This window comes from Frondihabitans cladoniiphilus (assembly GCF_039544345.1).
GTDB classification, from domain to species: domain Bacteria; phylum Actinomycetota; class Actinomycetes; order Actinomycetales; family Microbacteriaceae; genus Frondihabitans; species Frondihabitans cladoniiphilus.
Window position 1 is genome coordinate 1 of sequence record NZ_BAABLM010000004.1, and the last position, 57,671, is coordinate 57,671.

Consider the following 57,671-nt stretch of genomic DNA (forward strand, 5'->3'; position numbering starts at 1 on the left):
AGCGGGCGGGCGGCGGCGAGGGGTGGCGAGTGGCGCCCTGCGCTGGCCAGCGGCTCCGTGCGCGTGCCCGCGCCGGTGCCGGTGCCGGAACCGGAACCGGAGCGTGCTCGACCCCGGCAGGCGACGCCCCCACCTGCCGCAGCGGCAAGTCGCCCCGGCTCACGTAAGTCGCCCCGCCGTGCCAGGGCGACATCCGTAAATCGAGGCGACTTGCGCTGGGCCCCGCCCACGGTGCGCACACCCAGCAAGGCATCACGTTTTACGCAAGGCATCGTGCCGTGCAGCGATTCCCTACGTAATTCGCGATGCCGTGCATCCCCCGGCCTCGCCCCTCCAGCACCTCGCGCCTCCGCAGCAGCACTGCCGCCGCGAACCCCTGCTGCGTGTCGAGTCGCCGCAGCGGCAAGTCGCCCCGGCTCACGTAAGTCGCCCCGCCGTGCCGGGGCGATATGCGTAAATCGAGGCGACTTGCGCTGGGCCCACCCCCCGCACCCCACGGCAGCGGCACCGCACTAGACGGCACAGCACCCGACCAGCACCCGCTACCCGGCGAGGCCCGACGACACGACCACGGCCCCGGCGGCCTCCACCTCGCGGAGGGCGGCGACGCTCGACTCGAGTGCGACGCCAGCGACGAGATCCGAGAGGACTCGCACGCGCCGCCCGGCAGCCAGGGCATCCAGGGCGGATGCACGGACGCAGTAGTCGGTCGCGAGCCCCACCACGTCCACGTCGGTCACGCCGAGACGGTCGAGCACCTGCAGCACGGTCTCGCCGCCGTCGCTCACTCCTTGGAACAGCGAATAGGAGGGCTCCCCCATCCCCTTCTTCACGTGCACGTCCACGGCCGACGTGTCGAGGCCGGGGTGGTAGTTCGCGCCTGGAGTCCCGGCGACGCAGTGCACCGGCCAGGAGTCGACGAAGTCGGGCGGTGACGACGTCGCGAAGTGACCACCGTTGTCGTTGTCGCCGTCGTGCCAGTCACGGGAAGCGATCACGACGTCGTAAGAGAAGTCGTCTCCGGCCGCACTCGCGGCAAGCAACCTCGTGATTCCGGCGGCGACGACCGCGCCCCCTTCGACACCGAGCGCCCCTCCCTCGGTGAAGTCGTTCTGGACGTCGACGATGAACAGCGCGCGAGTCATGCACCGATTCTGCCAGCGGGTCAGCCGGTTAGCGGCTCACTGGCTCAGCGGCTCAGCGCCAACCGGGTGTCCATTGGATGTCGTCGACAGCTCGACGCACGACACGCACTGGACACTCGCGACACGACCAACAAGCCCACCGCCCGCTAGTTGTTCGAGAGGTTCGCCCCGCACGAGTAGGCGGCCGTCGTCAACGTGTCGAGCGCCGGCATCGCCGACGACGACACGCGCCCGATTGCGTAGAACGCGAAGGCGAGCTTGGTGCCGTCGGCGGCGTCGATGATGCCGCCCAGCGTGTAGGCCGAGGCGATCCAGCCTGTCTTCGCGTGGACGTGGCCTCGGGCGACGGCGTTGGCGCCGGTGAAGCGTGACGCCAGGGTGCCGGACTGCCCGGAGACGGGCAGGGCGTCGTAGAGGATCACGAGGCTGCCGACCTTGTTCAGCACCTTGATCATCAGCTGCGCCTCGAAGGCGGACGGCACGCCGTCGTTGAGGCTCTCGCCCGACCCGTCGATGATCTTGATCGAGGAGGGATCGAGGCCGTAGCTCTTCGACAGCGCCGCCTGGTAGACGCCGGTGAGCGATGCCGCGGATCCGTCGGCGCCCGAGACCTTCGACGAGACTCGGGCCAGCATCTCGGCCAGGGTGTTGTCGCTGACGGGGATCATCTGCGCGATCAGCGTCGCCAGCGGCTGCGACTGCACGGTCGCGAGCACCGTGGTCGACGTCGACGTCGCGCGGGTGATGTTCGCCGTGGACGCGCCCGTCACGCCTGCCGCGACCAGCGCCGATCGGAAGGCGTCGCCCGCCCGTCCGACCGGATCGGTCGAGCGCGGGCTCGTCTGCTGCGTCGGGTTGGCCCGGTCGCCGTCGACCATGAGCGGCACGATGAGGGGCTGGTAGCCGATGGTGCGTTCGGTGACGGGCCAGCTCGGGTCGTAGCTGTCGGCGTTGTTCCACATCGACGAATCGAGTGCGATGGTCGTGAGAGACGTGTCGCCGAGCTTCGCCTTGACCTGCGCAGCGAGGTCGCTGAGCTTCGGAGCGCCCTTGTAGACGCTCTCCTGGCCTGCGGGCAGAGCACTCAGGGTGGCATCGCCGCCACCCACCAGGGTGATGCTGCCGGAGGTCGGGTCGCCCGTGACCGTTGTGGCGAACGTGTAGTTCGGCCCGAGGACCGACAGGGCGACCGCCGACGTGAGGGTCTTCATGACGCTGCCCGTGCGAGCCGGTGTCGAACCGTTGCGATCGAACAGGGTCTCGCCGGTCGTCGCGTTGACGACGGTGCCCTCGAAGCTGCCGAGAGCGGCGGCGGATGCAGCCGCGTTGACCGAGCAGGTCCGGAGCGGAGCAGCGGCGGGGATGCTCGACGGCACGGGTCGGACCGGGATCGTCGGGGTGCTGGAAGCCGACGGAGCAGCGGAAGCAGAGGCCGATGTCGACGCCGAAGGTGCGGCACCGGCGACCGCGGACCGCCCGGACGAGGGAGCCGTCGTGGCTCCGACCGCGACGGCCGCACCCCCGAACAGCACGATCGCCACCACGCCGGCGACGACCCCCGAAGCCACCCGATGGCCGCGCACCCAGGTCGCGAACGCCCCCGACGTGCGCGGAGCATCGGACGTCGGGCCGTCGGGAGGGGTGCCGTGGTCAGTCATGTCCGGCTCATCTTACGAAACGATGCGACGGCGGCGAAACGGCGCCCGTGGACAGCCCGGGTCATCGGCTCGCCGTTTCGGAGGGGTACCGCACCCCGATCTGCCGGCGGATCTCGTCCATCGTCGCCATCACGGCGAGCGTGTCGGCGGGGCTCAGGCGGTCGTCGGCGGAGCGGCCGTGCTCGACGAGGCGGGCCATCTCGAGGGCTTGGTGGTGCATCCCCCGCAGTCCGCCCTCGTCGGAGTCGTACCGTTCGAGCACCTCGCCCTCGGCGTCGAACACCGTGAGACCGGAGGCCGTGAAGAACGTGCCGTCGATCTCGACGCGCCCCTCGGAGCCCTGGATCGACCCGGCGTTCGGGCCTGCGGTGTCGAGGGCGCTCGACGTGGTCGAGGCGGCGCCGCCCGTGTGCCCGAACACCGTCGAGACCCGCTTGTCGACGCCCTGCTCGCTGAGGAGGCCGGAAGCGAGGATGCTCGTGGGCGCCCCGAAGACGTCGAGCGCGAACGAGACGGGGTAGACCCCGAGGTCGAGCAGCGCCCCGCCGCCGAGGGCCGGATCGTTGATGCGGTGGTGCGGATCGGTGGGCAGGCTCTGGAAGTGGGTGCCGTGGAAGAAGCGCGGCTCGCCGATGAGGCCGGAGCGGAGGATGCGCCGCAGCTCGTCGTTCTGGGGCAGGAACCTGGTCCACATCGCCTCGAGAGCGATCACGCCTGCGGCCTCGGCCTCGTCGAAGATCTCGCGGGCCTCGACGGCGTTGATCGTGAACGGTTTCTCGACGAGGACGTGTTTGCCCGCCGCGATCGCGAGCAGGGCCTGGTCGCGGTGGAAGACGTGCGGCGTCGCGATGTAGACGACGTCGACGGTGGGATCGGAGACCAGCGCCTCGTAGCTGGCGTGGGCGTGCTCGATGCCGAACCGATCCGCGAAGGCGCGCGAGGTCTCGGCTCGGCGCGAGCCCACGGCCGAGACGGTGAAGTCGGCGCCCTGCTCGCGCGCGCCGAGCAGATCGGCGACGAAAGTGGAGGCGATGCCACCGGCGCCCAGGATTCCCCAACGGATCGAAGTCATGCCCCCTGTCTAGCAGCAGCCTCCGACGCCGACGCCGCTGGATGACCGGCTCGCTCGTCGTCGACTCCACAACACGCCGCTCAGTTCCGCGCGAGACCGGAGTTTCTGGAGTCCGACCGGCGCTGCCGAATCAGCGACTCCAGAAGTGGCGGCCGCAGCGGAACATGAGCAGCGTGTTCTGGAGTCGAGCCGGAAGCGCCCGCGGCTCAGTCCAGGTCGGCCCGGCGCGCGTACGACGACTGCGCTCCCAGCCCGCCGACCGCGAAGGTGCCGGCCCGCACCCCGAGGGCGACCGCGTCGGCGAGCGAAGAGCCCGTGGCGAGCGCCGCCACGAGCCCGCCGACGAAGGCGTCGCCCGCCCCGGTGGTGTCGACGACGGCCTCGGGCGCAGTGGCGACGACGTGGGCCGAGCCGGACGCATCGGCCCAGACGGCCCCCTTCCCACCGAGCGTGATGACGACGGACCGCACCGTGACAGTCGCTGCCGACGCCGACGCCGACGCCCCCGAACCGACGAGCTCCGCAGCGGCGGCGAGAGCCCCGTCGACGAGACCGCCGCCGCCCGACACAAGACTGCCGCTGCCGAGAGAGCCGTCGCCAGAACCCTCACCGGAACCGTGAGCGCCGCCGCCACCGGCGCTGCCCCCGAACGACGCCCCCAGCAACTCGCCCGCCTCCGTCTCATTCAGCACGAGCGGGTCGGCGAGGGCCAGCACCGGGGCGGCCGTCGTGCGGAACGGTGCCAGGTTCAGCACGACGCGTCCTCCGGCGCCGGCAGCCGCCAGAGCCACGGACTCGGTCGTGGCGGCGAGCAGCTCGCCCTGCAGCACGACGACGGTGCCCGGGCGGACGTGGTGGACCACCGCGGCCTCCCCGTCGCCGACGGACACCGCTGCGTTCGCGCCCGCCACCACCGTGATCGAGTTCTCGCCGGCGTCGTCCACGCTGACCAGCGCGATGCCGGTCGGGGTGCCGCTCGGGTGCGCGAGATCGGCGCGGATCCCTTCGTCCGACAGGACCTGCGCGATCCGCTCGCCCTCGGGGTCGTCCCCCACGGCTCCGACGAAGGTCACGTCGGCGCCGAGTCGCGCGGCGGACACGGCCTGGTTCATCCCCTTGCCGCCGGGCTGCTTGGTGAGCCCCGTGGCCAGGATCGTCTCGCCGGGCCGCACGTGCGCGGGAACCCGCACGAGGTAGTCGAGATTGGCCGACCCGATCACGACGACGGACAGGGCCACCGACGAAGAGCCAGAGGCAGAACCGGCAGAGTCAGAGGCAGAGGCAGAACTAGCAGCGGAAGCGACAGCAGAAGAAGAGCTCACTCCCCCAGCCTGCCAGCCCCCACCGACAGGTCGGCCCAGACCACCACGTCGACGGGCTCGATCCGCACCCGGCACTCGTCTCCCGGTGCGACCTCCACCCGATCCGTCGTATGGGCCCGCACTTCCGGCCCCTCCGCGGAGGCCCCCAGTCGCACGGTCACCGTGGTCGACGTCCCGAGATCGGCCACGTCGACGACCGTTCCGGCGAACGAACCAGACCCGTAACCAGAACCAGACCCATAACCAGAACCGGACCCAGAACCGGACCCAGAACCAGAGCCCAACCCGGAGCGTGGGATGCCCGACCCCACGCCCGCCGACACCACCACGTTCTCCGGCCGCACGCTCCACAGCACCCCCGCACCCCGGGCGAGTCCGTGCTCCGGCGTGCCCAGCTCGACCCCGTCGATCCGCACCGATTTTCCGGTCACGACCTCGCCCCGCAGCAGGTTCGCGATCCCCAGCAACCGCGCGACTTCCGGGGAGGCGGGCCGGCCGTAGACCTCGGCGCGCGTCCCGGCCTGGAGCAGTCGCCCCTCGCTCACGACGAGGATCTCGTCGGCCAGCAGCGCGGCCTCTTCGGGGTCGTGCGTCACCAGCACCGTCGACAGTCCGGTCTCGCGCTGCAACCGCCGGACCTCGCGCCGGAGCTCCTCCCGCACGGGTGCGTCGAGGGCCGAGAACGGTTCGTCGAGCAGCACGATCCGCGGCTGGCGGCTCAGGGCCGACGCGAGGGCCACCCGCTGGCGCTGTCCTCCGGAGAGCTCCTGCGGCAGCCGATCCTCGAGCCCCGTGAGGCGCAGTGTCTCCAGCCACCAGGCGGCGACGGCGGGGTCCGATCCGACGCCGAAGAGCACCTGCTGCCAAACGGTCCGGCCGGGCAGGAGGGCCCCGCCCTGGGCCACGTACCCGACCCGGCGGCGCTCGGCCGGGAGCGCGGAGACGTCGTCCGATCCGAACCGGACGGCTCCCGCATCCCCCAGCAGCCCTGCGACGGCCCGCAGCGTTACCGACTTGCCCGAGCCCGAGGGCCCGAGGATCGCGATCCGGTGGGCGTCGGCGGTGTGCGCGACGTCGAGGCGGAACGAGCCCACGCGCGCGTCGAAGTCGAAGGAGACGGGGGTGACGGGCGACTGCCGTGGTTCCCGGGGCGGCGGCACGTGCATCCCACGGCCCCTTCGCGCCGGCAGGCGGACGAGCCCCAGCAGCACGGCCACGATCGCGATCCCGAGCGCCAAGGCCGTCGGGGCCTGCGTGCCGGGGATCCCCGAGCTCTGGAACTGCACGCTCGTGAAGACCGGCAGGGAGTAGGGGTGGTAGGAGAGGAGGACGGTCGCGCCGTACTCCCCCAGGGCGCGCAACCAGGTCAGCAGGATGCCCGCCCGGATGCCGACGGAGGCGGCGGGCAGAGCGACCTTCCAGAACCGCGCCAGCGGCCGGTGCCCGAGTGTCGCTGCGAGGTCGTCGAGGGCGGGGTCGACCGCCTCGAACGCGCTCCGGGCGGCGATGACGAGGAACGGCGATGCGACGAACGTCTGGGCGATGACGATGCCGGCGAGCGAGCTCGTCAGGCCGTCGTGGAAGAGCTCTCCGATGGCCGTGTAGGGCCCGACGATGTAGATGAGCACGATGCCGCTCATCACCGGAGGCAGCGCGAGCGGGAGCTGCACGAGCACACCGACGGCCCGAGCGAGCGGGCTGCGGGAGCGGGCGATGCGGTACGCGAGCGGCACGCCCAGCAGCACGATGATCGCGGTCGAGATGCTCGCGCTGACGATCGAGGTCCAGAAGGCCTGGGCCAGGCCGGCGTTCTCGAAGCCCTTGTCGCTCGACACCACGAAGCGTCCGGCGAACGCGACGATCGGCACCAGCAGGTACAGCGCGAGCAGCCCGCCCAGCCAGGTGAGCGGGCTGCGGAGGGTCCTCATGCTCCGGACCGTAGCAGGCGTTGCGCGAGCGGCACTGCGCTCCGCGTTATTCGCCGAGGATGCTCGTCAGCGCTTTCGGGACTCCGGTGCCCGTCACGGCCGCCGGCACCGTCAGGTCGTAGCCGAGCGCCTTCATCTTCTTCTGGCCGGCCGCACCGAGGAGGTACTCGATGAAGGCGTCGGCGCCGGAAGAGTTCGGGGCGCCGGCGACCTTCGTGATCGTGTAGATCGCCTTGAGGTCTTGCCCCGTGATCGGCACGGTCTCGAGGTCGGCGGCCTTGGCCTCGCTGGCGTAGAAGAAGGCCGCATCGAGCTGACCGGCCTGGAGGCGGCCGACGAGCGACTCCTCCGGCTGGACGTTGTTGTACGACTCGGCCAGCGTCGCCAGCTCGGGCTTGTTCTCGGAGGTCGCCGCGGTCTGCAGGGCGGTGACGCTGAGCGCCCCCTTGGGGTCGGTCAGGGCATCCGTCGAGCCGAGCTTGAAGCCGGTCTCGCCGACGACGTCGTACCAGGGCTTCGACTTCAGCTCGGCGGCGAACGAGCTCTTCGGGTTGATGCCCAGGACGAGCTTCGAGGAGGCGAAGGTGGCGTACCAGGAGACCCAGTTGCCGTTCGCGTCGCCCTCCAGCAGCTCATTGGTCTTCGGGGACGCGCTGATGAAGACGTCGGCCTTGGTGGTCTTGCCCTTGATCAGCGTGGCGAGAGCGCCGGAGCCCATGCCGGTGCCCTGGAAGGTGTACCCGGTGGCGGTGTCGAAGTCGGGGCCGACGCTCTTCTCCATGAGGTTGAGGAGCGAGCCGGCGTAGAGGACGCTCACGGTGCCCGTGCCGCGGGCGATGGTGCTCGTGGGCGTCGGCGTCGTGCTCGACGACGCGGCGTCGGAACTGCTGCTCGACGAGCACCCGGCGGCCAGGAGCGTGACGCCGACGACCGCGGCGGCGAGGGCGCCGAGACGGCGAAGGCGGGCGGGGCGGGCGGTGGTGTTCATGCGACTCTGCTCTCGGAAGGGCGGGGCGCTGCACCCCGTACGTCGAGGCTATCAATAGGTGCGGCGTTTCCTACCGATTCTCTCCGCACCTGCGGCTGCGTAGATCGCTGAGGCCGCAAAAAAGGGGCCCTCTCGGACCCCTTCGCACTTCGCGAGCCGCCTGTCAGAATCGAACTGACGACCTTCTCATTACGAGTGAGACGCTCTACCGACTGAGCTAAGGCGGCGCGTTTCAGGGAAACCCCGAACGCACAGTCAGATACTTTACCTGATCTCCGAGCCTTCTCGTGACCACAGCCCGTCGAGGCTCGCGAAGCTTTCGTCGAGGTGCGAGCGCAGGGTCTTCTCGAGGTCGTCGGCCCGATGATCGGGGCGCCCTGCGTGCGTCGGCCCCTGGTCGACCCACTCGGCCCAGGCATGCCGCAGGGTCGCCATCGTGACGAGCGTCGCGAGGCGCGATCGGCTGCGAAGAGCGATCTCGTCGTCGGCGATCGAGGGCTGCTCACGAGCCAGGCGCCTCGCCAGGATGTCCTGGAGGCCGGCCTCGAAGTCGTGGAGAGACGCGATGCGACGAGCGAAGAGTTCGGGATGCTCGCGCAGCACGACCCGGCGGGCGAAGACCAGTTCGCGGTCCACGATGCTGGCCTCGGTCGCCGCCTCGATCAGATCGATGAGGTCGGCGATCATCGTGCCGTCGCCGCTCGCCTCGACGAACCGGACCACGGCCACTTCGTCGGGGACCTCGGGCGGATCGCCGATCACGGCCTCCTCCTTGGAGGCGAAGTAGTTGAAGAACGTTCGCGGTGACACGTCGGCCTCGCGGCTGATCATCTCGACCGTGACGGAATCGAACCCGTGCGCGGCGACCAGCCGCAGGACCGCGACCTGGATCGCTCGCCGCGTGGCCAGACGCTTGCGTTCTCGGAGTCCCGGAGGGGCTTCGTCGCTCATGCCGACCATCATGGCCTATCGCAGTGCGTGCCGGCTGACCGCCACCAGCATCGCCTCGAGAGCGAGCACCGGCGACACGTTGCTGTCGATGCGGATTCGCGCCGTGGTGATGGCGTCCATCACGCGGAGTGTCGCGGCGGGAGTGGATGCCTCCGCCTGGGATTCGAGCGCGCCGCGGATGCTCTGGTTGATCGGCTCGGTCGCCACACCGAGTTGGAGCAGGAGGATGTCGCGGTAGAGCGAGAGCAGGTCGACGAGGATCCGGTCGATGCCGTCGCGGAGGCTGCGAGTCGCCCGACGCTTCTGATCGTCTTCCAGTGCTCGGAGCTGCGACCGGAGGGCGAGGGGCACGGTGCCGCCCGGAGCCACTCCGAGGGATCGCAGAGCGCCCTCGCGCTCCTGGGCGTCCTTCTCGAGGGTGATGGCCTTGGCGTCGTCGCCGGCGACGGCGAGCAGCGTCGCGGCCGCGATGACGGCGTCGGAGACCGAGCGGATGCCGAGGGCGGCCTGGAGGGTCTGCTCGCGTCGGGCTCGGGCGTCCGGGTCGGTCGCGAGGCGGTGCGCCATTCCGATGTGGCTCTGCGCCTCCCGCGCCGCGCGTTCGGCGGTCTCGGCATCGACCCCGTCGCGCTCCTGCAGCAGCAGGGCGACGTCGGCGACGGCCGGCACCCGCAGGCGCACGCTCCGGACTCGAGAGCGGATCGTCGGGATGAGATCGGCCTCGCTCGGGGCGCAGAGCAGCCACACCGTCCGGGGCGGCGGCTCTTCCAGCGCCTTGAGGAGCAGGTTCGAGGTGCGCTCGGTCATACGGTCGGCGTCTTCGATGACGACCACGCGGTAGCGGCCGACCGACGGCGAGAACTGGGAGGCGCTGACGAGGGCGCGCACCTCGTCGATGGTGATGATGACGCGCTCGGTGGCGAGCACGGCCAGGTCGGGGTGCGTGCGCGCCGCGACCTGCCGGATCGTCTGCTCCTCGTCGTCGGGGCCGCGGGAGAGGAGTGCCGCGGCGAACGCGTAGGCGAGGTTCGATCGACCGGAACCGGGCGGGCCGGTGATGAGCCAGGAATGGGTCATGGCGATGTTGCCCGGAGCCATCGAGGCCGCTGCGGTGAAGGCCTCGATGGCGTCGGCCTGTCCGGTCAGGTGGTCCCAGACGCCCATGGTCAGCCGAGCATCCCGCCGACCCGCTCGCGGATCGTCGTGGCGATGTCGTCGATCGGCCGGGTGGCGTCGACGACGAGGAACCGCTCGGGCTCGGCCGCGGCCAGCGCGAGGAAGGCGTCGCGCACCCGGGTGTGGAAGTCCAGGGCCTCGGACTCGAGCCGGTCGTAGCCGGTCCGGGACTCGTCGAGGCGTGAGCGGCTGGCGACCGCGTCGAGGTCGAGCAGCACCGTCAGGTCGGGCAGCAGGTGTTCGGTCGCCCAGAGCGACAGGCGACGGACTTCTCCGGAATCGAGGATGCGCCCCGCGCCCTGGTAGGCGACCGACGAATCGAGATAGCGGTCTTGCAGCACGACCTCACCGCGTTCGAGTGCGGGTCGCACGACGGTCGCCACGTGGTGCGCTCGATCGGCGGCGTAGAGCAACGCCTCGGCGCGCGGGGCGATATGCCCACGGCGATGGAGCACCATCGTGCGGATCTCGCCGCCGAGGTCGGTGCCGCCCGGCTCGCGCGTGCGGGTGACCGTGCTGCCCGACTCGCGCAACCAGGTCTCGAGGAGGGCGGCCTGCGTGGACTTGCCGGCGCCGTCGCCCCCCTCGAGGGTGATGAACAGACCGGCCACTAGTCGGTCTCGGTGGCCGGGGTCTTCGAGGCTGTCGCCTTCTTCGCAGCAGGCTTCCGCGCCGTCGTCGTCTTCGCGGCGGCAGTCTTCGTCGCGGTCGTCTTGGCCGCGGCCGCCTTCGTGGTGGTCGCCTTGGCTGCCGGCTTCTTCGCGGCGGGCTTCTTGGCCGGAGCCTTCTTCGCCGCGGTCTTCTTCACCGCGGGCCCCTTGGCGCGCTTGTCGGCGAGCAGCTGGACCGCTCTCTCGAAGTCGACCTCTTCGACGGTCTCGCCGCGCGGGATCGTGGCGTTGGTCTCGCCGTCGGTGACGTAGGCCCCGAAACGGCCGTCCTTGATCTTGATCGCCTTGCCGCTCACCGGGTCGGCGTCGAACTCCTTGAGGGCGCTCGAGGCGCGGCGAGCCCCGTACTTCGGCTGGGCGTAGAGCTCGAGGGCGCCGGGGAGGTCGATCTCGAAGATCTGGTCCTCCGTCGTGAGCGACCGGGTGTCAGTACCCTTCTTCAGGTACGGACCGTAGCGGCCGTTCTGCGCCTGGATCTCGTCGCCAGTCTCGGGGTCGAGGCCTACGACGCGCGGCAGGTCGAGGAGCTTGAGGGCCGTGCCGAGATCTATCGAGTCGACGTCCATCGACTTGAAGAGAGAGGCCGTGCGCTCCTTCGGCAGAGTGGTCTTCTTGGCGGCGGGCTTCTTGGCCGGGGCCTTCTTGGCGGGCGGCGCCTTCGTCAGGGTGGTGCCGGTCGCGTCGGCGGCGTCGGAGACCTCCACGGGGGCACCCGAGTCGATGAGTTCGCCGGTCTCGGCGTCCACCGCGATGTCGGAGATGTCGGAGGGGACCTCGACGGGCCGCTCGGTGACGTACGGGCCGAAGCGGCCGTCTTTGGCGATGACCTCTTTGCCGCTGTCGGGGTTGAGACCGAGGACGCGGTCGCCGATGACGGGGGCGTCGATGAGCTCGCGGGCCCGGGCCGGAGTGAGTTCGTCGGGGGCCATGTCTTCGGGCACGTTGACTCGACGAGGCGTCTCGGGGTCGTCGCTCGGCGTCTCGAGGTAGGGCCCGTAGCGGCCGATGCGCAGCGTCAGCCCCTCGCCGAGCGCGATGGAGTTGATGTCGCGGGCGTCGATCTCGCCCAGGTTGTCGATGACTTTTCGCAGACCGCGGTGCGTGTCGTTGCCGAAGTAGAAACCGTTCAGCCAGTCGACCCGGTCGGCCTCGCCGCCCGCGATGAGGTCGAGGTCGTCCTCCATGCTCGCGGTGAAGTCGTACTCGACCAGGTCGCCGAAGTAGTCCTCGAGCAGGCGGACGACGCTGAAGGCGATCCAGTTCGGTACCAGGGCGGTGCCGCGGGGCGTGACGTAGCCGCGATCGACGATCGTGGACATGATCGCGGCGTAGGTGGACGGTCGACCGATCCCGAGCTCTTCGAGCGTCTTGACGAGGCTCGCCTCGGTGTAGCGGGGCGGAGCGCTGGTGTCGTGACCCTTGGCCTCGACGTCGTCGATGCCGAGAGCCTGACCCTCGGTCAGCACCGGGAGCTTGGCTTCGGCTGTCGGCTCGGCCTGACCGTGGCGGTCTTCGTCCTGGCCCTCTTCGTAGGCCGCGAGGAAGCCGCGGAAGGTGATGACCGTTCCGGTGGCGACGAACTCGGCGAGGGTGCCGGCTGCGGAACGGGGGGCGATGCCCTCGACGGCCGTGGCCGTGGTGGCCGCGACGACGACGGAGGCGGTCGAGCCCTTGGCGTCGGCCATCTGCGAGGCGACCGTGCGCTTCCAGATCAGGTCGTAGAGCTTCCAGTCGTTGCCTCGGAGGGTGCCTTCGAGCGAGGACGGCGTCTTGAAGGTGTCGCCCGACGGGCGGATCGCCTCGTGCGCCTCCTGGGCGTTCTTGCTCTTGCCCGTGTAGACGCGGGGCTTCTCCGGCACCGTTTCGGACCCGTAGAGCTTGGAGGCCTGCGAGCGCGCCGCGTCGATCGCCTGTTGCGACAGCGACGGCGAGTCGGTTCGCATGTAGGTGATGTAGCCGTTCTCGTAGAGCCCCTGGGCGACGCTCATCGTCTGGCGGGCGGAGAAGCGGAGCTTGCGCGCGGCTTCCTGCTGCAGGGTGGACGTGGTGAACGGCGCGGCCGGACGGCGGGTGTAGGGCTTGGACTCGACCGACTGGACGACGACCCCGACACCGGGGGCGTACAGCGCGTCGGCGAGCGCCTGCGCGGACTGGGCGTCGAGGGTGATCGCGCCGCTGCTCAGCTGCCCGCGGTCGTCGAAGTCGCGGCCGCTGGCGATCCGGTCGCCGTTGACGCGCACCAGGCGCGAGGGGAACGGGAGCCGGTCGGTGACCGGGGAGAAGGTGGCGGTGAGGTCCCAGTAGTTGGCCGACACGAAGGCGAGTCGCTCGCGCTCCCGGTCGACGACGAGACGGGTGGCGGCGGACTGGACGCGACCGGCCGAGAGACCGGGTCCAACCTTGCGCCAGAGGACGGGAGAGACCTCGTAGCCGTAGAGACGGTCGAGGATCCGGCGGGTCTCTTGGGCGTCGACGAGCGCGGTGTCGAGCTCGCGCGTGTTCTCCTGGGCCTGCTGGATCGCGGCCTTCGTGATCTCGTGGAAGACCATGCGCTTGACGGGCACCTTGGGCTTGAGCTCTTGCAGGAGGTGCCACGCGATGGCCTCGCCCTCGCGGTCCTCATCAGTCGCGAGGTAGAGCTCGTCGGCACCCTTGAGTGCTCGCTTGAGGTCGGCGACCGTCTTCTTCTTGGCGTCGGAGACGACGTAGTAGGGCTCGAACCCGTTCTCGACGTCGACGGAGAACTTGCCGAGCGAGCCCTTCTTGAGCTCGGGCGGGAGGTTCTTCGGCTCGATGAGGTCGCGGATGTGTCCGACCGAGGCGAGGACCTCGTAGTCGCTGCCCAGATACTGGCCGATCGTCTTCGCCTTCGCGGGCGACTCGACGATGACGAGCTTCTTCGTGCCTGGCACGGGACTCCTTGAGTGATGAGAGGGATCGTTCACGCAGAACCGGGGACGATACGGGGGTGCAACGAATAACCGATTTCTCGGCGAGACGGAGATGAGGATGCACGACGGCTTCATCGCCCGAAGTCGATCTTCGAGATCGCTCGGTGTCGGTGCACCCGACAGGCACACCATACACATACCCGACCCCGGTCTCGCTCCTCATTTCTGAGAAGTGTCTTTGACGCGAGACGATTCGCGAGGGGGCTGGCCGGCGGTCGACGAGGCCGAGACCGTCATCGCGCCCCGGGAGGACAGCACCCGCACGGTGACGCTCGTACCTTCTATTACGCACGCATCGAGGCGGGCGTCGGACAGCCGGGCCAGACGCTCGGCCGCTGCACAGGGGACGCCCGGCTCGAGCCCCGCAGCCACATCGGCCGCGGCCAGGGCCGAGGCGTCGGCGACCGCTGCGAGACGATGCCGTTCGGTCAGGAGGCCTCCCGCGCCGGCCACGGCGACCGCCACCAGAGCGAGAACCGCGACGAGGCCGACGACGAGAGCGCTCATCGGCCCGACGCGGCGGCGCAGGCCCTCGAGGAGAGCGGAACGGCGTCGGCGAGCGGCCCGAGGCGGACCCGCTCGTCGAGGCGAACGCAGACGGGGTCTTCGCCGACGAGGCTCCACGTGGCGCCCGGAGCGAGTGCCGCCAGCGCCGAGGCCGCACCGGACTCGTCGCCCCGGCCGACGGCGCGGGCCGCGACGCCGGCCGCGTCGGCGAGGCGGATGGCCTCCGCTGACACGGCCGAGGCCCCGAGCGCCGCGCTGGTGAGGACCACCACGGCCGGAAGGACGAGCGCGAACTCGACCGTCACGGAACCCCGCTCGTCGACGACGCCGCCGCGAAGAGGCCCGACGACGCCGCGCGAGGCCTCGACGACGCCGCGCCGCGCCCCGCCGAACGGACGCGCCCGCATCAGCCGACCGAGAGCGCTTGGCGCACCAGGTCCATCAGCATGCCCTTGACCTCGGGCGATCGGACCACGGCGAGCAGCAGCCCGGCGAATCCCACGGCAGCCATGATGACGATCGCGTATTCGGCGGTCGCCGCACCGGTGTCGTCGGCGAGCACCCGCCTCAACCGAGGAGGGACGGCCCGGAGCAGCCGGAGGGAGGGGACGGACGACGAGGGAGAGGAGACGAGGGACACGGTGACGACCTTTCGAGAGGGAGGAAGGGGAGGAACGAGAGCGGAACCAGCCTCGCCGGGTGGCGCAGCAGAAAACCGGCCGGCTCGCGATCTGTGGAGAGGCCGTCACAACACCCCCGCTGTGGAGGACAGGAGCGCCACGATCAGCGGCACGACCCCGAGCAGGACGAAGGCCGGCAGGATGCACGCCCCGAGCGGCAGCATCAGCATCACTCCCAGCCGCTCGGCCTTCATCGCACACCGCGCCCGGGCGTCGCGACGACGCTCGTCGGCCGCGTTCCGCAGCAGCTCGGCGGCCGGGCACCCCGCCCGTTCCGACAGCGCCTCGAGCGTGTCGACCTCGGGCTCCACGCCGGGATCCGCCGTCGAAGCGCACCACCGGTCGAGGGCCTCGCGGACGAGTCGGCGCGCCGGCGACCAGGCCCCGCCTCCGCCGAGCGCCACCGCCAACAGCTCCAGCTCGAGCCCCGGCACCGCGTCGGCCGGACGAGCGCGCGCCACCAGATCCGAGTTCCAGCGCCGCGCGGCGACGATCAATGCCGCCGCTCCGCCGAGACACGCCCAGCCGACGGGGGTCCCCACGAGCACGGGGACGGTGTCGAGCCCGAGCACGACCCCGAGCAGGAGCCCGACGAGCGGGAGGGCGAGGACGACCCTCGCCGTGGCGATGGGGCCGGACAGCGCGACGTCCGCGTCTCGACGAGCCTGATCCGTCGACCGGCACGCCTCGGCGATCGCCCGCAGACAGGGCCCGAGCGGTGCACCCGAGACCTCGGCGACGTGCCAGGCCGCAGCGATCTGACGCCATTCCGCGTCGCCGTCGGCCAACGCCTCCGCCCCCGGCGACCCCCGCTCGAGCGCGGCGGCGACCGCGGTCAGTCGCTCGGCGAGGCGAGGCGGCTCCGTGACCTGGGCCAGGTGACGCCAGGCGGCGACCGGGGCGACCCCGGCCTCGAGCAGGACGGCGAGACGGTCGAGCACCGCAGCGGGCGAGGAGGACGAGGCCGCGGGAGCGGAGCGGCGCCGAGCGAGACGCGGCTTCACGGCTCGGCCACCCCGTGCATCCCCAGTCGCCCCTGCTCGTCGAGAACGAAGACCCCGAGACCCGCCACGACCCGGCGACCACCCCGCCGCTCGAGATGCACGACGAGGTCGAACGCGCTCTCGACCTGCCGGGCGAGGACGTCGGGCGGCATCCCCGCGAGAGCGCCCACGGCCTCGAGCCGCGCCGGAACGGAGTCGAGCGAGTTCGCGTGCAGTGTGCCCGCCCCGCCGTCGTGCCCGGTGTTGAGCGCGCTGAGGAGTTCGCGGATCTCGGCGCCCCGGCACTCCCCACGACGAGCCGATCGGGCCGCATGCGCAGGGCCTCGCGCGCGAGTCGCGCCAGATCGATGCCGCCCGCCCCCTCGAGGTTGGGCTGCCGCGTCTCGAGGGAGACCACGTGGGGATGGGGGATGCGCAGCTCGGCCACGTCCTCCAGCGTCACGATGCGCTCGGAGGGCGACGCCCCGGCCAGGAGCGCCGCCAGGAGAGTGGTCTTGCCACTGCCGGCAGCCCCCGTCACGAGCACGTTCGCGCGCTCCCGCACGGCCGTCTCGAGCCGGGCCCGGGAGACGAACTCGAAGGAGCCGGAGCGCTCGAGGTCGTCGAGGTCGGGGGCGGTCGGCCGCGGCAGCCGGATGGACAGCAGCGGCCCCGCCGGACAGACGGGTGGCAGGACCGCGTGCACCCGGATGCCGTCGGCCAGACGGACGTCGGTGCAGGGGGTCGCCTCGTCGACGTGCCGGCCGGCGAGCGCGACGAGCGTCACCGCCAGGCTGCGGGTCAGCCGCCGATCGAGGCGGAGCGGGGGATGCACGACCGCACCCCCGCCGCGATCGACCCACACCGACCCGTCGCCGTTCACGAAGACGTCCGTGACCCCCGGGTCGGTGAGCAGCGGCGCGAGCGGCCCGAACTGGGCGGGGACAGTTCGTTCTGTCTGTTTTTGTACCCCGCAACCGATATACGTACCCCGCGAGGAGGAGGGTGGCGGTTCGCGTCCGACCACGAACGGTGGCGGAGTGATCTGATCGGTGGCGTCGCTGCAGTCGAAGGACGGAGATGTCGTCGGCGGAGTCATACCCGACGATAGGTCGGCAGCCCCGCAGGTAGACAGTTCTGAACACCCCCACCCTTGCCCCGTCAAGGATCGGGACCCTGTGGAGAAGAGGTGACGCGACACGAAGACGCGAGGCGATCAGGCTCGCTCGAGCGCGAGAAACGACCGCGCCGTTAAAAAGAGAGGGGCGGCACCAGTTGGGGGGAACGGGTGCCGCCACAGCAGCGCGCGATTGGGGGGAATCGGATGCGCTGCTAGTCGAAACTAGTCCGACTCGAATGAGTGTACCCCATGACGCCGTTCGCGCAAGAGACCGCAACCTGGCCGTCGTCAGACTCGCTCGAGAGGGGACCCGGTCCTCCCGACAGGTGCCGTGGCGTGCTCGCCGGGGCGCCGCCGGGCCCGGAGTACTGTTCCGTATCAGGCCGCTGCATCCGACGGCCTCTCCTCGCAACGACGCGAAAGGACGACCATGGCCGACAACATCGACAATCTCCTCACGGAGACCCGCCGATTCCCGCCCGCACCCGAGTTCACCGCGCAGGCGGTCGCCACGACGGAGCTGGTGTCCAGCGCCGCCGACGATCGACTCGCCTTCTGGGCCGAGCAGTCGCGCAGTCTGCTCACCTGGCAGAAGCCGTTCACCGAAGTGCTCGACTGGTCGAACCCGCCCTTCGCGAAGTGGTTCGCCGACGGGCGCCTCAACGTGGCCTACAACTGCCTGGATCGCCACGTCGAGCAGGGCAACGGCGAGCGCGTCGCCCTCCACTGGGAGGGCGAGCCCGGCGACACTCGGTCGTTCACCTACTCGGAGCTCACCGCCGAGGTGAAGAAAGCGGCGAACGTCCTCCTGTCGCTCGGCGTCCGCGAGGGCGATCGCGTCGTGATCTACCTGCCCATGATCCCCGAAGCCGTGATCTCGATGCTGGCGGTCGCCCGGATCGGAGCCGTCCATTCGGTGGTCTTCGGCGGCTTCAGCGCCGAGAGCCTGCGTGCTCGGATCGACGACGCCAGCGCCACACTCGTCATCACGGCCGACGGCGGGTGGCGCAAGGGCTCCGTCTCCGCCCTCAAACCCGCCGTGGACGAGGCCCTCGAAGTGAGCGAGCACGGCACGACGACCGTGGCCAAGGTGCTGGTGGTCCAGCGTGGGCACAACGAGGTGGAGTGGCAGGCCGACCGCGACGTCTGGTGGCACGAGGCCATGGCCGGCGCGGCCGAGGAGCACGTCGCCGAGGCGTTCGAGGCCGAGCATCCCCTGTTCATCCTCTACACCTCGGGCACCACGGGGAAGCCGAAGGGCATCCTCCACACCTCGGGCGGTTACCTGACCGGCGCGTCGTACTCGCACCGCAACGTCTTCGACCTGCACCCCGAGACGGACGTCTACTGGTCCACGGCCGACATCGGCTGGATCACCGGCCACACCTACGTCGTGTACGGCCCGCTCGCCAACGGAGCCACACAGGTCATCTACGAGGGCACCCCCGACTCCCCCGAGCCCGGGCGCTGGTGGGACCTGATCGAGAAGTACCGGGTCACCCTCTTCTACGCGGCTCCGACGGCCATCCGCGGCTTCATGAAGGCCGGCCGCGAGATCCCCAACCGGCGCGACCTGAGCTCGCTCCGACTCGTCGGCAGCGTCGGCGAACCGATCAACCCCGAGGCCTGGATCTGGTACCGCGACGTGATCGGGCACGGCGACGTCCCCGTCGTCGACACCTGGTGGCAGACCGAGACCGGCTCGATCATGATCTCGGCCCTCCCCGGTCTCACGACGTTGAAGCCCGGCAGCGCCCAGGTGCCCCTCCCCGGGATCGCGGTGGACGTCGTGGACGACCAGGGCGCGCCGGTCGGCAACGGCGAGGGCGGCCTCCTCGTCATCACCGAGCCCTGGCCCTCCATGCTCCGCGGTATCTGGGGCGATCCCGACCGCTACATCGAGACGTACTGGTCGAAATTCGGTCGCACGGTCTACTTCGCCGGCGACGGCGCGCGGAAGGACGAGGACGGCGACATCTGGCTCCTCGGTCGCGTGGACGATGTGATGAACGTCTCCGGGCACCGCCTGTCGACGGCCGAGATCGAGTCGGCGCTGGTCTCGCATCCGATCGTCGCCGAGGCCGCCGTCGTGGGGGCCGCCGACGAGACCACCGGTCAGCGGGTCGTGGCGTTCGTCATCCTGCGGACCTCGCAGGTCGACACGATGAGCACGGAGGATGCGGTGGCCGCCCTCCGCGGGCACGTCCAGCACGAGATCGGCGCCATCGCCAAACCGCACACGATCTTCCTCGTGCAGGAGCTGCCCAAGACCCGCTCGGGCAAGATCATGCGCCGCCTGCTCCGCGACGTGGCCGAGGGGCGGGACATCGGCGACACCACGACGCTGGCGGACACCTCGGTGATGCAGATCATCCACGCGCAGGTGGGCTGAACCGCATCGAGAAACGACGAGAGGGCCGGAGCGATTTCGCTCCGGCCCTCTCCTCTTCTGGCGCCTAGTGGTGCTCTTCGACCTCGAGGACCAGCTCGACCTCGACGGGCGAGTTCAGCGGCAGCACCGCCACGCCCACGGCGCTTCGAGCGTGGTGCCCGCGGTCGCCGAAGATCTGGGCGAGGAGGTCCGACGCCCCGTTGATCACGCTGGGCTGTCCGAAGAAGCCCGGGTCGGACGACACGAAACCGGTGACCTTGAGGATGCGCGTGATGCGATCAAGGGAACCGATCACCGATTTCGCCGCGGCCAGGGCGTTGAGCACGCTGTAGCCGGCATACGTCTGGGCCTCGGCGGGCGACACCAGGCCGGGGCCGTCGCCGACCTTGCCCGTCGCCGGGAGCGCGCCGTCGACGAACGGCAGCTGCCCCGAGGTGTAGACGACCCCCTTCGAGAAGACGGCGGGCACGTAGGATCCGGCGGGTGCGGCCACGGGGGGAAGGCGGAGCCCCAGCTCGGTCAGGCGGGCTTCGATCCCCTGCTCTTCGGCGCCCATCAGGCGGCCTGCACGGGACGCTTGAGGTAGGCCACGAGGCCTCCCTCGGGAGATTGGAGCACTTGCACGAGCTCCCATCCCTCCGATCCGAAATTGTTGAGGATCGCGGTGGTGTTGTGCACGATCAGGGGGGCGGTGAAGTACTCCCAGAGGACCATCTTCGGCGTCCGTTCAGTAGTTATGTCAGGCAATCACTTACCCTGATCCTATGTCTGCCCAAAAAAAGAGGCCTACGTCTGTCCTCGGAGCCGTCCTCGGTTTCGTCGGGTTCAGCGCGATCGCCGGCCTCCTCGTCACCATCGGCGTGACACCCGCTCTCGCCGTCGGAAGCGTCACGGCATCCTCTTCGATCGGCATCTTCAACAACCTCCCCGAGTACATCTCGATCGGCCAGCTCCAGCAGCGCAACACCCTCTACGCCCAACAGGGCGGCAAGCAGGTCGAGTTCGCCACGCTGTACGACCAGAACCGCGTCAACCTCAAGTGGGACGACGTCTCCGTCAACCTCAAGAACGCCGCCGTCGACGGCGAAGACCGCCGGTTCTACGAGCATGGCGGAGTCGACCTCACCTCGATCGTCCGCGCGGGCCTCGGTACCGTCTCCGGTCGCGAACTGGGCGCGGGAGGCGGTGGTTCGACCCTGACGATGCAGTTGGTCAAGAACATCCGCCTGGCCCAGGCGCAGAACATCAGCAACGCCGCGGACCGCGCCTCCGCCGTCCAGGACGCCACCGACGAGACCGTCTCCCGCAAGCTCCAGGAGATGAAGCTCGCCATCGGCCTCGAGAAGAAGTACACGAAGGACCAGATCCTCCTCGCGTACCTCAACATCGCGTACTTCGGCGATCAGGCCTACGGCGTCGAAGCCGCGGCCGAGCACTACTACAACAAGACGGCGAAAGACCTCTCGCCCGTCGAGGCCGCCAGCCTCATCGCGATCGTCCAGTACCCGACGTCGCGAAACCTCTCGACGCCGAAGAACTACGACGCCAACGTCGCCCGTCGCAACGTGATCCTCGCCAGCATGCTGCAGGAGAAGAGCATCACGAAGACCGACTACGACGCCGCCGTGGCCGCGAAGCCCGGAGACTACGTGGTGCTGACGCCGCCGACGAACGGCTGCGCGGCCGTGACGTGGCCCGGCGCCCAGTACTTCTGCGACTACGTGCAGCAGAACGTCAAGAATTTCTCCTTCCTCGGGAGCGACGCCTCCACGCGGGAGAAGAACTGGAAGACGGGTGGCTACCAGGTCCACACGACCCTGAACCTCGACCTCACCGCGAGTGCCAAGGGCCAGCTCGACAGCTACGCCCCCAACACCGAGTCGCGCTTCGCTCTCGGGTCCGTCGTCGACTCCATCGAGCCGTCGACCGGACGCATCGTCGTGATGGCCCAGAACAAGACGTACTCGCAGGTCGAGGGAGACTCGACGGCCACGGCCATCAACTACAGCACCGATCAGGCCTACGGCAGCTCGCAGGGCTTCCAGACCGGATCGACGTACAAGCTCTTCACTCTGGTCGACTGGTTGAACAAGGGGCACGGGCTGTACGAGACCGTGAACGCCACGCGCAGGCCGATCACGCCGATGACGACCTGTGGCGTCACCCGATCCACCGTCTCGTCGGCATTCCCGAGCGGCTACAACCCCAAGAACGACGAGATCAACCTCGGCGGCACGATGAACATCCTGACCGCCACTGCCGACTCGGTGAACGTGGCCTACGTGGCCATGGCTCAGGAGCTCGACCTCTGCGACATCCGCACGACCGCAGAGAGCATGGGCGTCCACCTCGCCGACGAGCGCAAGACCAAGGAGCTCAGCGACACTCCGGCGTCCGTGCTCGGCACCAACAACATCGCTCCGCTGACCATGGCGAGCGCCTACGCGACGATCGCCAACGGGGGCAAGTACTGCGCCCCGATCATGGTCGACAAGGCGATCGGCCCCAACGGCAACGAGCTCGCCGGCCAGTCCCAGGACTGCAAGCAGGTCGTCTCCCCCGACGTGGCGGCAGCAGTCGTCAACGCCATGCAAGGCGTGTTCACGCACGGCACGGCGGTCGGCGCCAAGCCCAACGACTCGATCCCCCAGTTCGGCAAGACCGGGACGACCAACAACGCCGACCAGATCTGGCTCATCGGCTCGAGCACGGCCCTCACGACCGTCGTCTGGATGGGCGACACCTCGGGCAAGCAGACGAGCCTCCGGCTGAAGTCGAGCCCGAATCACCGCGGCACGACCTACGCGGCCAGCAGGTCCGCCTTCTTCAAGGCCGTGCAGACGGTCAACGACACCGTCTACAAGGGCGGCGCGTTCCCGACCGTCAGCCAGGCGATGCTCCGCGGAAACGGCATCTCCGTGCCCGACGTCTCCGGGCAGACGTCCGACCAGGCGCAGGCGACGCTGAAGAGCGCCGGACTCAACTACACCGACGGCGGCACCCAGGCCGGCAGCCAGCCGGCCGGAGACGCGCAGAGCAGCAGCCCCGGCGCCGGTTCGATCGTCTCGAAGGGCGCCTACATCACCGTCTACTCGAGCGACGGCTCGCAGGCCGCCTCGGTGCCGACCGTGACCGGTCAACCGCTGAAGAGCGCTCTGTCGAGCATCCAATCGTCCGGTTTCGACCCCACGAAGGTGACCGTGACCTTCGCCCAGGGTCAGAACAACGCCCAGTGCTCGGTCTTGTCCTCGACCCCGTCGGGCGGCAGCTCGGCCTCGAAGGACACGGCGATCGCCCTCCAGGTGAGCGGCACCACCGACGGGAAGGACCCCGGTACCTGCTCGTGAGTCCCTCCAGCACGTCCCGAGGCGGTGACGCGGCCCTCGTGGCCGCCGGCATCGCCACCGTGGCCGCAGTGGGCGCCGTAGCGTACGGCACCCTGGTCGAACGCAATCGGTTCACCCTCCGTCGGGAGACCCTGAGCATTCTCCCGCCCGGCTCGCGCCCACTGTCGGTGCTCCACCTCTCCGACCTGCACATGGCCCCGTGGCAGACCGAGAAGCAGGACTGGATCCGCGGACTCGCGGTCATGGAGCCCGATCTAATCGTCAACACCGGCGACAACCTCGGTCACGTCGACGCCTACGACGCCGTCGACTACGCCCTCGAACCGTTCAGCGGCATCCCCGGCGTCTTCGTCCATGGCTCGAACGACTACGTCGCCCCCATGTTCAAGAGTCCGCTCACGTACTTCGGCGGCCCGAGTCGAGCCCCCAAGACCCCGGTGATGCTCGACAACGACCGCCTCACGGCCTCGTTCGAGTCGTACGGCTGGCTCGACCTCAACAACACCGCGCGCGCCCTCGAGATCAGGGGGTCGCGGCTCGAACTCTTCGGCGTCAACGATGCGCACCGAGGCTGGGCTCGCCTGGAGAAGATCCCCGGCGCCCTCGACGACCTGCGCGAGAACGTCGGCTGGCAGGACGAAGACGGCCCCGAATCCGTCTCCATCGGCCTCACCCATGCCCCCTACCAGCGAGTCCTCAACTCGTTCGTCACCAACGGTGCCGACCTGATCTTCGCGGGCCACACCCACGGCGGCCAGGTCTGTCTGCCCGGCTACGGCGCCCTCGTGACCAACTGCGACATCCCGCGCGGGCAGGTGGCCGGTCTCAGCACCTGGAACCACGCCTTCCGACAGGCCGCCCTCGAGGTGTCCGCAGGGCTCGGGACCTCCATCTACGCACCCTTCCGGTTCGCGTGCCGACCCGAAGCGGTCCTCGTGACATTGACCGCACGAAACATGGGCTAAACTTCTGGAGTCGCTTCGGACGCCCTCGGGCGGACGAAGACCGAGTCAGGTGCTTCACGCAACTGGCATCGGGGTGTGGCGCAGCTTGGTAGCGCGCCTCGTTCGGGACGAGGAGGTCGTGGGTTCGAATCCCGCTACCCCGACACGAAATAAGGCCTCACCCTTCGGGTGAGGCCTTATTTCGTGTTCCTATGGCTCGCCCTCCGGGCGACGCGAATAAATCCCCTTCCGCCGTCTTGGGCGGGGCCATTTCTCGTTCCCCTATGGCTCGCCCTCCGGGCGACGCGAATGAACCTCGCTCCCCAGTCCCTGGGGGTGGTGCGCAAATCGCGAGCGATCGGCCCGGCAGGCCCCGGACCGCCGCGCAATGGCGCGGCAGCCGCGCAAATCACTCGCCATTTGCGGACAGAGGCACTGTCAGGGGCGGGGGAAACGCTCCACGGTCCGGCCACGGTGGGCGGGTGCATCCCACGTGTAGACGGTCTTGCCGGCGATGAGGACGTGCTCCGCCCGGCTCGTCGCGTCGAGGGGGTCGCCCGACCAGATCACGACGTCACCGTCGAGCCCGGGAACGAGGGCGCCGACGCGCGAGTCGAGACCGAGCATCCTCGCCGGATTGATGGTCAGCGCCTCGAGAGCCGTCTTCGGCGGCAGCCCCTCCTTGACCGCGAGCGAGGCCTGGAGCACGAGGAGGTTGATCGGCACCACCGGGGCGTCGGTGGTGATCGCGACGGTGACACCGGCGGCCGCGAGCTCCGCCAGGTTCGAGATGGCCCGGTCGCGCAGCTCGACCTTCGACCGCGAGGTGAACAGCGGCCCGTAGATGACGGGGATGTTCTTCTCGGCCAGGACGGCGGCCAGCTTGTTGCCCTCGGTGCCGTGGTTGACGACCAGACGGTAGCCGAATTCTTCCGAGAGGCGGATGGCCGTGGCGATGTCGTCGTGGCGGTGCGTGTGCTGATCCCAGGCGAGCTCGCCGTCGAGCACCCGGGCGAGCGTCTCGAGACGGAGGTCGCGACGGAACGGCTCGCCCTTCGCCGCGGCGTCGTCACGCTTGGCCTGGTAGAAGCGGGCGTCCTCGAAGGCCTGGCGGATGACCAGAGCCACGCCCATGCGCGTCGACGGCAGCTTGTCCTTCGAGCCGTAGACCCGCTTCGGGTTCTCGCCGAGCGCGCTCTTCACGCTGACGGACTCGCTGATGACCTGCTCGTCGACGGTGCGGCCGCCCCAGGTCTTGATCGCGACCGTCTGACCACCGATGGCGTTGCCGCTGCCCGGCTTGACGACGATGCTCGTGATGCCGCCGGACAGGGCGTCGCGGAAGCCTTCGTCGTCGATGTCGATGGCGTCGAGCGCCCGGACGCCCGCCGTGTTGGGGTCGGTCATCTCGTTTGTGTCGTTGCCCGCGGCGCCGTTCGCCTCCTCGTGGATGCCCACGTGACCGTGCGCCTCGACGAAGCCGGGCACCACCCAGCGTCCGGCCGCATCCACGACGGTGGCCCCCTCGGGCACGACGACTCCGGAGCCGACCTCGGTGATGACGCCGTCGACGATCACGACGGTGCCCTCCTCGATCGGATCGCCGACGACGGGGACGACGCGGCCGCCGACGACGGCGGTGACGGAGGACGGAACGGAGGGGAGGGAAGCGGAATCCTGGTGCGGTGTGCTCATGCCCCCACGCTACTGACACCAGGAGTGGGGCTGCCGAGAGCCCGAGCCTTTGCCTACCGTGGGAGGTGCGTTGGACAGGGGAGAACCGTGAGCGACATCAGCACCGTCAGTCCGGTTCCGGGCTGGTACCCGGACCCGACGTCGGCCGCACCGTATCGCTGGTGGGACGGCGACCAGTGGACCCGCGAGACCCTGGCGGACGCCCCTGCCGAAACACCCGGCCCGACCGCTTCATCCGGCTCGACCGAGGCCCTCCTCCCGACCCGCCGGAGCCTACGCGAAGCGACGAGGGAGCCGGAGCGCGCCCCCATCCGCCCCGGCGTCGTCCAGGGCGTCCCGCACTCCCCCGGACGCGGATTCACCCCGCCGGCCGCCTGGGTCGCCCATGCTCCGGCCTATCCGCCGGCCCCGGCCTCGCTCGTCCCGACTCGCGCCTTCCCGCCGGGAGGCCCGACGCTCGGGCCCGCTCCCACCAACCGACCGAGCCGGCTCGCGCTGACGTTCGTCCTCTTCGCCGTCCTCGGGCTCGGCGTGATGGGCGGAGTGAGGGGCTATGAATCGGCTCGAACCACGGCGCCCGGCAGTGGGGCGAGCATCCTCGTCGCCGTCGTCGCTCTCGTCGTGGTCGGCCTCCTCCTGGCGTCCCTTCCGCTGGCGGTCGTCGGCATCGTCCGGGGCAACGAGCTGGCCCGCTGGGGCCTGCCCGCGATCGGGCGGACTGCGGCGATCGTGGCGCTCGTCCTGGCCGGTCTCTACATCGTGGGCGCGACGCCCTCGTTCGTCAGCGGCCTGGAGCACGGACTCGCAGCGCGGAACGCGGCCGCGAAGCTCGGCATCGACACGGGTCTCGGAGGCACGGGTCTCGGAGGCACCGGCCTCGGCGGGACGCCCCTCGGCGGCGCGCCAGGATCGTCCGGCGCGCAAGGGACGGGCGACACGTTCGCCGAGCTCCCCCAGGTCGCCGTCGTCTCCCCCTCGGGAGACGGCAGCTACGTCTACTCCCAGGCGCAGGCGCAGAGTGCCCTGTCGCAGGCCTACGCGGCGACGCTCAAGGCGAGCCCGGCCTCCGTGGCCTGCCCCGCGGCCGAGCCGGTCGGCACGAGCATCAGCTTCGAATGCACGGTCACCCTCGCCGGGGGCACCGTCACGAGCGCGACCGTGACCGAGCTGGACGAGCAGGGGCACGTGCAGATCCAGGCGCACTGACCGGCGGGGCCCCGGCTACAGGCTTGGCGGGCGCCGCACGACCTCAGGCCAGGACCCCCGTCCCGACCTCAGGCCAGGACGCCGCCGCTCTCGTCGAGGTAGCAGGCCCCACAGAGCGACTCGTAGGTGACGGTGGCGCCGTCGATGGCCACCTGATCGCCGTCGAAGACGAAGCGTCCGTCGATGAGTCGGGCGTTGAAGACGGCCTTGCGTCCGCACCGGCAGATGGTCTTGAGCTCTTCGAGCGAGTGCGCCACCTCGAGCAAGCGTGCGCTGCCGGGGAACGCCTTGGTGCGAAAATCCGTCCGGATCCCGTAAGCGAGCACGGGGATGCCCAGCGTGATCGCGATGCGGAGGAGATCGTCGACCTGGACCGACGTCAGGAACTGGGCCTCGTCCACGAGCAGACACGCGACGTCGGTCCCCATGGTCTCGTGCACCCGGTCGCGGGCGGCGGCGAAGACCTCGAGGACGTCGTCGCTCGAACCGATCATGACGTCGGCCGACCGGGCTACCCCGAGCCGGGAGACGATCTGGTCGTCGCCCTTGGTGTCGGTGTCGGGTTTGGCCAGCAGGACCTGCTGGCCGCGCTCTTCGTAGTTGTACGCGGCCTGCAGGAGAGCGGTGCTCTTGCCGCTGTTCATGGCGCCGTAGCGGAAATAGAGTTTGGCCACCTGACGAGGCTAGTACAGCCCGCTGCTGCCGGTCGCCGCGCTCCTCCTCCGGCCGGCCGCCGCACTCCTCCTCCGGCCGGTCGCCGCGCCCCCGCCTACTGCAGGTAGCCGTCCTCCGCCGCGCGACGGATCAGCTCCGCCTTCTTCGAAGCCGGCCGGTTGGCCTTGGCGTATTTCTCGCGGACTCGACGCAGGTACGTCTTCGCGGTCTCGTACTGGACGTTCATCTGCTGCGCGACCTCGTTGGTGCTGAAGCCCGAGACGTAGAGACGGAACGCCTCCGCCTCGCCGGCGCTGAGCTTCGGCCGCGACTGGTTGGCCGCCCCGACGGGCAGGGGACGCCAATCGCGCTGAGGAGCGCTGTCTCGGGCCACGCCCATGACCTGGCGTGCTGCGTCCATGACCTCGCGCATCGGAAGCGCCTTCGAGAGGAACGCGGAGGCACCGGCGTCGAGGGCCCGCTCACGCGACTCCCGGGTGTCGAGGCTGGAGAGCACGACGACCTTGGCCCCCGCGGCTCGGCAGGTGCGGACCCGCGCCTCGATCGAGACCGGCTCCTTCAACTGGAAGTCGAGAAAGACGAGGTCGGTCGGGAAGTTGTCGCTGTGGACGAGCTGCAGCCAGGTGTGGGCGGTGAGCACGAGGTCGAAATCGTAGGCGTTGACGTTGATCCAGCTCGAGAGGCTGTCGAGCAGCACCTCATGGTCGTCGAGGATCGCCAGACGGACCCGACGCTGGCTGGGCGCGGTGGGATCCGGGGTGGCCGAGTTCCATGAAGCGACGGGAATATTGCGCCCGGGGCCGGACCTGAGGGCGGGGATACCGTTCGGGTCAGTGCTGGTCATAAGAGAACCTTAATGTCAGGAGGGAGCCGTTCACATCGACCTGGAGGTCGCGGAACAGGATGCGGAGGACTGCGAAATAGGGGGCGTAGAGCTGGCGGACGGCGGTGTCGGAACCGGGGCGCTCGATGCGGATCAGGGCGCGGACCAGGGGTTCGTCGTCGTGCAGGGCGATTCCGAGAGTCGACTGCCGGGCTGAGGGATCTCGGCTCGTGGCACCCACCAACGCCCGGATGGCGGTCCGCTGGTCGGTGGTCATCCCATCGGCGAGATGCCCTCGGTCGGTGATGGTCCCTGCATTCCCGTCGGGGCACACGTCGAGGAGCAGTTGCTCCAGCCAGCTCCTGTCACTCTCGGACACGATGCGCTGCCGGATCGCGTCGGCGGCATGGCGGGCCCTGCGGCTGTCTTCTTCGGTCACGGCCCCGCGCTCGACGAGCTCGGAGAACAGTGGCACGACCTCGCGGTTCAGGCCGGTCACCCGATCCTGCTGAACGGAGCGGGCGATGCCGGGACGCATCTCGTGGGCGCTCTCGTCGGTCAGGAACCGGGCCCGGGTCAACCACTGGTCGACGAGGTGCACGAACGTGGACGAGTACACGGCCGAGCCGACCCCGAGAGCCAGAACGGGCGTGATGCCGATGACGACGTAGAGGAACGCCGGAGCCTTCGTCGCGAACGTGGGAGACTCTGCCGCCACGACCACCCCGACGCACACGACGGAGGCGAGGGTGGCTACGAGGATCTCGCGACTGGGCCGGAACGGGGATGCCGCCAGCAGCAGGAGGCCGATCACGACCGTGCCCCAGTCGTCTCGGATCATGAGGTCCCGGCCGGCCGTCGCCGCTCCCTCGGCCATCATGGCGAGGATGCCGCAGAACACGACGAGCGAGAAGCTGCGGCGCGTGAACGGGGCACGATACGGGTTCGACGCCATCGCGAGGATCCCCCCGCCGACCGCGACCAGCAGAATCGCCGCGATGGAGAGGCGCATGTCGGGATGCGGGTCGGGGCTCGTCAGCGTGCGGAAGATCGGCAGCAGCACCGCGAAGACACCGAGGAGGAGCGTGATGGGCCGTTGGTTCAGGGCTCCGAGGGGATCGGTCTGCTGAGCGGTGGCCTCGCGGCCGCTCACGCGGCGCTCTCCGGATACGACGGACCGGACGGTCGTTCGGGCTCGCGACCGGTGCCGGGCGCGGACTGCCGGGCGAGCGGGGATCGATCGGCGGGGAGACCCAGCATGACCGACGTGCCGTTGCCCGGCTGGGACCAGATCTGGACGGTGCCGCCGGCGCGTTCGATCCGCGCCCGGATGGAGTTGCGCACCCCGAGCCGATCGCTGGGAGTCTCGGTCTCGGAGAATCCGACGCCGTCGTCGATGATCATGACCGTCACGTCGGTGTCGGACGAGAACGTGACGAGCTCGGCCTTGGTGGTGCCCGAGTGCTTGAGGACGTTCGCGAAGCACTGCGTGGCGGCGAGGGCGAGAGCGGTTCCGCGTGCCGGGTTCAGCCGGGAGATGGCCGAGACGTCACCGGTCACGGCGACCTCGAGACCCTGCCGGCGAGCCTGCTCGACGGCGAGAGCGAGGGGACTCTCGTCCCACCCCCGGTGCGCGGCGTCGACGTCGGCCTCGGCCTCGCTCAACCACTCCTGACCCACCAGGGTCGAGAGGTCCTCCTGCATCGCGGTACGGAGCGCGGGATCGAGGGGACCCGGTTCGGCCAGCGAGATGGCGGCCAGGTGACTGAGGACCGTGTCGTGGACGAGGGCGGAGGCCTGCTGCTCGATCTCGAGTCGCATCGTGGACATCTGCTCTTCGCGGGCCGCGCGATGCAGGTTGGGCTGCTCCCGGTAGGCCCGCTCTCGCGCCACGAGCGATCCCCCCATGGTGATCATGATCAGGAGGTACCCGAGAAGGGTCGTGACGTCGACCCGAGGGAGGGATCCCGTCTCGGCGACGGCGATCTGCGTCGCCACCTCGCCGGCGATGAGGCCGACGGTGGCCCAGAGGGGCCCGCGGCGGGACGAGGCGCCGCTGCCGCCGACCATGACGAGGGCGAGCTTCGGCAGGGCGACGGTGAACGCGTCGGAGGAGTTGACCGATGAGATCTGCGAGAGGACGGTGACCGCGTACACGTACACGGCCGCCCCTCCGATGACGAGGTAGGCGATGGTCGACAGGGTCGAACGGACCCGCTCGACGAGGAGGACGAGGCCGACCATGGGTAGGAGGGCGAGGAGCGCCGGCCACAGGATGAGCGAGCTCCGGGAGAGCTGGGCGCAGAGGAGGACGATCGCCCCGGCGGCGAGGAGGACCAGTGCGATGGCGTGGCAGGCACGAGCGATCGCACGGGCGGAACTCTGAGGAGCGAGGTGGTTGGGAAGCCCGAGCAGCACACGTCCTCCTTCGTTCGGCGTCGGCACGGGGCCTGCGTTCGAGCGAATGCGGCCTCCAAGAAGTATGCCGCAGCGGCACGAGTCGGTGTACCCCGTTACCAGGGGACACGGGCCCGCCAAACCGCTCAGATCACGCCGATTTGTGCCCCGAATGCGGCTCAAATGGGGGGTGTGTCGCTGGAGGGATCAGGCGTGGATGCCGAGCGCCTCTGCCGTGGCCCCGATGGTCGCCGCGGCCTTGGCCTCGTCGGCCGCCAACTGCTGACCCACCGTCGGGATCATGGCCTTGAGCTTGGGCGCCCACTCGGCCTTCTTCGCCGGGAAGCACTTGTCGATCACGGTGAGCATGATCGGAACGGCGGTGGATGCTCCCGGAGACGCTCCGAGGAGGCCCGCGATCGAGCCGTCCTTCGCCGTCACGACCTCCGTGCCGAACTGCAGCACACCACCCTTCTCGGCGTCCTTCTTGATGACCTGCACCCGCTGACCGGCGGTGATGCGGTACCAGTCCTTGGGGTCGGCGTCGGGCATGAACTCCCGCAGCGCGTCGAACTTGGCGGTCTTGGAGGCCAGGAGTTGACCCACGAGGTACTTGACCAGGTCGATGTTGGCGAGACCCACGCGGATCATCGGGTAGAGGTTGTGCAGCTTGATCGACTTGAACAGGTCGAGGTACGAGCCGGTCTTGAGGAATTTCGGGCTGAATCCGGCGTAGGGGCCGAACATCAGGCTCGCCTTGCCGTCGACGACTCGAGTGTCGAGGTGCGGCACCGACATGGGCGGCGCACCGACCGATGCCTTGCCGTACACCTTCGCCTGGTGCTTCGCGACCACCTCGGGGTTGTCGGTGCGCAGGAACTCGCCGCTGACCGGGAAACCGCCGAAGCCCTTGATCTCGGGGATGCCCGACTTCTGCAGGAGGTGCAGGGCGCCGCCGCCGGCACCGACGAAGACGAACTTGGCGTTGACGGTGTGCGGCTCGGAAGTCGCCCCGACGGCGAGGTCGACCCGCCACGACCCGTCGCGCTTCTTCGTGAGGTTCGTGACGGTGTGCCCGAGGTGCAGGCCGACACCGCTCTTGGTGAGGTAGTCGAAGAGGTTGCGCGTCAGCGAGCCGAAGTCGACATCGGTGCCTGCGAGGATGTGCGTGGCGGCGATGGGCTGGTTCTTGGCTCGACCGGGGATGAGCGACGGGGCCCACTGGCGGATGACGTCGACGTCGTCGCTGAACTCCATGCCCGCGAACAGCGGGTGGCCTTCGAGGGCCTCCGACCGCTTGCGCAGGTACTCGACGTTGGCCGCACCCCAGACGAAGCTCATGTGCGGGGTGGAGTTGATGAAGTGATCGGGCTCGGGGAGATCGCCCTCGCCGACGAGGAACGACCAGAACTGGCGCGAGATCTGGAACTGCTCGTTGACCTTGACCGCGCTGGTGATGTCGATCGAGCCGTCGGCCTTCTCGGGCGTGTAGTTCAGCTCACAGAGGGCGGAGTGCCCGGTGCCGGCGTTGTTCCAGGGGTTGCTGCTCTCGAGCGCGACGTCGGTCAGCGCCTCGTACACCTCGATGGACCACTCGGGCTGCAGCTGCTTGAGCAGAGCCCCCAGGGTCGCACTCATGATTCCCCCACCGATGAGGGCGACGTCGATTGGCTCCGTTGCACTGGTCACCCATCGATTCTACGCGCGAGGGCACGAGCGCGGCACGAGATGTCTCGATTTCGAGATGGATCTGATATTGCGTATATTGACTTGCGCAGCCCCCGACTCGAAAGCTCTTCGTGACCATCCCACCCCTCGCAGCAGCCGGCCTGGCCGCAGCCCTCGCCGCCCCCCTTCTTCTCTCCGCCTCTCCGTCGCACGCCGAGACCGTCACGCCCCGCAGCGAGTCCGGCACGCTCCGCATCCTCGGGGGCGTCGGCTTCCTCGGTCTCTCCGATCAGCCCGGCGGCAACCGGGCCTGGGCGGTCAACGCCGGCAACGGCACCGATCTGAGTTTTCCCGGCATCGGAGAGACGGCGCCGATCGTCATGGACGACACCTGCTTTCCGAAAGCCATCGCCGCGATCCTGCCCTTCGTGCCGGTCCAGGTAGCCGGCGACGGCTCGTCGTGCGCCCTCTTCACTGCGGAGGCCGGCGTCGGCGGGCTCGTCTTCCGCGTGGACGACTCCGCCTCACCGGCGAACGGTCTCTACCTCCACACCGGTACCGGGCTGAACGCGTACCTGCTCGGCGTCGCGGCGTCGATCCCGTCGAACCTGCCGACGGTCTTCCAGGTGGTCACGCGGAAGGCGCCCGACGCCCCGACGGTCACGTCGACCACGCTCGACGCCCCGACTGGTCCGATCCGCGGCAAGGCCGAGCCGGGCACCGTCGTCGACGTCTTCGACGAGTGGGAACCGCTCTGTTTCGCTACCGCCGTCTCCCCCGACGGCAACTGGGAGTGCACCGGCTTCGATCCGCTCTCCCCCGGCGCACACACGATCCACGCCGTGGCCCGGAACGCCGCCGAGCAGGTCTCTCCGACCACCGAGGCGACCGTCGTCGCTCCCGACCCGGCTGCGATTCCCGCCGCGCCGGCGGTGAGCACCACGACCCTCGACTCCACGACGGGCGCCCTTTCGGGAACGGCCGACCCCGGCAGCATCGTGCGCGTCTTCGAGAGCGGCACCGTCGACGGGGTCGCCGTCTGCACCTCCGAGATCGTCGGCGGCGACGGGGCCTGGAGCTGCCGCCACGAGAACACCTGGAAGGAGGGCGCGAACGACCTCTTCGCCGTCGCCTTCCACTCCGTCAGCGGCCTGGGCAGCACTCCGACCTCGTTCACCCTGACTGTCACCACCCCGACGAACCCGGGCCCCGGAACCGGTTCGGAAGGCTCCGGCAGCGGCTCCGGCGGATCCGACGGAACGGGATCGGGCACCGGCACCGGTACGTCCGCCGGCCGGGGCGACACCTCGACGGCAGCGAAGTCGTCAAAGCACGCCGCACTCCCGAAGCGCCTCGCCTTCACCGGGTCCGAGCCGCTTCCTGTCCTGGCCGGTGCGCTGGCGCTCATTGCGGGAGGGGTCGGGGTGCTCGCCGTCCGGCGGCGTCGGCGCGAGCAGCCCAGCGAGTAGGGGCAGAGAGAACGGGGGATGCACGGGGCCGCTCGGCCCGTGCATCCCCCGTTTCTGCTTGCTCTTCGGTTCTGTGCCCGGGTGCGTCAGGCCGCAGCGAGCCTCCGAGCCGCGACGATCTCGGCGATCTGCACGGCGTTGAGGGCGGCGCCCTTGCGGAGGTTGTCGTTGCTGATGAAGAGCGCGATGCCGCGGTTGCCGGGAACGCCCTCGTCTTGGCGGATGCGGCCGACGAAGCTGGGGTCCTGGCCGGCCGCCTCGAGGGGCGTGGGCACGTCGGTCAGGACGACGCCCTCGGCGCTCGAGAGCAGCTCTTTCGCGCGGGCGGCCGTGAGCTCGGACGAGAACTCGGCGTTGATCGACAGGGAGTGACCCGTGAAGACCGGGACGCGAACGCAGGTGCCGCTGACGAGGAGGTCGGGGATCTCGAGGATCTTGCGGCTCTCGTTGCGGAGCTTCTTCTCCTCGTCGGTCTCGTCCAGGCCGTCGTCGACGAGGTTGCCCGCGAACGGGATCACGTCGAAGGCGATCGGTCGGACGTACTTGACCGGCTCGGGGAAAGAGACGGCGCCGCCGTCGCGCACGAGGCCGATGAGGTCTTGCGACACCGCGGCCTTCGCCTGCTCGAGCAGCTCTTCGGCACCGGCGAGGCCGCTGCCGGAGACGGCCTGGTAGGTCGAGACGATGAGGCGCTTGAGGCCGGCCTCGGCGTGCAGGACCTTGAGCACGGGCATGGCCGCCATGGTGGTGCAGTTCGGGTTGGCGATGATGCCCTTGGTCGCCTGGTCGATCGCGTGCGGGTTGACCTCGCTCACGACGAGGGGTACGTCGGGGTCCATCCGCCAGGCGCTCGAGTTGTCGATGACCAGGGCGCCGGCGGCCGCGAAGCGAGGCGCCTGGACGCGCGAACCGGTGGCCCCGGCGGAGAAGAGCGCGATGTCGAGGCCGCTGGGGTCGGCGGTCGCGCTGTCTTCGACGACGACGTCGACACCGCGGAACGGCAGAGTCGTGCCGGCCGAGCGGGCGGTCGCGAAGAAGCGGATCTCGGAGATCGGGAAGTCGCGCTCCTCGAGGAGGTCGCGCATGACCTTGCCGACCTGACCTGTCGCTCCGACGACGCCGATGCGGAGTCCTTCAGCCATGGTGTTCTCTCCTGTGCCTGGGTGTCTGGGTTCGGGAGGCCGCGTCAGCGACCGGTGCCGCCGTGGACGACGGCGACCGCTTCGGCGTCGAGGCCGAAGGCGGTGTGGACGACGCGGACGGCGTCATTCAGGGTGTCGGCCCGGGTGACCACCGAGATGCGGATCTCGCTGGTGGAGATCATCTCGATGTTGATGCCGGCCTCGAACAGCGCGTTGAAGAGCTTCGCGCTCACGCCGGCGTTGGTGCGCATGCCGGCACCGACGAGGGCGAGCTTGCCGATCTGGTCGTCGTACAGGAGGCTCGAGAACTCGATCTCGCCGCGCTCGGACTCGAGGGCCTGCATGACGGTCGCTCCGTCGGACTTCGGCAGGGTGAACGAGATGTCGGTGAGGCTCGTGGCGGCCGCGCTGACGTTCTGCACGATCATGTCGATGTTCGCGCCCGTCTTGGCGACGGTGCGGAAGATCTGCGCCGCCTTGCCCGGCTTGTCGGGCACGCCGACGACGGTGATCTTGCCTTCGCTGAGGTCTCCGGCGATGCCCGAGATGATCGGCTCTTCCACGTTCTCTCCCTCTTTCGGGTTGACGACGAGCGTGCCCTCGTTGTTGTTGAACGACGACCGTACGTGCAGCGTCACGCCGTGGCGTCGGGCGTACTCGACGGCACGGATGTACAGCACCTTGGAACCGGCGGCCGCGAGCTCGAGCATCTCTTCGCTGGTGATGCGGTCGATCTTGCGCGCGAAGGGCACGACGCGGGGGTCGGCGGTGAAGATGCCGTCGACGTCGGTGTAGATCTCGCAGACGTCGGCCTGGAGCGCCGCCGCCAGCGCCACGGCCGTCGTGTCGGAGCCGCCGCGGCCGAGCGTGGTGATGTCGCCGGTGGTGCGGTTGAACCCCTGGAAACCGGCGACGATAGCGACGGCGCCCGAGTCGAGGGCGGCGCGAATGCGGCCGGGGGTGACGTCGACGATGCGCGCCTTGCCGTGCTGGGCGTCGGTGATCATGCCGGCCTGGCTGCCGGTGTATGACCGGGCTTCGACGCCGAGGCTGCGGATGGCCATCGCGAGGAGGGCCATGCTGATGCGCTCGCCCGCGGTGAGGAGCATGTCGAGCTCGCGCCCGCCGGGCATCGGAGAGACCTCGTGGGCGAGGTCGAGGAGCTCGTCGGTGGTGTCGCCCATGGCGGAGACGGCCACGACGACCTCGTTGCCGGCCTTGCGCGTCTCGACGATCCGCTTGGCGACCCGCTTGATGCTCTCGGCGTCGGCAACCGACGATCCGCCGAATTTCTGCACGATCAAGCTCACGGGGGTCGTCTCCTGGGTCGGGTGCGGCACGGCGCCGCGGGTGCCCGCAATTCTATTGGACGTTTCGAGGGTGTTACGGCTGCGGCCGCCCGCCTCCCGTTTTTAGGAGCGGCGCGGGCGGCGGCGGGGGCGGAGGCGAGGCGACGCGGTTCGGCCATGCAGCCGCGTCCGCGGCGCTGGCACCGTGGCCGAAGCGCGTCGGGTCACCGGACGGGCAGGCCCGCGGCGGCCAGCACCCTTGCGAAGCGCTCGGTGTTGTGAATGTCGTCCCACATCCACCGGGCGAAACCGCGGACCCGGGGATGCGCCCGCAACCGATCTTCGCGCCGCTTCTCTCTCACGGCCGCCTGCGCCGGTGTCATCCCGCCCAGGTATTCGGCGCGCGAGTACTTGACCGCGCCGTCGAACTCGCCGATGACGCCGAACTCGGGCCACCAGAAGTCGACCCGACCGATCGTTCCCGAGGCGTCGACGAAGGGCTCCTGCAGTATCGGGGGAGGCCAGCCTCGCTCCTGCATGACGACACGACTGAGTGATTCGCCGACCGACCCCGAGCACCCATCGGCGAAAGCCCGGACCCGCGCCACGTGGTTGTGGCCGCGGACGGGAAGCCGGCGTTCGAGGGCGAGGTCGAACGCCTCGAGCGTGAGGACGGTCTTGCGAGCCCTTTGACGGCCGGCCACCGCAGGGCCCGCCGGCGCGAGCGCACTGTCGAGGCTCACGACGGCATCGCGGAACGGGAGAGATGCCGCGAGGTCGACGGCCGTGCGCCCGGCGGCAGTGACAGGAAGGCCGTCCAGCGCGTCGACGTCAGTACCGGCGAGAGGGAAGGCGTGTGTGCGCATCGTCGAACCGGTCCGGGATCGGCGGACGGTGGGGTCGGTCACGTCCGGGACCTCGGGCCACGGAGAGAGGTGCGACCACCCGTGCGCGGCCGATGCGGTGGCGTGCGAGAAGACGGCCAGGGGCCCGAGACGGTCCGCCACCGCCGCTGCACGGAGGAGGTGCCGCTCACCCGCACCGGCAGCGTGCCAGGTGTCGGCCGCAATGAACACTCCGGGAACGAGCCCCACCAGCGCTCCTCGATCGGCGGCTCGGCGGAGAGCGCGGTCGTTGCGGCCGGCGCGGACGAAGTCGGTACGGCGGAGGAGGCCGTCAGAGCCCGGCGCGAATGGATCCATGAGTCGAGGGTGCCTGAAGCGGCGCTTGCACTCGGGCCCGGAGCTCGATCTGTGGATAACTCCCTTCGGCTGCGAGAGCCACAAGAGAAGCGAGGCGACGCGGTTTGGCCATGTACCCATGTCCGCGGCGCTGGCACCATGGCCGAACCGCGTCGGGTCACCCCGTGAGGCCGAGGGCCGAGCAGCGCACCGAGGGCCGGCTACTCGCTGACGAGCCGCCGCCCCTCGAAGGCACGACCGAGCGTGACCTCGTCGGCGTACTCGAGGTCGCCGCCGACCGGCAGCCCGGAGGCGAGCCGCGTGACCCGGAGGCCGAACGGGGCCAGCATGCGCGAGAGGTACGTGGCGGTCGCCTCGCCCTCGAGGTTCGGGTCGGTGGCGATGATGACCTCTTGTACGGTGTCGTCGGCCAGACGCTGCACGAGCTGACGGATGCGGAGATCGTCAGGGCCGATGCCGTCGATCGGGCTGATCGCGCCGCCGAGCACGTGGTACAGCCCGCGGAACTCGCGTGTCCGTTCGATCGCCTGGACGTCTTTCGCCTCTTCGACGACGCAGATGGTGGCGGGCGAGCGGCGGGGGTCGCGGCAGATGGAGCAGGTGGCCTCTTCGGTCACGTTGCCGCAGATGTCGCAGAAGCGCACCTTGGTCTTGACGTCGACGAGCAGCTCGGCGAGCCGGGTCGTGTCGAACGTCTCGGTCTGCAGGATGTGGAACGCGATGCGCTGAGCCGACTTCGGCCCGATGCCGGGCAGCCGGCCGAACTCGTCGATCAGGTCTTGGACGATGCCTTCGTACATGGCGACTGCTCTCAGTAGCTCTCGGCAGGCGGGGCCGCCTGGGGCGTCACCTTCGGGGCGATGGTCTCTTCGTCGATGAACCGGGCGTTGAGGATCTCGCGCACGACGGCCTCACCGTAGCGCGAGTTCTGCGGCACGCTGCCGCCCGCTTGGCGAGCCGCGGGCCGACCGGGAGCCGAGACGGGGGATGCACCACCCGACGTCGGGGCGGACGGCGCGGCTGCTGCCGCTCCCCCACCCGACACCGCTGGCGCCGCACTGGTCGCGGGCACCGGCACGGCCGCGGCCGGCGCCGGCTCGAGGTCGACGGGCGGCACTCCGCCCTCGGGCTCCTCCGTGATGTACTCGGGCTCGTCGGGCTCGGGCGGTGCCGACTGCGGGATCGGCGCGACGTCCCAGCCGGTGGTGGGTGCGGGGGCGGCCGCCGGGGTCGACGACACCGGAGCGGCTTGCGCCGGGCGCGCCGCCGCCGCGGGGGCCGACGAAGCAGGGGCCGAGGCCGCGGGGGCCGACGGCGCAGCGGCCGACCGAGCAGGGGACGACGGAGCCGGGGACGACGGAGCGACGGCGGTCGGTGCCGCAGCAACGGGCGCGGAAGCGGGCGCAGGAGAGGCGGCCGGGGCCTCGGCAGACGCCGCAGAAGCTTCAGCAGGCGCCGCAGCGGGAACGCCGCCCTCCTCGGGACGCTCGACGCGGGCGATGTACTTGACCCGGATGCCGAGGAGCTGCTGGATCGCGCGACGGAGGTGTTCGCTGACCCCTTCACCGGCACCCTGCGGCTTCTTGAAGGTCTCGACGTCGTTGTGGCTGGGGAAGCTCAGCGTCAACACGTCGTCGGCGAAGGCACGCACGGTGGCCGTGACGACGACCATCCAAGCGGAGAGCTTGTCTTTCTCGACGATCTCGAGGATCTCCGGCCAGGCGTCTTTCAACTGCTGGAGTGTGACGGGACCGGCGGCCGACGAAGCCGCGGGGGCGTCGACGGGCTGCGCCCAAGCCGCCGAGTGCGCTGCCGTCGGAGGAGCGGGCTCGCTCGGCTGTGCTGCCGCCGAGGACGCTGGCGCCGCTCCCGACGAAGCAGGCGCAGGCGCGGCCGCTGCAGGCGCAGCGGGCGCCGCCGTCGACCAGGACGCCGTGGCCGAGGCCGCGGCGTCGACGACGGGAGTCGCCGTGTCAGTGGAGGGCTGCGGGGCCGTCGCGCGCTGCGGGGCCGTGGCACGCTGCGGGGCGGCGGCCGGTGCCGTCGCCCGAGGAGCGGCCGTGGAAGCCCCCGAGGACGACGCGCCGCCAGGCGCAGGAGCGCTCGCGCCACCGGAACCCGCCGCGCCGGATACGGCGCCCGAAGTCGGCCCGGACACCCCGACGCGACGCTCGAGGCGCTCGACGCGGGCCAGGGCACCACGCTCGGTCTCGTCGCTCTCGGGGACGAGCACGCGCGCGATCATCAGCTCGAGGTGGAGACGAGGCGAGGTGGCACCGGTCATGTCGGTCAGCGCCCGGTTGACGACATCGGCGGAACGCGAGAGCTCGGCCTGCCCGAAGGCGTGCGACTGCTGGGCGAGGTGCTCGAGCTCTTCGGGCGTCACCCCGCGGAGGACCGCACCGGCACCCTCGGTCGTGGCGCCGACGACGATGAGGTCGCGGAGGCGCTCGAGCAGGTCTTCGACGAAGCGCCGCGGGTCTTGCCCGGTCTGGATGACGCGGTCGACGGAGGCGAAGGCGGCGGCACCGTCGCGCGTGCCGAGGGCGTCGACGACCCCGTCGAGGAGCGAGGCGTGCGTGTAGCCGAGGAGGGCGGTCGCCCGCTCGTACTCGATGGCACCGTTCTCGCTGCCGGCGATGAGCTGGTCGAGCAGGGACAGCGTGTCGCGCACCGAGCCCCCGCCGGCGCGGACCACCAACGAGAGGACGCCGGGAGCGGCGGTGATCTTCTCGGTCTCGATGAGCTGCTGGACGTAGTCGAGCATCTGGGCCGGGGGCACCAGGCGGAACGGGTAGTGGTGGGTGCGCGAGCGGATCGTGCCGATGACCTTCTCGGGCTCGGTCGTCGCGAAGATGAACTTGACGTGCTCGGGCGGCTCTTCGACGATCTTGAGCAGGGCGTTGAAGCCCTGAGCCGTGACCATGTGGGCCTCGTCGAGGATGAAGATCTTGTAGCGGTCGCGGGCGGGAGCGAAGATGGCCCGCTCGCGGAGGTCGCGGCTGTCTTCGACACCGCCGTGGCTGGCCGCGTCGATCTCGACCACGTCGAGGGAGCCGCCGCCGTCACGCGAGAGCTCGACGCAGCTGGGGCAGACGCCGCAGGGCGTGTCGGTCGGGCCCTCGGCGCAGTTGAGACAGCGGGCGAGGATTCGGGCCGACGTGGTCTTGCCGCAGCCTCGCGGACCGCTGAAGAGGTAGGCGTGGTTCACGCGATTGGTGCGGAGGGCGGTGCGCAGCGGATCGGTGACCTGGGACTGGCCGATGAGTTCGGCGAAGTTCTCAGGCCGATAACGGCGATACAGAGCGGTGACCACGGACCCCAGAGTAGTCGGCCCCACCGACACTCGAGAGAGGAACGGGACGGCCCCCTCACACCCGAAGGAGGGAGCCGTCCCTACTGGCATCAGCGCTTCCGCGTCCTGATCCTGCTCAGCCCGCGGGATGCACCCAACATCCCGAGGCCCAGCACGAGGATGCCGATGCCCCCGACCGCCAGGGGGAGGGCGGTCGAGCCTGTGAAGGCGAGGACCCGTTCGGTCACCGAAGTCGGTGCCGACGAGGCCTTGCCGGTCGTTCCGGTGGACGCCGGTGAGGTCGTCCCCGATCCTGTCGCCGCACCGGTGCCGGTGCCGGTCCCCGTACCCGTGCCCGTGCCCGTGCCCGTGCCAGGGAGTCCGGTTCCCGGGTCGCCGGGGAGACCGGTTCCGCCGCCGGTGGGGACGGTCACGGCGTCCGCGAGTCGCACGCTGAACGCCGTGGTCTCCGGGTCGCCGGTGAAGCCGCCGACGGTCTCGGTCACGACCACGCTGTGCTGGCCGACCGGGACGCCCGAGAAGGTCGTCGTCCAGTCGCCCTGCGCGTCCACCGTGACGGTCTGCGACTCTCCGGCGAGGGTGACGACGATCGTGGCTCCCGGCTCACCGGTGCCGGTGACGGGGACGCTCGCCGTGCCGTTCGACGACGCCGCCACCGAGGCTCCCGCCACCGGGGACGACACCGTGGCCGGCGTGACTCCGGCGACCAGGAACACTTGCGACGGGGTCGTGTCGGTGATCCCCGCGATGGTCTGCGAGGCGGTGAACGAGTGCGTCCCGTAGGGGATCTGGAGGAATCGCGTCGTCCAGAACCCGGTGGCGTCCGACCCGACCGTCACGATCTCGGGGTCCCCGGGAACCGCCCGCGGCTGCCCGAGGCCAGGGCGCGCCGCCTCGTCGAGAGCGATCGTCACCTGCGTGAGCGGAGTCGCGTAGCCGGTCGCCGTGATGTTCTCGGTACCGTCCGAGTTGCGGTCGAAGAACAGGTGCTGCTGCGGCGGCGACGCGATCCAGATGGGCATCCGGGTCGGAGCGGCGATCACCGAGAAGGCGACGCTCGTCGGGGCGGAGGTCGCGCCTCCCACCGTCTCGGTCGCGGTCAGCGTGTGCTGAGCCGTGGTGAGGCCGGTCAGGGGGAGCATCCAGGTTCCGAGAGCGCTGGCGGTGACGGTGACCGGGGTTCCCGAGTCGAGCAAGACGGACACCGTGGCCGAGGGCTCCGCGGTGCCGGTCGCCGTGAACGAGGCGCCGCTCGTGCCGTCGACCTGCGGGATCTGCAGGCCGGCCGTCGGCGCGGTGATTACGACGGGTGCGATCGAGGCGGCCGAGAGGACGACCGTCACCGAACCTGTCACGGTCTCGTCGGTGGTCTGCGTCGCGGTCACCGTGATCGCTCCGACCGGCACGTCGTCGACGGTCACCGACCACGTTCCGGAGGCCGGAACGGTGACGGTGCGGCCGATGCCGTTGCCGAGGTCGACCCTGATGGTCGATCCGGGCTGGCCGGTGCCGCTGACCGGGACCGAGACGATCCCGTCGCCGTCGGCGTCGACGATCACCTGGCCGGCCGTGGGGCTGCTCAGGGTCACGGCGGCCACGGGAACGGCCACGGGCACGACGGAGAAGGCGACGCTCGTGGGGGTCTGGGCCGCGCCTCCCACCGTCTCGGTCGCGGTCACGGTGTGGCCGCCGACGCCGACCGGGCCGAACGTGGCCGTCCAGGTGCCGTCGTCGGCCACCGGCACGGTCGCCGGGGCGCCCGAGTCGAGGACGAGGGCGAGGGATGCACCGGGCTGGCCGGTTCCGGTCACCGTGACGTTCGTCGAACCGCCCGCGACCACCTGGAACTGCTGCCCGGCGACGGGCGAGGTGATGACGGCCTGGATCGGCGCGCTGACGGTGACGTCCTCGGTCAGGGTGGTGACGCCGCCGTCGGCCAGCGTCTGGGAGACGGTGATCAGGTGACGACCCACCAGGACCCGGAGGAAGGTGGTGTGCCAGGTGCCGGCCGCGTCGACGACCACGTCGACGGCGGTGCCGTCGTCGAGCTGGACGGAGACGGTCGTGCCGGGCTGACCGGTGCCGGAGACGGGCAGGCTCGCGGTGCCGTCAGGACCGGCCACCTGGTCGGCGGGCGGCGTGACGACCAGGGGCGCGGCCACCAGGACGGCGACCGGCGCGGTGACCGGAGCGGTGGTGCCCCCGGCGACCTGCTCGGTGACCGAGGCGGTGTAGGTGCCGACCGGCACGTTCGGGACGACGATCGAGAAGGTGCCGTCGGCGGCCACGGGGCCGGTGGCGGTGAGCCCCGAGACGGGCCCGGAGGACGTGCCGAGGGTCACCGTCACGGTCGCGCCGGGCTGGCCCGAGCCGGAGACGGTCACGTCGGCGACTCCGGTCGGGTCGCTCACGGGGACGGATGCGATCGGCGTGACGACCACCGGCGTGACCGACGTCAGGACGACGGTCGCCGAATCGGACGAGGTGACGACGCTGCCGGCCTTCTGAGTGACGACGACCGTGTAGGTGCCGACGGGGACGGCTGCGAAGGTCGTGGCCCAGGTGCCGTCGGACGCGACCGGGAGGGTCGTGACGAAGCCGTCACCGAGATCCACCGTGACCGAGGAGCCGGCCTGGCCGGTGCCCGAGACGGGCACGTCCACGCGACCGGTGCCGTCGAGATCCGGGATGATCAGCCCCTCGGTCGGAGTCGTGATCACCACGGGAGCGGAGGGCACGGCGGTCGGGACGACGGAGAACGCGACGTCCTCGGGGGACTGGTCCGTGCCTCCCACCGTCTGGATCGCCTCGGCGACGTGGTTGCCGATGGCGACGCCGGTGAACGTGGCCGTCCAGGAGCCGGCGGCCGAGACCGTCACGTCGGTGGGACGCGAGGCGTCGAGCGTCACGTGGACGTTCGCGCCGGCCAGGCCGGTCCCGGAGACGACGACGTCGGTGCTGCCGCCGGGGGCCACCTGGAACTGCTGGGCGGACTGCGGGGTGGAGATGGTCAGGTCGGCCGCGACGTCGACGGAGAACGCCTGGGTGACGGGCGTGGTCGAACCGTCGGCCGTGGCCTCGCTCGCGGCGATCGTGTGCGACCCCGTCGAGACCGCCGGGAAGGTGTGGCTCCACGCCCCGGTGCCGTCGGCCGTCACCGGCACGCCGGCTCCGCCGTCGAGACCGACGCTCACGACGGCGCCCGGCTGCGCGGTGCCGGTCACTGTGACGGAGGCGGTCGAGCCGGCGACGGCGACCGGGAACGAGGTCCCGGCGGCCGGGGTCGCGATGACGACGGCTGCGGCCTGGACGACGGTGATCGGCTGAGTCACTGCGGGCGAGACGGCGGTGCCGATGGTCTGCGTCGCGGAGATCGTGTAGGTGCCGACGGGGACTGCGAGGACCGTGGCGGTCCACGAACCCGTCGCCGTCGACGTCGTCTCGGCCGTGAGCGTGCCACCGAGCGAAACGGAGACCGGCACGTTCGGCTGCGCGCTGCCCGTCACCGTAATGCCGGCGGACGCCGTCGCGGACGACACCGGCACGACGGTGCCGGAGGCCGGGGTGGCGATGGTGAGGGCCGTCGCGTTCACGACCGTCACGGTGCGCGTCTGAGCGGGCGACGTGGTCGTGCCGACGGTCTGCTGGAAGGCCAGCGTGTGCAGGCCCGTCGGGACTCGGCGCAGGTTGGCGGTCCAGGCGCCGCCGGCGTCGGCGGTGGCCGAGGCGGCGATCCCGTTCTCGAGCTGGACGGTCACGAGGGCGCCCGGCTGGGCCGTCCCGGTGACGGGGATGGTCGTGGTGAGGTCCGCGGTCGGGATCACGACCGTCGACGGGGTCGCCGACGGCGAGGTGACGACGAGAGGTCGTCCGGCCGAGATCGTGAACGTCGAGGTCACCGAGCCGGACGTCGTTCCGCCGGCGATCGGGGTGCTGGCGAGCGCCTGCGTGGCGACGACCGTGTAGGGGCCGGTCGGCTCCTTCGCGAGAATCGTCGACCAGTTGCCCGTGGCGTCCGCCGTGACGATCACGGGGGTGCCGTCGTTCACGGTCAGCGAGACGGTGGCGCCGGGCTGGGCGGTGCCGGCGAGGGTGACGTCGGTCGTCGACGTGTCGGAGGCCACCGTGACGGTCGAGCCGTCGGCGGGGGCGACCACGACGAGGGGGGAACCCGTGGTGACCGTGATGCTGCTGGTCAGGGCCTCGGACGTGGTGGCGACGCTGACGAGCGGCGTGCCCGGAACGGTCTGGGTGACGGAGAGTGTCAGGGGCACGGCGGGAACGCTGGCGGGGATGCCGGCGATCGTCGCACTCCAGGTGCCGTCCGCGGCGACCGGCTGATCCACGGTCCGGGCAGTGCCGAGCGTCACGTGGACGGTCGAGTTCGGAGCCGCCGTTCCGGTCACCGTGACCGTCGCGGTCTGATCGGCGTCCGCGACGATGACGCGGGTGCCGTCGACGGGGCTCGTGACGGTGACAGCGGGAGCAGGAGTGAGCGAGAAGGAGGAGGTGACGGGGACGGAGGTCGTGCCGCCGAGGGTCTGCGTGATCGAGGCCACGTATCCGCCGCTGGGCAGGGCCGGCGTCGTGACGGTCCAGACTCCGGAGCCGTCGACGGTGGCGGGCAGCGCGGCGCCCGAGCCGACCGTCACGGAGACGGTCGCACCGACGGCACCCCGGCCGGTCAAGGTCACCGGCGTCTGCGCCGAGGCGTCGGCGAGGGGGATCGCCGTGCCCGAGGGCGGGGTGGTGACGGAGACGGGCGTGCCGGGAACGATCGAGACGGTGCGCGTGTCGGTCGCGGACGTCGTGGAGCCGAGGGTCTCCTGCGAGCTCACCGGGTAGGTTCCGGTGGCCACCTGCGCGAACAGGACGGACCACTGACCGGTGGGCAGGACCGTGGTCGTCTGGGTGCTGCCGCCGAGGACGACCGTGACGGTCGCCCCCTTCTCCCCCGTGCCGCCCACCGTGACGTCCTTGTGGGACGACGCGTCGGCGACGGGGAACGAGGCGTTCGCGATCGGGGTCGTGACGGCGAAGGCCGCTCCGGCCGTGATCGTGAAGGAGGCGGTGACGGGAGCGGACGTGGTGCCGTTGATCGACTGCGTCACGGAGACCGCGTACGGCGTCGGGCTGGCGATCTCGGAGGGCGAGACGACCGACCACGAACCGTCGGCCTGAGCGGTCGTGGTGAGGGGAGCGGATCCCCCGACCGTCACGGACACGGTCGCGCCCGGAGCCGCGACGCCGCTGATCGGGACGGTGGTGGACGACGTGTCGGTCGCGACGATCACGGTGAGCCCGGCAGCGGGCGGCGACGTGATCGAGACCGCCTCGGCGGCGTCGACGCGGAAGGCGACCATCGGAGCGGTGGTCACGAGCTGACCGACGGTCTGCTTGGCGGTGACTGTGTAGCCGGCGACGGGCAGGGCGGCGAAGGTCGCGTCCCAGACACCGGTCACGGGGGCGGCGACGACGTCGCGGAACAGGGTGGCCGAGAGCTCGACGTGCACGGCGGCGCCCGGGGTGGCGACTCCCGACACGACCACGTCCTTCGTCTGCGTCGCGTCGGCCACGAGGTAGCTCGTGCCCGAGGCGGGCGAGGTGACGACGATGCCCTCGCCGGCCGCGACGGTGAACGTCTGCTGCGCGGTGGTGGAGGAGGTGCCGTTCACGGTCTGCGTGGCGGTCAACGGGTAGCTGCCGACCGGGACTCCCGGGACCGTGACCGTCCAGGTGCCGGAGGCTGTCGTCGTCGTGGTCTGCGCGGGCTGGGTGCCGAGGGCGACGGAGACCGCCGACAGGGGCTGTGCGTGACCGGCGACGACGACGTCGGTCGATCCGCCCTGGCCGAGCACGGTGACCGACGAGTTCGGCGTCGGGCGATCGATCGTGATCGCTGCGCCCGCGGCGACCGTGATCGTCTGAGTCACGGCCGGCGAGGTCGTGCCGCCGACGGTCTGGGTCACCGAGATCGTCGGGGTGCCGATCGCGACGTTCGTCACGGTCGCGGTCCAGGTGCCGTCGGGGGCGACGGTCGCGGGGACCGTGGCGCCGCCGATCGAGACCTCGACGTCGGCGCCCGGCTGGGCCGAGCCGGTGACGGTCACGGTGGCGGCCTGGCCGGCGCCCGCGACGAGCACGGTGGCGTCGGGGGCCGGCGAGGTGATCGTGACGGCGGCCCCGGCGGAGACCGAGAAGGCCGAGGTGACGGGGAGGGACGTGGTGCCGTTCACCGTCTGGGTGGCCGTGATCGTGTGGCTGTCGACCGCGACGCCGGCGAACGTGGTCGTCCAGGCTCCGGTGCCGCTCGCCGTCACGGTGCGCGTCACGGAGGCGGACTTGCTCGAGCCGAGGGTGACCGTGACGGAGGCGTTCGGCTGTGCCTGCCCGGAGGCGACGATCGGCACGGTGTTGCTCGGGTCAGCGACGGTGACGGTGCTGCCCGCCACCGGGGCGGCGATGGTCAGAGCCGTCCCGGGCACGACGGCGAACGACTGCGTGACGGCCGCGGAAACGGCTCCGGCGACGGTCTGCGTGACGCTGGCGGTGTACGAGCCGACGGGCACGGTGGCGAAGGCGACGCTCCACTTGCCGGTGAGGTCGGCGGTGGTTGAGGCCGAGATGCCGGTCTTCAGCACGACGGTGATCGGAGCTCCGGCCTGGGCCGTTCCGGAGACGGTGACGGGGCTGGTCGACGACGAGTCGGCGACGACGAACTGGGCGCCCGCGACCGGGCTCTGGATGACGATCGGGGTGGCCGCGGCCACCGTGACGGTCCGCGTGATCGGGTCGGACGCCGTGCCGGCCACCGTCTGGGTGACGGCGACGCCGTAGGTCCCGACGCCGACGCCGGGGGCGCCCACCGACCACGAGCCGTCGGCGAGCGCCGTGGTCGTGACGGTGATCGGAGCGGCCGTGCCGGTGGTCAGGACGACCGTGACGGTCGCTCCGGGCTGCGCGGTGCCGGTCGAGGCGACCGTCGTGGTCGACGTGGCGCCGGGCACGACGAGGGTCGTGTTGTCGGCCGGTGCGGTGACGGTGAGCGGAGCTCCGGCCACGACCGAGATCCCCCGGGTCACGGGGGCCGATTGGACGCCTCCGGAGGTCTGCGTCGCGGAGATCGTGTAGGCGGCGGCGACGGGGACGGAGGGGACCGTCGTGGTCCAGGTGCCGTCGGACCCGGTCGTGGCGGTGCCGGTCAGGGATCCGCCCAGGCTGACGGCGATCGCCGATCCGGGGGTCGCCGTCCCGGTGACGACGACGGGTGTCGTCGCCGCCTGCGAGACGACCGTGTAGACGCGGCCTTCGGTGGGGCTCGTGATGGTGAGCTGCTGCTGCGCGACGACGGTGAACGTGCGGGTGACGGGTGCACCGACGACGGTGCCGAAGGTCTGCACGGCGGAGGCCGTCACGGGGCTGTTGGCTGCGCCGATGCCCGCGATGGTGGTGGTCCAGGTGCCGTCGGTCGCGACGGTGGCGGTGCCGGTGTGGCCGCTGCCGAGGTCGACGGCGACCGTGGCGCCGGGCTCGCCGGCGCCGGTCACCGTGATGGAGCGCGTGGCGGTCGACGTCGCGACGGTGAACTGCTGTCCGGCGGTCGGCGTCGCGATGGTGAGGGGGGTGATCGTGGTCGCGTTGACGGTGGACGTCGCGAGATCGACGGTGGCCAGACCTGTGGCGCCGAGGATGCTCAGCCGCAGTGCGTGGACGGATCTCGCCCCGGCGTCGGTGCCCCGGGCATCCTGGAATCCGGTCGTGGTGTCCTGCGCGTTGACCGTCAGCGAGACGACCTGGTTCAGCAGGTCGAGGACCGGGGCGACGAGCGTCGACACCGGAGTCGTCACGGCCGTCAGCGTCGAGGTGACGCCAGTCGTGATCGGGGTCAGCACCCCGGCGACGAGCGGCAGGACCGTGCCGGTGATCACCGGCGCGACGGCGGCGACGACCTGGCTCGCGTCGAGGGTGACCAGGTTGCCGATGACTCCGACCGTCGCCGTGGTGACCACGCCCGTGTTCGACCCGCCGAGGACGGAGGAGAGCGGTGCCGTGACGTTGAGGCCGACCGTCGCGACGTTCGTCTTGAGGCCGAGCAGCATGAGCTGCGCGGTCGTGTTGATCTTCACCGTGAGGACGGCGTTGCCGATGGCCGTCTGCACGGCCGTGTTGATCGCGGTCGGGATCTGGCGGACCAGGATGTCCTGGATCGCGGCGTTGACGAGGGAGCGGACGGCCGAGTCGCTCAGGAGCTTCGTGTTGGCCGGCTGACCGTTCAGCGCCTGGAGGGTCGCGAGGTTGATGACGACCTTGCCCGTCGACGGCGAGATCGTGACGCCGCCGGAGGTGTAGGTCGTGTTCAGGATGGGCGCGACGAGGCCGGACAGGTTCAGGCCGCTGACGCTGACCGTGGTGCTGGTGCCGGCGAGCGAGAGCGTGTTTCCGAGGAGCGGGGCGAGGGACGACGTCAGCGGCCCGACGACGCCGCTGTTGAGCGAGTTCACGAGACCGGCGTCGCCGATCGCACTGTTGAGGCTGGTCCCCACGCCGTTGACCGTCGTCTGCAGCGAGGTCGACAGCCCCGCGATCGCCGGGCTGGTCAGGGAGAAGTCGGCACCCGCGATGCCGTAGTTCGACGAGGTGGAGACGCTGGTGCCGCGCTGGGCGGTGATGCTCGAGCCGAGGGCGCCGACGTCGAGCTGCGCCTGCGTCGCGATGGCCGAGAGCCCCGCGACGTTCGACAGGAGGGGCGTGAGGTTCAGGGTGGAGGCGCCGCCCGGGGTGCCGGAGCCGATCGAGACGCTGCCGTCCGACCCGACGAGGCCCGACGACGCCGTCGAGGAGGTCGCGGACGTCTTCGCGTACTGGCCCACGACGCCGAGCGTCAGCAGGCCGTTGGAGCCGAGGAGGTTGACACCGTTGCCGAGACCGACGCCGACCGAGCTGAGCGCCGTGAGGTCGAGGGGGTTGCTGACGACGCCGGCCGAGGCCGTGGGGTTCGTCGACGAGTAGGCGCCCTTGAGCTGCACGATCGCGGGGTTGACGAGACCGGCACCGGAGACGAGCACGCCCTCGGCCTGACTCGTGTCGGTCGTGATCGGAGCGGCCTGGGCCGGAATGACGGCGGACGCCGCGATGACGGCCCCCACGACGGTCGCTGCGCCGAGCTTCAGCCACGGACGACGTCCGAAGAATGCAGCCCTGGTCCCCTTGTTCGGCATGATGCCTCTTTCCGACAGGCGATGCCTGCCCCTGATCCGGACCCTCCCGAGTGGTGACTTCGAGGGGGTGTCGTGCTGCGCCTCGCGGGTGAGTCGAGGCGGTGGTGCGGTCGTGCGGTGGAGCCGTTCCGGTGCTGGTGAGGCGGAGGTTCGGCGGTCCGAGAGGCGGAGGCCTTCGAAGAGGGGGCGGGATGCACGGTGGTGGGTCGTGCATCCCGCGTGGCTTGCCGGCCGGGCCTCGAGAACGCCTGATCGTCCCGAGAGCGCCCGACCGTCTAGGGTCTGTGCGGCCGACCTCTCGGACTGCGTCGCGACAGCGCGTACAGCCGGAGGCTCGTGGCCTGGTTCCTGATCCTGGTGTGCGACGTCATGGTCGCGTCCTTTCTCACGTGGGTGGGTGAGAGGAGAGAGACGATGGTGAGCCGTCTCTGCGGGGTGCAACCCGTCCCCCGAGGGGGGCCGGTAGGTCGATCATAAACAGAAACGAACGGTTCGGGTCACCCACGACACCCCCAGAACGAGTGTCGCCAAAAGAAAAGACCCCTCACGCACCCGCCAGAGCCCGGTTGCCCTTGCTGCGTTTCCGCCCTGGGGGAGTTGGCCTGGATGGCGCCACGTGAGGAGCCGGTGAATAGTTTAGCGGCACTCACGGGGCGTGGAGACCACCCGTGTTGGATGGAGTCATGAGAATCGTCATCGCCGGAGGACACGGCAAGATCGCCCAGCTCCTCGAACGTCAGCTTTCCGACGCCGGGCACGACCCGGTCGGGATCGTCCGCAACCCCGATCACACCAAGGACCTCGAGGCGGCCGGGGCCAGGGCCCTCGTCCTCGACCTTGAGAAGACCGACGTCGACACCCTCGCGGGTCACCTCGACGGAGCCGACGCCGTCGTCTTCGCGGCGGGCGGGGGCGGCTCGTCCGGCGCCGAGCGCAAGCTCACCATCGACCGCGACGGCGCCGTCCTCCTGGCGGACGCCGCCGAGAAGGCGGGCGTCAGCCGGTACGTCCTGATCTCGGCCATCCACACCGACGACTTCGACCCGGCGCGCGCCACCCTGCCCGCCGCGGACGACGACGTGATGCAGGTCTACCTGCGCGCGAAGAGCGAAGCCGACGCCGACGTGCGGAAGCGGGCCTTCGACTGGACGATCATCCGTCCCGGCACGCTGACCGACGAGGCCGGCACCGGCACGGTGACGGTCGGCACTCGCGTCGACTCCGGAGAGATCCCCCGGGCCGACGTCGCATCGCTCGTCGCGACGGCCATCCTCGAGGGCACGGCCGTCCGCACGCAGTTCGAGGCCGTGTCCGGCGAGATCCCGATCTCGGACGCGCTCGCGACGATCAAGTACTGATCGGCCGCCGCGCGACGTATCCCGGACTCCCCCACGTGCCGCGGCACGTCGCAGAGTCCGGGATACGTCGCGCGGCACGCGGAAGCGGTCAGACCAACTGCGCCGCCTGCCGCGCGATCTCGAGTTCTTCGTCGGTGGGGACGACGAGCACGGCGACCGGCGCGCCGTCCTTGGAGATGTAGCGGGCATCCCGCGAGCCGAGTTCGTTGCGGTCGTCGTCGATCGTGATTCCCAAGAACTCGAGCCCGAGCAGGGTCCGCCGACGGAGAAGCGCGTTGTTCTCCCCCACCCCGGCCGTGAACACGACCGCGTCGAGACCGCCGAGCTGAGCCGCGTAGGCGCCGACGTAGTGGCGGATCCGGTGGCGGTAGACGGCGAGCGCGGCCTCGGCCACCTCGTCGCCCTTCGACGCCGCGTCTTGGACGTCGCGCATGTCGCCGTTGCCGGTGAGGCCGAGCAGGCCGCTCCGCTTGTTGAGCATGGTCTCGAGTTCTTCGAACGACAGCCCGGCTTCGCGGTGCAGGTGGAAGACGACCGCCGGGTCGACGTCGCCCGAGCGGGTGCCCATGACGAGGCCCTCGAGCGGCGTGAGCCCCATCGAGGTCTCGATGCTCCTGCCCCCGTCGATGGCGGTGGCCGAGGCGCCGTTCCCGATGTGCAGGACGATCAGCTTCAGCTCGGAGAGCGGCCGCCCCAGGAACTCGGCGGTCTTCTCGGAGACGAACTTGTGCGAGGTGCCGTGGAAGCCGTAGCGGCGCACCTGGTGTTTGCGGGCCAGCTCGTCGTCGATCGCGTAGGTGTAGGCGGCCGGCGCGAGGGTCTGGTGGAAAGCCGTGTCGAACACGGCCACTTGCGGGGCGTCGGGGAACGCCTTCTTCGCCGCGACGATGCCCTCGAGGTTTGCCGGGTTGTGCAGCGGCGCCAGCGCGGAGAGCTTGTCGATGGCCTTCTCGACCTCGGGAGTCACGATCGTGGCCCTGTCGAACTCGGAGCCTCCGTGCACGACGCGGTGACCGACGGCGATCAGGGGATGCTCGTCGAACGAGGGCCCGCTGGTCTCGAAGGCCTTCAACATGGCGTCGAATCCGGCCGCGTGGTCGGCGATGGGCGCCGAGTCGTTCGAGGTCTCCTGACCCGTCTCGGCGTTCTTGTGCTTGGTGGCGCCGGTCTCTTCGCCGATGCGCTCCACGAGACCCGAGGCCAGCGTGCGCTCTCCCTCGAGGTCGATCAGCTGGTACTTGAACGACGACGAGCCGGAGTTGACGACGAGGACGGCGCCCTTGGTGGTGCTCACAGGGATGCTCCTTCTACCGGGTGGGATGCCGCGGTGGGTTCGGTGCTCGAGGCGGGTTCGGTGCCCGCCTGGATCGCGGTGATCGCGACGGTGTTGACGATGTCGCTCACGAGAGCGCCTCGCGAGAGGTCGTTGATGGGCTTGCGGAGGCCCTGGAGGATCGGGCCGATCGCCACGGCGCCCGCCGACCGCTGCACGGCCTTGTAGGTGTTGTTGCCCGTGTTGAGGTCGGGGAAGATGAAGACCGTCGCGCGACCCGCCACCTCGCTGCCCGGCATCTTCGTCGCGGCCACGGTCGGGTCGGCAGCGGCGTCGTACTGGATCGGCCCCTCGACGAGCAGGTCGGGGCGACGCTCGCGCACCAGGGTCGTCGCGGCCCGCACCTTCTCGACGTCGGCGCCCGAACCGGAGTCGCCGGTCGAGTAGCTGAGCATGGCGATGCGGGGCTCGATGCCGAACTGCACCGCGGTCTCGGCGGACGAGATCGCGATGTCGGCGAGCTGCTCGGCGGTCGGGTCGGGGATCACGGCGCAGTCGCCGTAGACCAGGACGCGGTCGGCGAGCGCCATCAGGAACACGCTCGACACGACGCCGACGCCGGGCGACGTCTTGATCACCTCGAAAGCGGGCCGGATCGTGTGCGCGGTCGTGTGCTTGGCGCCGGAGACCATGCCGTCGGCGAGGCCGAGCTTGACCATCATCGTGCCGAAGTACGAGACGTCGGTCACGGTGTCCATGGCCATCTCGACGGTCGTGCCCTTGTGCGCGCGGAGGGCCGCGTACTCCGTGGCGAACTTCACCTGGAGGTCGTGGTCGTTCGGGTCGAGCACGGCCGCGTCGCTCAGGTCGAGCCCCAGCTCGGCCCCGCGAGCGCGCACGCTCGACTCGTTGCCGAGGAGCGTGAGGCGGGCGACACCGCGCTGCAGCAGCGACGAGGCGGCCCGGAGGATGCGGTCGTCGTCGCCCTCCGGAAGGACGATGTGACGTTGGATGCTCCGCGCCCGATCGAGGAGCTGGTACTCGAACATCAGAGGTGTCACGACCTTCGACGGGCTCACCTCGAGGAGGCGCAGGAGGGCGTCGGCGTCGACGTGGGTCTCGAAGAGACTCAGAGCGAGGTCGTACTTGAGCGGCGAGTCGGCGGCCAGGCGCCCCCGGGTCTGCGTGATGCGGAGGGCTGTGTCGTAGGTGCCGAGCTCGCTCCAGAGGATGGGGAGCTGGCTGCCGAGGCCTCCGATGAGGCGGACCACCTGAGGGGCGAGGTCGAAGCCGCCGTTGAGGACGATTCCGGCCAGGGAGGGGAAGGTGTCAGAGCTGTGCGCGAGGAGCGTCGCCACCAGCACGTCGGAGCGGTCGCCCGGCACGACGACGACGGCGCCCTCGGTGAGGCGGGGCAACACGTTCTCCATCGACATGGCCGCGACCACGACGCCGACGGCTTCGCGCTCGAGCAGGGCGTCGTCGCCGAGGAGCAGCCGTGCCTCGGTCGCCTTCATGACCGAGCGGAGGGTCGGCGAGACGAGCACGCGGTCTTCCGGCAGAGCCCAGATCGGCACGCGCCCCTCGGGGCTGCCGTCGAGCGCCTCGCCGATTCCGGCGACGACCTCGTCGATGCGGTCGGGCTCGGCCCGGTTCGCGATCACGGCCAGGAGGCTGGCGTGCTCGCTGCGCAGCTCGGCCGTGGTCAACTCGGCGACCTGACGCATGTCGGCGCCGGTGCGGGGTGCTGCGCCGTCGGCCGTGCGCCCGCCGAGGACGAGCAGCACGGGGGCACCGAGGTTCGCCGCGATGCGGGCGTTGAACGACAGCTCGGTCGGGCTGCCGACGTCGGTGTAGTCCGACCCCACGATCACCACCGCGTCGCACTGCCGCTCGACTGCCGCGAAGCGCCCCACGATGGTCGCGAGAGCGGCGTCGGGATCGGCGTGGACGTCGTCGTAGGTGACGCCGATGCAGTCCTCGTAGGGCAGGTCGACGCTGTCGTGCGCGAGCAGCAGTTGCAGGACGTAGTCGGGCTCGCTCGTCGAACGGGCGACCGGTCGGAACACCCCCACGCGGCCCAGCTCGTGGCTCAGCGTGTCGAGCACGCCCAGAGCGATGGTGGATTTGCCGGTATGGCCCTCGGCGGACGTGATGTAGATGCGGGTCGACACGGCTTCCACTGTAGAACCGATCGCTCGGAGCATCCTGCGATTTGTCCTGACATGGTGGATGTTCAGCAGCACCCCGTCGGACCCGGTAGGATTCTCAAGGTCGTTCGCGACCGTGGTCGATTGCTCGCAATCGCCCAGGAGAATTCGCCTAGTGGCCTATGGCGCACGCTTGGAAAGCGTGTTGGGTGCAAGCCCTCGGGGGTTCGAATCCCCCATTCTCCGCCGAGGATCCCTCCTGTTCGGGCCCGTCCTACTGGACGGGCCCTTCCCAGAGCCACGGCTAGTACCCATGGGCGCTCTCGCGCCAGTGGCGATTGGCGCGAGCGCCTCCGCCTCCGCCGCTCGGGAAGTAGGGTCGAGGCATGGCGGACCTCACCTCGGCACGCGTCGACGCCTGGCTCTGGGCGGTGCGCATCTACAAGACCCGGTCGGCGGCGACCACCGCCTGCCGCGCCGGCCACGTCCGCGTCAACGGCGAGCGCGTCAAGGCCGCCCAGTCGGTCCGACCGGATGACGAGATCCGGGTCCGCATCGAGGGCTTCGACCGGATCGTGATCGTGCGCAAGATCATCGTCAAACGCGTCGGCGCCCCCGTCGCGGCGACCTGCCTCACCGACCTCACCCCTCCCCCGCCGCCGCGCGAGGAGCGCGCCCTGGTGCCGATGCGCGACCGCGGCACCGGACGCCCGACCAAGCGCGACCGCCGCGACATCGACCGCCTCCGCGACCAGATGTTCGGCACCCACGAGGAGTGACGCCCCGGGCCCCGCCCCGCGCATCCCCCCGTCTCGCCACCCGAACTGGGCAGTATTGCGCCGCCCCCGCCCGGCCCTACAGTGATGCCAGCGCAACGCGAGGCCCGCAGGGGTGCAGGCCCCGCGATGCTCGACGTACTGATGAACTCAGGGGTCTTGTGTGAGAGCAGGGGGATGTTGATGGAAACAGGAATCGGGATCGCGGAGGGCGCCACGAGCGTGCTGCCGGATCGAGGAATCGGCCGGAGCGCGATCTTCTCGGCCGCGTTCAGTCTGGCGCCGGTGTTCGGCGTGCTGCTCTGGCTGACGCATCGCTCCGACGCCTGGCCGGTGGTGGTGCTGGCCGAGATCGTCGTCACGGCCGTCTGCGCCGTCGTCTTCATCCGCTTCAAGCTCGTCCACGCCTCCGTGCACGACGGGGTCTTCGTCAAGCAGGGCCTGTTCGGGCGGACGCGGGTCGATCGCTCGCGGATCTTCGATCTCGTGCTGACCCGGGTGTACCGCAACAACTCGTCGGAGTTCCTGACGCGCCTGCTCGCCGTCGACCGCACCGGCCGCCGGCTCTTCCGCCTCGACGGGATCTACTGGCCGACGGTCGGACTCGAAGAACTCGCCGAGGCCTTGGACGTGGACGTCACGATCGAGGAGGAGACGCTCACGCGCGGAGAGTACTTCGCCGTGCATCCCACCGCTCGCTACTGGTACGAGAAGCCGGTCGTCGTCGCCCTGGCGGTGATGGCCGCGATCGTCCTCCTGATCGCCGCGGTCGAGGCCGTCCAAGGGCTCGTCACCGTCTGAACACGACTCGCGGCTCGCGGGCACGGGTCGCGACTCGCGGTCGTCGGCCGCCGGTCAGCGCCGCCTCAGGGTGCCGAAGATGCCCTTCACCACCTCGGTCATGATCGTGCGGCTGGCCTTCGATCCGAGCAGCTCGTCCACCACCGACTTCGGTGCCCGCTGCGAGGCCCTCGCTCGCGACGTGCCGCTCGACTGCCGCGACGCCTGAGCCTTCTGCGCCTTCTCGAACTCCCGCTGCTGGCGCTCGTACTCCGCCTGCGCCTTCGCCCGCTCCTTCTCGGCAGCCGTCGCAGCCGTCTGCTCGGCCTTCAGCCGGGCGGCGTCGAGCTTGGCCTGCTCGGCCGCCTCCTTCTCGCGGGCCTCGGCGTCGCCGCGCTCTTGTTCGGCTGCAGCGGCGGCCTCGAGCTTCGCGGTGAGGATCTCACGAGCGGACTCCCGGTCGATGGGCGTCCCGTACGTCGCGAACAGCGGCGAGGCCTGCACGGTCGCGGTCATGGCGGCGGCCGGCGTCGGCGACATCGAGCCCTGCGGCGCCCGCAGCCGGGTCCAGGCGACCGGGCTGGGAGCGCCCTTCTCGTTCATGACGGTGACGATCGCCTCGCCCGTGGCCAGTTGCGTGAGCACCTCCGCCAGCCGGTACCCGCTCGACGGGTAAGTCGAGACGGTCGCCTTGAGCGCCTTCGCGTCATCCGGTGTGAAGGCCCGCAACTGGTGCTGGATCCGCGATCCGAGTTGGGCGAGGACCTCGCTGGGCACGTCTTTCGGGGTCTGCGTGACGAACACGATGCCGACGCCCTTCGACCGGATGAGCCGTACGGTCTGCGTGATGGAGGCGACGAAGTCCTTCGACGCCCCGGTGAAGAGCAGATGCGCCTCGTCGAAGAAGAAGACGAGCTTGGGCTTGTCGAGGTCGCCCACCTCGGGCAGGTCGTTGTAGAGGTCGGCGAGCAGCCACATCAGGAAGGTCGAGAACAGGGCCGGCTGCTGCGCGACTCCGGGCAGTTCGAGGAGGCTGACGATGCCTCGTCCGTCGGCCGCGGTCCGGAGGAACACACTCGTGTCGATCTCGGGCTCGCCGAAGAACTGGTCGGCGCCCTGATCGGCGAACGTGATGAGCTCGCGCAGGATCACGCCCACCGTCGCCGGGCTCAGTCCGCCCAACTCTGCCAACTCGGCCTTGCCGTCGTCGCTCGTCAGAAAGGTCAGCACGGCCCGGAGGTCGCTCAGGTCGAGGAGGGCCAGCCCGGCCTTCTCCGCGTAGTGGAACACCAGGCCGAGGCTCGACTCCTGGGTGGCGTTGAGCCCCAGCACCTTGCTGAGGAGGAGCGATCCGAAACCCGACACGGTGGCCCGGACGGGGATGCCCGTCCCGATCCCT

39 protein-coding genes, 3 tRNA genes, 1 other RNA gene and 1 pseudogene (1 of these 44 running past the window's edge) are annotated in these 57,671 nt (G+C 70.4%); 10 read left to right on the forward strand and 34 right to left on the reverse strand.

Annotation, left to right across the window (positions count from 1 at the left end):
* Window positions 1-542: 542 nt before the first annotated feature.
* The 16 genes and pseudogenes from ABEA39_RS10985 to ABEA39_RS11065 form a co-directional block, all read right to left on the reverse strand.
* Window positions 543-1,145, reverse strand: a complete 603-nt coding sequence (locus ABEA39_RS10985; RefSeq protein ID WP_345375923.1) for an isochorismatase family protein — start codon at window positions 1,143-1,145, stop codon at window positions 543-545.
* 146 nt (window positions 1,146-1,291) lie between these two features.
* Window positions 1,292-2,803 carry a D-alanyl-D-alanine carboxypeptidase/D-alanyl-D-alanine-endopeptidase gene (locus ABEA39_RS10990; RefSeq protein ID WP_345375924.1) on the reverse strand — a complete coding sequence of 504 codons (1,512 nt, stop codon included), beginning with the start codon at window positions 2,801-2,803 and terminating at the stop codon, window positions 1,292-1,294.
* 61 nt (window positions 2,804-2,864) lie between these two features.
* A complete protein-coding gene (locus tag ABEA39_RS10995) occupies window positions 2,865-3,875 on the reverse strand; it encodes a Gfo/Idh/MocA family protein (RefSeq protein WP_345375925.1) in 1,011 nt (336 codons plus the stop codon).
* Between the two features lie 206 nt (window positions 3,876-4,081).
* Window positions 4,082-5,113: a ribokinase gene (locus ABEA39_RS11000; protein ID WP_345375926.1), complete on the reverse strand. Its 1,032-nt coding sequence runs from the start codon at window positions 5,111-5,113 to the stop codon at window positions 4,082-4,084.
* 80 nt (window positions 5,114-5,193) lie between these two features.
* Window positions 5,194-7,125 (reverse strand): ABC transporter ATP-binding protein/permease, encoded by a 1,932-nt coding sequence (locus ABEA39_RS11005; protein ID WP_345375927.1) that lies wholly within the window; start codon window positions 7,123-7,125, stop codon window positions 5,194-5,196.
* Between the two features lie 46 nt (window positions 7,126-7,171).
* Window positions 7,172-8,113: a substrate-binding domain-containing protein gene (locus ABEA39_RS11010; protein ID WP_345375928.1), complete on the reverse strand. Its 942-nt coding sequence runs from the start codon at window positions 8,111-8,113 to the stop codon at window positions 7,172-7,174.
* A gap of 154 nt (window positions 8,114-8,267) precedes the next feature.
* Window positions 8,268-8,340, reverse strand: a tRNA-Thr gene (locus ABEA39_RS11015).
* 37 nt (window positions 8,341-8,377) lie between these two features.
* Complete coding sequence (locus ABEA39_RS11020) at window positions 8,378-9,064, reverse strand: TetR/AcrR family transcriptional regulator (RefSeq protein WP_345375929.1); 687 nt, start codon at window positions 9,062-9,064, stop codon at window positions 8,378-8,380.
* A gap of 15 nt (window positions 9,065-9,079) precedes the next feature.
* Window positions 9,080-10,228, reverse strand: coding sequence for a DNA polymerase III subunit delta' (locus ABEA39_RS11025; protein WP_345375931.1), 1,149 nt, complete (start codon window positions 10,226-10,228; stop codon window positions 9,080-9,082).
* 2 nt (window positions 10,229-10,230) lie between these two features.
* The gene (tmk, locus tag ABEA39_RS11030) at window positions 10,231-10,851 is read right to left on the reverse strand and encodes a dTMP kinase (RefSeq protein ID WP_345375932.1); all 621 of its coding nucleotides are present in this window, start codon (window positions 10,849-10,851) and stop codon (window positions 10,231-10,233) included.
* Window positions 10,851-13,823 (reverse strand): type I DNA topoisomerase, encoded by a 2,973-nt coding sequence (gene topA / locus ABEA39_RS11035; protein ID WP_345375933.1) that lies wholly within the window; start codon window positions 13,821-13,823, stop codon window positions 10,851-10,853. Before topA ends, tmk begins: the two co-directional genes overlap by 1 nt.
* A 198-nt stretch (window positions 13,824-14,021) precedes the next feature.
* Window positions 14,022-14,369 carry an Rv3654c family TadE-like protein gene (locus tag ABEA39_RS11040; RefSeq protein WP_345375934.1) on the reverse strand — a complete coding sequence of 116 codons (348 nt, stop codon included), beginning with the start codon at window positions 14,367-14,369 and terminating at the stop codon, window positions 14,022-14,024.
* A complete protein-coding gene (locus tag ABEA39_RS11045; RefSeq protein ID WP_345376125.1) occupies window positions 14,366-14,776 on the reverse strand; it encodes a hypothetical protein in 411 nt (136 codons plus the stop codon). The genes ABEA39_RS11040 and ABEA39_RS11045 overlap by 4 nt, the downstream gene beginning before the upstream one ends.
* On the reverse strand, window positions 14,776-15,009 hold the full coding sequence (locus ABEA39_RS11050; RefSeq protein ID WP_425556957.1) for a DUF4244 domain-containing protein: 234 nt from the start codon (window positions 15,007-15,009) through the stop codon (window positions 14,776-14,778). Before ABEA39_RS11050 ends, ABEA39_RS11045 begins: the two co-directional genes overlap by 1 nt.
* Window positions 15,010-15,114: 105 nt before the next feature.
* Window positions 15,115-16,053, reverse strand: coding sequence for a type II secretion system F family protein (locus tag ABEA39_RS11055; protein ID WP_345375935.1), 939 nt, complete (start codon window positions 16,051-16,053; stop codon window positions 15,115-15,117).
* Window positions 16,050-17,131, reverse strand: a pseudogene (locus tag ABEA39_RS11065) (TadA family conjugal transfer-associated ATPase). Before ABEA39_RS11065 ends, ABEA39_RS11055 begins: the two are co-directional and overlap by 4 nt.
* 451 nt (window positions 17,132-17,582) lie before the next feature.
* On the opposite strand from ABEA39_RS11065, the gene acs reads away from it, so the two are divergent.
* Complete coding sequence (acs, locus tag ABEA39_RS11070) at window positions 17,583-19,544, forward strand: acetate--CoA ligase (RefSeq protein ID WP_345375936.1); 1,962 nt, start codon at window positions 17,583-17,585, stop codon at window positions 19,542-19,544.
* A gap of 64 nt (window positions 19,545-19,608) precedes the next feature.
* Here acs and ABEA39_RS11075 read toward each other — a convergent pair whose 3' ends face one another.
* Together ABEA39_RS11075 and ABEA39_RS11080 are read right to left on the reverse strand one after the other, a co-directional pair.
* Window positions 19,609-20,100, reverse strand: coding sequence for a RidA family protein (locus tag ABEA39_RS11075; protein WP_345375938.1), 492 nt, complete (start codon window positions 20,098-20,100; stop codon window positions 19,609-19,611).
* On the reverse strand, window positions 20,100-20,258 hold the full coding sequence (locus ABEA39_RS11080) for a DUF4177 domain-containing protein (RefSeq protein WP_459076809.1): 159 nt from the start codon (window positions 20,256-20,258) through the stop codon (window positions 20,100-20,102). The genes ABEA39_RS11075 and ABEA39_RS11080 overlap by 1 nt, the downstream gene beginning before the upstream one ends.
* A gap of 50 nt (window positions 20,259-20,308) precedes the next feature.
* Between ABEA39_RS11080 and ABEA39_RS11085 the strand changes: the two genes are divergently transcribed.
* The 3 genes from ABEA39_RS11085 (at window position 20,309) to ABEA39_RS11095 (ending at window position 23,999) form a co-directional block, all read left to right on the forward strand.
* A complete protein-coding gene (locus tag ABEA39_RS11085; RefSeq protein ID WP_345375939.1) occupies window positions 20,309-22,891 on the forward strand; it encodes a transglycosylase domain-containing protein in 2,583 nt (860 codons plus the stop codon).
* Window positions 22,888-23,856: a metallophosphoesterase gene (locus tag ABEA39_RS11090; RefSeq protein ID WP_425556958.1), complete on the forward strand. Its 969-nt coding sequence runs from the start codon at window positions 22,888-22,890 to the stop codon at window positions 23,854-23,856. The genes ABEA39_RS11085 and ABEA39_RS11090 overlap by 4 nt, the downstream gene beginning before the upstream one ends.
* A gap of 69 nt (window positions 23,857-23,925) precedes the next feature.
* Window positions 23,926-23,999: transfer RNA gene (locus ABEA39_RS11095), tRNA-Pro, on the forward strand.
* A 274-nt stretch (window positions 24,000-24,273) separates the two neighbouring features.
* On the opposite strand, the gene ABEA39_RS11100 is transcribed toward ABEA39_RS11095, so the two are convergent.
* A complete protein-coding gene (locus tag ABEA39_RS11100) occupies window positions 24,274-25,530 on the reverse strand; it encodes an amidohydrolase (RefSeq protein ID WP_345375940.1) in 1,257 nt (418 codons plus the stop codon).
* Window positions 25,531-25,617: 87 nt separating this feature from the next.
* Here ABEA39_RS11100 and ABEA39_RS11105 point away from each other — a divergent pair, with 87 nt between their 5' ends.
* Window positions 25,618-26,736: a DUF4333 domain-containing protein gene (locus ABEA39_RS11105; protein WP_345375941.1), complete on the forward strand. Its 1,119-nt coding sequence runs from the start codon at window positions 25,618-25,620 to the stop codon at window positions 26,734-26,736.
* Window positions 26,737-26,804: 68 nt separating this feature from the next.
* Here ABEA39_RS11105 and ABEA39_RS11110 read toward each other — a convergent pair whose 3' ends face one another.
* The 5 genes from ABEA39_RS11110 to ABEA39_RS11130 form a co-directional block, all read right to left on the reverse strand.
* On the reverse strand, window positions 26,805-27,410 hold the full coding sequence (locus ABEA39_RS11110; protein ID WP_345375942.1) for a thymidine kinase: 606 nt from the start codon (window positions 27,408-27,410) through the stop codon (window positions 26,805-26,807).
* A 95-nt stretch (window positions 27,411-27,505) separates the two neighbouring features.
* A complete protein-coding gene (locus tag ABEA39_RS11115; protein WP_345375943.1) occupies window positions 27,506-28,255 on the reverse strand; it encodes a response regulator transcription factor in 750 nt (249 codons plus the stop codon).
* Window positions 28,242-29,387, reverse strand: a complete 1,146-nt coding sequence (locus ABEA39_RS11120) for a hypothetical protein (protein WP_345375944.1) — start codon at window positions 29,385-29,387, stop codon at window positions 28,242-28,244. Before ABEA39_RS11120 ends, ABEA39_RS11115 begins: the two co-directional genes overlap by 14 nt.
* Window positions 29,384-30,652 carry a sensor histidine kinase gene (locus ABEA39_RS11125; RefSeq protein ID WP_345375946.1) on the reverse strand — a complete coding sequence of 423 codons (1,269 nt, stop codon included), beginning with the start codon at window positions 30,650-30,652 and terminating at the stop codon, window positions 29,384-29,386. Before ABEA39_RS11125 ends, ABEA39_RS11120 begins: the two co-directional genes overlap by 4 nt.
* 186 nt (window positions 30,653-30,838) lie before the next feature.
* Window positions 30,839-32,320 (reverse strand): malate:quinone oxidoreductase, encoded by a 1,482-nt coding sequence (locus ABEA39_RS11130; RefSeq protein WP_345375948.1) that lies wholly within the window; start codon window positions 32,318-32,320, stop codon window positions 30,839-30,841.
* 110 nt (window positions 32,321-32,430) lie between these two features.
* Between ABEA39_RS11130 and ABEA39_RS11135 the strand changes: the two genes are divergently transcribed.
* Window positions 32,431-33,768 (forward strand): LPXTG cell wall anchor domain-containing protein, encoded by a 1,338-nt coding sequence (locus tag ABEA39_RS11135; protein ID WP_345375949.1) that lies wholly within the window; start codon window positions 32,431-32,433, stop codon window positions 33,766-33,768.
* A gap of 86 nt (window positions 33,769-33,854) precedes the next feature.
* Here ABEA39_RS11135 and ABEA39_RS11140 read toward each other — a convergent pair whose 3' ends face one another.
* From ABEA39_RS11140 to ffs, 7 genes are all read right to left on the reverse strand, one after another.
* Window positions 33,855-34,910, reverse strand: coding sequence for an aspartate-semialdehyde dehydrogenase (locus ABEA39_RS11140; RefSeq protein WP_345375950.1), 1,056 nt, complete (start codon window positions 34,908-34,910; stop codon window positions 33,855-33,857).
* A gap of 44 nt (window positions 34,911-34,954) precedes the next feature.
* Complete coding sequence (locus ABEA39_RS11145) at window positions 34,955-36,220, reverse strand: aspartate kinase (protein WP_345375951.1); 1,266 nt, start codon at window positions 36,218-36,220, stop codon at window positions 34,955-34,957.
* Window positions 36,221-36,423: 203 nt separating this feature from the next.
* Window positions 36,424-37,401: a hypothetical protein gene (locus tag ABEA39_RS11150; RefSeq protein WP_345375952.1), complete on the reverse strand. Its 978-nt coding sequence runs from the start codon at window positions 37,399-37,401 to the stop codon at window positions 36,424-36,426.
* 200 nt (window positions 37,402-37,601) lie between these two features.
* Complete coding sequence (gene recR / locus ABEA39_RS11155) at window positions 37,602-38,201, reverse strand: recombination mediator RecR (protein ID WP_345375953.1); 600 nt, start codon at window positions 38,199-38,201, stop codon at window positions 37,602-37,604.
* A gap of 11 nt (window positions 38,202-38,212) precedes the next feature.
* On the reverse strand, window positions 38,213-40,717 hold the full coding sequence (locus tag ABEA39_RS11160; RefSeq protein WP_345375954.1) for a DNA polymerase III subunit gamma and tau: 2,505 nt from the start codon (window positions 40,715-40,717) through the stop codon (window positions 38,213-38,215).
* Between the two features lie 89 nt (window positions 40,718-40,806).
* Entirely contained in the window at window positions 40,807-49,935 is a 9,129-nt protein-coding gene (locus ABEA39_RS11165; protein WP_345375955.1) for a choice-of-anchor G family protein, read from the reverse strand.
* A gap of 532 nt (window positions 49,936-50,467) precedes the next feature.
* Window positions 50,468-50,564: signal recognition particle sRNA small type (ffs, locus tag ABEA39_RS11170), an RNA gene on the reverse strand.
* A gap of 54 nt (window positions 50,565-50,618) precedes the next feature.
* Here ffs and ABEA39_RS11175 point away from each other — a divergent pair.
* On the forward strand, window positions 50,619-51,293 hold the full coding sequence (locus tag ABEA39_RS11175; RefSeq protein WP_345375956.1) for an SDR family oxidoreductase: 675 nt from the start codon (window positions 50,619-50,621) through the stop codon (window positions 51,291-51,293).
* 88 nt (window positions 51,294-51,381) lie between these two features.
* Here ABEA39_RS11175 and ABEA39_RS11180 read toward each other — a convergent pair whose 3' ends face one another.
* Entirely contained in the window at window positions 51,382-52,587 is a 1,206-nt protein-coding gene (locus tag ABEA39_RS11180) for an acetate/propionate family kinase (RefSeq protein ID WP_345375957.1), read from the reverse strand.
* Window positions 52,584-54,740: a phosphate acetyltransferase gene (gene pta / locus ABEA39_RS11185; protein ID WP_345375958.1), complete on the reverse strand. Its 2,157-nt coding sequence runs from the start codon at window positions 54,738-54,740 to the stop codon at window positions 52,584-52,586. Before pta ends, ABEA39_RS11180 begins: the two co-directional genes overlap by 4 nt.
* A gap of 137 nt (window positions 54,741-54,877) precedes the next feature.
* On the opposite strand from pta, the gene ABEA39_RS11190 reads away from it, so the two are divergent.
* From ABEA39_RS11190 to ABEA39_RS11200, 3 genes are all read left to right on the forward strand, one after another.
* Window positions 54,878-54,962: transfer RNA gene (locus tag ABEA39_RS11190), tRNA-Ser, on the forward strand.
* A gap of 140 nt (window positions 54,963-55,102) precedes the next feature.
* On the forward strand, window positions 55,103-55,495 hold the full coding sequence (locus tag ABEA39_RS11195) for an RNA-binding S4 domain-containing protein (protein ID WP_345375959.1): 393 nt from the start codon (window positions 55,103-55,105) through the stop codon (window positions 55,493-55,495).
* Window positions 55,496-55,675: 180 nt separating this feature from the next.
* Window positions 55,676-56,293: a hypothetical protein gene (locus ABEA39_RS11200; protein WP_345375960.1), complete on the forward strand. Its 618-nt coding sequence runs from the start codon at window positions 55,676-55,678 to the stop codon at window positions 56,291-56,293.
* A 54-nt stretch (window positions 56,294-56,347) separates the two neighbouring features.
* On the opposite strand, the gene ABEA39_RS11205 is transcribed toward ABEA39_RS11200, so the two are convergent.
* Window positions 56,348-57,671, reverse strand: the 3' portion of a protein-coding gene (locus tag ABEA39_RS11205; protein WP_345375961.1) for a helicase HerA-like domain-containing protein. Its footprint extends 590 nt past the window's final position; 1,324 of the gene's 1,914 nt are visible here — the last part of the coding sequence; the start codon falls outside the window, past its right edge; it ends in the stop codon at window positions 56,348-56,350.

Coding starts and splice junctions, on each gene's coding strand:
- ABEA39_RS10990 (WP_345375924.1), bottom strand. CDS start 2,803: ATGACTGACCACGGCACCCCTCCCGACGGCCCGACGTCCGATGCTCCG.
- ABEA39_RS11195 (WP_345375959.1), top strand. CDS start 55,103: ATGGCGGACCTCACCTCGGCACGCGTCGACGCCTGGCTCTGGGCGGTG.
- ABEA39_RS11115 (WP_345375943.1), bottom strand. CDS start 28,255: ATGACCAGCACTGACCCGAACGGTATCCCCGCCCTCAGGTCCGGCCCC.
- ABEA39_RS11200 (WP_345375960.1), top strand. CDS start 55,676: ATGGAAACAGGAATCGGGATCGCGGAGGGCGCCACGAGCGTGCTGCCG.
- ABEA39_RS11010 (WP_345375928.1), bottom strand. CDS start 8,113: ATGAACACCACCGCCCGCCCCGCCCGCCTTCGCCGTCTCGGCGCCCTC.
- ABEA39_RS10995 (WP_345375925.1), bottom strand. CDS start 3,875: ATGACTTCGATCCGTTGGGGAATCCTGGGCGCCGGTGGCATCGCCTCC.
- ABEA39_RS11100 (WP_345375940.1), bottom strand. CDS start 25,530: ATGAGCACACCGCACCAGGATTCCGCTTCCCTCCCCTCCGTTCCGTCC.
- ABEA39_RS11005 (WP_345375927.1), bottom strand. CDS start 7,125: ATGAGGACCCTCCGCAGCCCGCTCACCTGGCTGGGCGGGCTGCTCGCG.
- ABEA39_RS11085 (WP_345375939.1), top strand. CDS start 20,309: ATGTCTGCCCAAAAAAAGAGGCCTACGTCTGTCCTCGGAGCCGTCCTC.
- ABEA39_RS11150 (WP_345375952.1), bottom strand. CDS start 37,401: ATGGATCCATTCGCGCCGGGCTCTGACGGCCTCCTCCGCCGTACCGAC.
- ABEA39_RS11075 (WP_345375938.1), bottom strand. CDS start 20,100: ATGGGCGCCGAAGAGCAGGGGATCGAAGCCCGCCTGACCGAGCTGGGG.
- ABEA39_RS11175 (WP_345375956.1), top strand. CDS start 50,619: ATGAGAATCGTCATCGCCGGAGGACACGGCAAGATCGCCCAGCTCCTC.
- ABEA39_RS11140 (WP_345375950.1), bottom strand. CDS start 34,910: ATGGCTGAAGGACTCCGCATCGGCGTCGTCGGAGCGACAGGTCAGGTC.
- acs (WP_345375936.1), top strand. CDS start 17,583: ATGGCCGACAACATCGACAATCTCCTCACGGAGACCCGCCGATTCCCG.
- ABEA39_RS11045 (WP_345376125.1), bottom strand. CDS start 14,776: ATGCGGGCGCGTCCGTTCGGCGGGGCGCGGCGCGGCGTCGTCGAGGCC.
- ABEA39_RS11040 (WP_345375934.1), bottom strand. CDS start 14,369: ATGAGCGCTCTCGTCGTCGGCCTCGTCGCGGTTCTCGCTCTGGTGGCG.
- recR (WP_345375953.1), bottom strand. CDS start 38,201: ATGTACGAAGGCATCGTCCAAGACCTGATCGACGAGTTCGGCCGGCTG.
- ABEA39_RS11025 (WP_345375931.1), bottom strand. CDS start 10,228: ATGGGCGTCTGGGACCACCTGACCGGACAGGCCGACGCCATCGAGGCC.
- ABEA39_RS10985 (WP_345375923.1), bottom strand. CDS start 1,145: ATGACTCGCGCGCTGTTCATCGTCGACGTCCAGAACGACTTCACCGAG.
- ABEA39_RS11080 (WP_459076809.1), bottom strand. CDS start 20,258: ATGGTCCTCTGGGAGTACTTCACCGCCCCCCTGATCGTGCACAACACC.
- ABEA39_RS11020 (WP_345375929.1), bottom strand. CDS start 9,064: ATGAGCGACGAAGCCCCTCCGGGACTCCGAGAACGCAAGCGTCTGGCC.
- ABEA39_RS11165 (WP_345375955.1), bottom strand. CDS start 49,935: ATGCCGAACAAGGGGACCAGGGCTGCATTCTTCGGACGTCGTCCGTGG.